46 protein-coding genes (1 of these 46 running past the window's edge) are annotated in these 57,671 nt (G+C 72.3%); 14 read left to right on the top strand and 32 right to left on the bottom strand.

All coding sequences use genetic code 11. From position 1 onward, the window contains the following. On the top strand, positions 1 to 1,013 hold the 3' portion of the coding sequence (locus Psi01_RS06150; protein WP_204062956.1) for an ABC transporter ATP-binding protein. 715 nt of this gene lie to the left of the window's left edge; 1,013 of the gene's 1,728 nt are visible here — the last part of the coding sequence; its start codon lies off the left edge, out of view; its stop codon occupies positions 1,011 to 1,013. A gap of 103 nt (positions 1,014 to 1,116) precedes the next feature. On the opposite strand, the gene Psi01_RS06145 is transcribed toward Psi01_RS06150, so the two are convergent. Then, complete coding sequence (locus tag Psi01_RS06145) at positions 1,117 to 1,914, bottom strand: tyrosine-protein phosphatase (RefSeq protein WP_204062955.1); 798 nt, start codon at positions 1,912 to 1,914, stop codon at positions 1,117 to 1,119. 160 nt (positions 1,915 to 2,074) lie between these two features. Here Psi01_RS06145 and Psi01_RS06140 point away from each other — a divergent pair, with 160 nt between their 5' ends. Next, positions 2,075 to 2,950 carry a hypothetical protein gene (locus tag Psi01_RS06140; protein ID WP_204062954.1) on the top strand — a complete coding sequence of 292 codons (876 nt, stop codon included), beginning with the start codon at positions 2,075 to 2,077 and terminating at the stop codon, positions 2,948 to 2,950. 75 nt (positions 2,951 to 3,025) lie between these two features. Here Psi01_RS06140 and Psi01_RS06135 read toward each other — a convergent pair whose 3' ends face one another. After that, a complete protein-coding gene (locus tag Psi01_RS06135; protein ID WP_204062953.1) occupies positions 3,026 to 5,644 on the bottom strand; it encodes a tetratricopeptide repeat protein in 2,619 nt (872 codons plus the stop codon). A gap of 127 nt (positions 5,645 to 5,771) precedes the next feature. Here Psi01_RS06135 and Psi01_RS06130 point away from each other — a divergent pair, with 127 nt between their 5' ends. Further along, the gene (locus tag Psi01_RS06130) at positions 5,772 to 6,917 is read left to right on the top strand and encodes an acyl-CoA dehydrogenase family protein (RefSeq protein ID WP_204062952.1); all 1,146 of its coding nucleotides are present in this window, start codon (positions 5,772 to 5,774) and stop codon (positions 6,915 to 6,917) included. Between the two features lie 99 nt (positions 6,918 to 7,016). Here Psi01_RS06130 and Psi01_RS06125 read toward each other — a convergent pair whose 3' ends face one another. After that, the gene (locus tag Psi01_RS06125) at positions 7,017 to 9,128 is read right to left on the bottom strand and encodes a M6 family metalloprotease domain-containing protein (protein WP_239127161.1); all 2,112 of its coding nucleotides are present in this window, start codon (positions 9,126 to 9,128) and stop codon (positions 7,017 to 7,019) included. A 150-nt stretch (positions 9,129 to 9,278) separates the two neighbouring features. On the opposite strand from Psi01_RS06125, the gene Psi01_RS06120 reads away from it, so the two are divergent. Further along, complete coding sequence (locus tag Psi01_RS06120; protein WP_204062951.1) at positions 9,279 to 10,358, top strand: amidohydrolase family protein; 1,080 nt, start codon at positions 9,279 to 9,281, stop codon at positions 10,356 to 10,358. A 17-nt stretch (positions 10,359 to 10,375) separates the two neighbouring features. On the opposite strand, the gene Psi01_RS06115 is transcribed toward Psi01_RS06120, so the two are convergent. Further along, a complete protein-coding gene (locus Psi01_RS06115) occupies positions 10,376 to 11,902 on the bottom strand; it encodes an alpha/beta hydrolase family protein (RefSeq protein ID WP_204062950.1) in 1,527 nt (508 codons plus the stop codon). Positions 11,903 to 11,980: 78 nt separating this feature from the next. On the opposite strand from Psi01_RS06115, the gene Psi01_RS06110 reads away from it, so the two are divergent. Next, complete coding sequence (locus Psi01_RS06110) at positions 11,981 to 12,544, top strand: ArsR/SmtB family transcription factor (RefSeq protein WP_204062949.1); 564 nt, start codon at positions 11,981 to 11,983, stop codon at positions 12,542 to 12,544. A 23-nt stretch (positions 12,545 to 12,567) separates the two neighbouring features. Here the strand turns inward: Psi01_RS06110 and Psi01_RS06105 are convergent, their stop codons facing one another. From Psi01_RS06105 to Psi01_RS06095, 3 genes are all read right to left on the bottom strand, one after another. Then, positions 12,568 to 13,056 carry a nitroreductase/quinone reductase family protein gene (locus Psi01_RS06105; RefSeq protein WP_204062948.1) on the bottom strand — a complete coding sequence of 163 codons (489 nt, stop codon included), beginning with the start codon at positions 13,054 to 13,056 and terminating at the stop codon, positions 12,568 to 12,570. Continuing rightward, entirely contained in the window at positions 13,053 to 13,808 is a 756-nt protein-coding gene (locus tag Psi01_RS06100) for a hemerythrin domain-containing protein (protein ID WP_204062947.1), read from the bottom strand. The genes Psi01_RS06105 and Psi01_RS06100 overlap by 4 nt, the downstream gene beginning before the upstream one ends. Before the next feature lie 63 nt (positions 13,809 to 13,871). After that, positions 13,872 to 15,062: an FAD-dependent oxidoreductase gene (locus Psi01_RS06095; RefSeq protein ID WP_204062946.1), complete on the bottom strand. Its 1,191-nt coding sequence runs from the start codon at positions 15,060 to 15,062 to the stop codon at positions 13,872 to 13,874. Positions 15,063 to 15,113: 51 nt separating this feature from the next. Between Psi01_RS06095 and Psi01_RS06090 the strand changes: the two genes are divergently transcribed. Both Psi01_RS06090 and Psi01_RS06085 read left to right on the top strand, forming a co-directional pair. Further along, the gene (locus Psi01_RS06090; RefSeq protein ID WP_204062945.1) at positions 15,114 to 15,683 is read left to right on the top strand and encodes a PadR family transcriptional regulator; all 570 of its coding nucleotides are present in this window, start codon (positions 15,114 to 15,116) and stop codon (positions 15,681 to 15,683) included. 132 nt (positions 15,684 to 15,815) lie between these two features. Then, positions 15,816 to 17,354 carry a gamma-glutamyltransferase family protein gene (locus tag Psi01_RS06085; RefSeq protein WP_204062944.1) on the top strand — a complete coding sequence of 513 codons (1,539 nt, stop codon included), beginning with the start codon at positions 15,816 to 15,818 and terminating at the stop codon, positions 17,352 to 17,354. Between the two features lie 202 nt (positions 17,355 to 17,556). Here Psi01_RS06085 and Psi01_RS06080 read toward each other — a convergent pair whose 3' ends face one another. Together Psi01_RS06080 and Psi01_RS06075 are read right to left on the bottom strand one after the other, a co-directional pair. After that, the gene (locus Psi01_RS06080) at positions 17,557 to 18,207 is read right to left on the bottom strand and encodes an HAD family hydrolase (RefSeq protein ID WP_239127159.1); all 651 of its coding nucleotides are present in this window, start codon (positions 18,205 to 18,207) and stop codon (positions 17,557 to 17,559) included. Between the two features lie 33 nt (positions 18,208 to 18,240). After that, positions 18,241 to 19,008: a MerR family transcriptional regulator gene (locus Psi01_RS06075; RefSeq protein ID WP_204062943.1), complete on the bottom strand. Its 768-nt coding sequence runs from the start codon at positions 19,006 to 19,008 to the stop codon at positions 18,241 to 18,243. Between the two features lie 107 nt (positions 19,009 to 19,115). Between Psi01_RS06075 and Psi01_RS06070 the strand changes: the two genes are divergently transcribed. After that, entirely contained in the window at positions 19,116 to 21,512 is a 2,397-nt protein-coding gene (locus Psi01_RS06070; RefSeq protein ID WP_204062942.1) for an ATP-binding cassette domain-containing protein, read from the top strand. Between the two features lie 69 nt (positions 21,513 to 21,581). Here the strand turns inward: Psi01_RS06070 and Psi01_RS44760 are convergent, their stop codons facing one another. Next, the gene (locus Psi01_RS44760) at positions 21,582 to 22,703 is read right to left on the bottom strand and encodes a hypothetical protein (protein ID WP_507763454.1); all 1,122 of its coding nucleotides are present in this window, start codon (positions 22,701 to 22,703) and stop codon (positions 21,582 to 21,584) included. 306 nt (positions 22,704 to 23,009) lie between these two features. On the opposite strand from Psi01_RS44760, the gene Psi01_RS06060 reads away from it, so the two are divergent. Further along, on the top strand, positions 23,010 to 24,122 hold the full coding sequence (locus Psi01_RS06060) for an NlpC/P60 family protein (RefSeq protein ID WP_204062940.1): 1,113 nt from the start codon (positions 23,010 to 23,012) through the stop codon (positions 24,120 to 24,122). Then, on the top strand, positions 24,122 to 25,198 hold the full coding sequence (locus Psi01_RS06055; RefSeq protein WP_204062939.1) for a hypothetical protein: 1,077 nt from the start codon (positions 24,122 to 24,124) through the stop codon (positions 25,196 to 25,198). Before Psi01_RS06060 ends, Psi01_RS06055 begins: the two co-directional genes overlap by 1 nt. 747 nt (positions 25,199 to 25,945) lie before the next feature. Here the strand turns inward: Psi01_RS06055 and hrpA are convergent. From hrpA to Psi01_RS06000, 11 genes are all read right to left on the bottom strand, one after another. Beyond that, positions 25,946 to 29,839, bottom strand: a complete 3,894-nt coding sequence (hrpA, locus tag Psi01_RS06050) for an ATP-dependent RNA helicase HrpA (RefSeq protein ID WP_204062938.1) — start codon at positions 29,837 to 29,839, stop codon at positions 25,946 to 25,948. A gap of 244 nt (positions 29,840 to 30,083) precedes the next feature. Next, complete coding sequence (locus Psi01_RS44390; protein ID WP_204062937.1) at positions 30,084 to 32,387, bottom strand: glycoside hydrolase family 6 protein; 2,304 nt, start codon at positions 32,385 to 32,387, stop codon at positions 30,084 to 30,086. Between the two features lie 230 nt (positions 32,388 to 32,617). Further along, complete coding sequence (locus Psi01_RS06040; RefSeq protein WP_239127157.1) at positions 32,618 to 33,589, bottom strand: asparaginase; 972 nt, start codon at positions 33,587 to 33,589, stop codon at positions 32,618 to 32,620. A gap of 376 nt (positions 33,590 to 33,965) precedes the next feature. Then, positions 33,966 to 34,793, bottom strand: coding sequence for a Clp protease N-terminal domain-containing protein (locus tag Psi01_RS06035; RefSeq protein ID WP_204062935.1), 828 nt, complete (start codon positions 34,791 to 34,793; stop codon positions 33,966 to 33,968). A gap of 124 nt (positions 34,794 to 34,917) precedes the next feature. Then, a complete protein-coding gene (locus Psi01_RS06030; RefSeq protein ID WP_239127152.1) occupies positions 34,918 to 35,874 on the bottom strand; it encodes an ornithine cyclodeaminase family protein in 957 nt (318 codons plus the stop codon). Beyond that, positions 35,871 to 36,890: a proline racemase family protein gene (locus Psi01_RS06025; protein WP_204062934.1), complete on the bottom strand. Its 1,020-nt coding sequence runs from the start codon at positions 36,888 to 36,890 to the stop codon at positions 35,871 to 35,873. The genes Psi01_RS06030 and Psi01_RS06025 overlap by 4 nt, the downstream gene beginning before the upstream one ends. Before the next feature lie 165 nt (positions 36,891 to 37,055). Next, positions 37,056 to 37,736 carry a class F sortase gene (locus Psi01_RS06020; RefSeq protein WP_204062933.1) on the bottom strand — a complete coding sequence of 227 codons (681 nt, stop codon included), beginning with the start codon at positions 37,734 to 37,736 and terminating at the stop codon, positions 37,056 to 37,058. 202 nt (positions 37,737 to 37,938) lie between these two features. Further along, positions 37,939 to 38,466: a hypothetical protein gene (locus Psi01_RS06015; protein ID WP_204062932.1), complete on the bottom strand. Its 528-nt coding sequence runs from the start codon at positions 38,464 to 38,466 to the stop codon at positions 37,939 to 37,941. Positions 38,467 to 38,667: 201 nt separating this feature from the next. Then, positions 38,668 to 39,402, bottom strand: coding sequence for a polyphosphate--glucose phosphotransferase (ppgK, locus tag Psi01_RS06010; RefSeq protein WP_204062931.1), 735 nt, complete (start codon positions 39,400 to 39,402; stop codon positions 38,668 to 38,670). A 47-nt stretch (positions 39,403 to 39,449) separates the two neighbouring features. Further along, positions 39,450 to 41,120, bottom strand: a complete 1,671-nt coding sequence (locus Psi01_RS06005) for an ABC transporter ATP-binding protein (protein ID WP_239127149.1) — start codon at positions 41,118 to 41,120, stop codon at positions 39,450 to 39,452. Positions 41,121 to 41,324: 204 nt separating this feature from the next. Then, positions 41,325 to 41,897 carry an NADPH-dependent FMN reductase gene (locus tag Psi01_RS06000; RefSeq protein ID WP_204062929.1) on the bottom strand — a complete coding sequence of 191 codons (573 nt, stop codon included), beginning with the start codon at positions 41,895 to 41,897 and terminating at the stop codon, positions 41,325 to 41,327. 192 nt (positions 41,898 to 42,089) lie between these two features. Between Psi01_RS06000 and Psi01_RS05995 the strand changes: the two genes are divergently transcribed. Further along, a complete protein-coding gene (locus Psi01_RS05995; RefSeq protein WP_204062928.1) occupies positions 42,090 to 43,034 on the top strand; it encodes a trypsin-like serine peptidase in 945 nt (314 codons plus the stop codon). 63 nt (positions 43,035 to 43,097) lie between these two features. Here the strand turns inward: Psi01_RS05995 and Psi01_RS05990 are convergent, their stop codons facing one another. Then, positions 43,098 to 44,735, bottom strand: a complete 1,638-nt coding sequence (locus Psi01_RS05990) for an ABC-F family ATP-binding cassette domain-containing protein (RefSeq protein ID WP_204062927.1) — start codon at positions 44,733 to 44,735, stop codon at positions 43,098 to 43,100. A gap of 286 nt (positions 44,736 to 45,021) precedes the next feature. On the opposite strand from Psi01_RS05990, the gene Psi01_RS05985 reads away from it, so the two are divergent. Further along, on the top strand, positions 45,022 to 45,765 hold the full coding sequence (locus Psi01_RS05985) for a hypothetical protein (protein ID WP_204062926.1): 744 nt from the start codon (positions 45,022 to 45,024) through the stop codon (positions 45,763 to 45,765). Positions 45,766 to 46,042: 277 nt separating this feature from the next. Here the strand turns inward: Psi01_RS05985 and Psi01_RS05980 are convergent, their stop codons facing one another. Together Psi01_RS05980 and Psi01_RS05975 are read right to left on the bottom strand one after the other, a co-directional pair. Further along, a complete protein-coding gene (locus tag Psi01_RS05980; protein ID WP_204062925.1) occupies positions 46,043 to 46,303 on the bottom strand; it encodes a hypothetical protein in 261 nt (86 codons plus the stop codon). 68 nt (positions 46,304 to 46,371) lie between these two features. Further along, complete coding sequence (locus tag Psi01_RS05975) at positions 46,372 to 46,809, bottom strand: hypothetical protein (protein WP_204062924.1); 438 nt, start codon at positions 46,807 to 46,809, stop codon at positions 46,372 to 46,374. 165 nt (positions 46,810 to 46,974) lie between these two features. On the opposite strand from Psi01_RS05975, the gene Psi01_RS05970 reads away from it, so the two are divergent. Beyond that, positions 46,975 to 48,207: an NAD(P)/FAD-dependent oxidoreductase gene (locus Psi01_RS05970; protein WP_204062923.1), complete on the top strand. Its 1,233-nt coding sequence runs from the start codon at positions 46,975 to 46,977 to the stop codon at positions 48,205 to 48,207. Positions 48,208 to 48,240: 33 nt separating this feature from the next. Here the strand turns inward: Psi01_RS05970 and mihF are convergent, their stop codons facing one another. From mihF to Psi01_RS05935, 7 genes are all read right to left on the bottom strand, one after another. Then, a complete protein-coding gene (gene mihF / locus Psi01_RS05965; protein ID WP_204062922.1) occupies positions 48,241 to 48,552 on the bottom strand; it encodes an integration host factor, actinobacterial type in 312 nt (103 codons plus the stop codon). Positions 48,553 to 48,642: 90 nt separating this feature from the next. Further along, entirely contained in the window at positions 48,643 to 50,058 is a 1,416-nt protein-coding gene (locus Psi01_RS05960) for a DJ-1/PfpI family protein (RefSeq protein WP_204062921.1), read from the bottom strand. Between the two features lie 86 nt (positions 50,059 to 50,144). Then, positions 50,145 to 51,134, bottom strand: a complete 990-nt coding sequence (locus Psi01_RS05955; protein WP_204062920.1) for a GlxA family transcriptional regulator — start codon at positions 51,132 to 51,134, stop codon at positions 50,145 to 50,147. A gap of 64 nt (positions 51,135 to 51,198) precedes the next feature. Continuing rightward, positions 51,199 to 51,408 carry a hypothetical protein gene (locus Psi01_RS05950; protein WP_204062919.1) on the bottom strand — a complete coding sequence of 70 codons (210 nt, stop codon included), beginning with the start codon at positions 51,406 to 51,408 and terminating at the stop codon, positions 51,199 to 51,201. A gap of 91 nt (positions 51,409 to 51,499) precedes the next feature. Then, entirely contained in the window at positions 51,500 to 52,381 is an 882-nt protein-coding gene (locus Psi01_RS05945; RefSeq protein WP_204062918.1) for an MBL fold metallo-hydrolase, read from the bottom strand. A 146-nt stretch (positions 52,382 to 52,527) separates the two neighbouring features. Beyond that, positions 52,528 to 53,781, bottom strand: a complete 1,254-nt coding sequence (locus tag Psi01_RS05940; RefSeq protein WP_204062917.1) for a hypothetical protein — start codon at positions 53,779 to 53,781, stop codon at positions 52,528 to 52,530. A gap of 176 nt (positions 53,782 to 53,957) precedes the next feature. Continuing rightward, entirely contained in the window at positions 53,958 to 55,259 is a 1,302-nt protein-coding gene (locus Psi01_RS05935; RefSeq protein ID WP_204062916.1) for a BtrH N-terminal domain-containing protein, read from the bottom strand. Between the two features lie 333 nt (positions 55,260 to 55,592). Here Psi01_RS05935 and Psi01_RS05930 point away from each other — a divergent pair, with 333 nt between their 5' ends. After that, a complete protein-coding gene (locus tag Psi01_RS05930) occupies positions 55,593 to 55,826 on the top strand; it encodes a hypothetical protein (protein WP_204062915.1) in 234 nt (77 codons plus the stop codon). 85 nt (positions 55,827 to 55,911) lie between these two features. On the opposite strand, the gene Psi01_RS05925 is transcribed toward Psi01_RS05930, so the two are convergent. Next, positions 55,912 to 57,576: an FAD-dependent monooxygenase gene (locus tag Psi01_RS05925; protein WP_204062914.1), complete on the bottom strand. Its 1,665-nt coding sequence runs from the start codon at positions 57,574 to 57,576 to the stop codon at positions 55,912 to 55,914. Positions 57,577 to 57,671 lie beyond the last annotated feature (95 nt).

Below are 57,671 nucleotides of genomic sequence, written 5' to 3'. Positions count from 1 at the left end.
CCGGCGCGGTGGGCCTGACGTTCACGGTGCAGGCGGTCTTCACCGGCGTGCTGGTCCTGGGCGCCCACCTCGCGCTCGGCGGGGGCATCGGCGCGGCGGAGGTTCTGACGATCCTGGTGCTCGCGGCCCGCTGCGCCGACCCGCTGCTGTCGCTGTCGGACATCGGCGGCAAACTGCGCAGCGCACGCGCCGAGCTGGACAGGCTCGACACGGTGCTGCGCACCGAGCCGCTGCCGGAACCCCGCGAACCGGTCCGGCCGGTCCGCCACGACCTGGAGTTCGCCTCCGTCACCTTCCGGCACGGCGGCCGTACGGTGATCGACGACCTGTCGGTGTCCGTGCCGCAGGGACAGCGGCTGGCCGTCGTCGGGCCGTCGGGCGCGGGCAAGAGCACACTGCTGCAGTTGCTCGCGCGCTTCCACGACGTGGACGCGGGCGCGGTGCGCGTGGGAGGGGTGGACGTGCGCGCCATGAGCACCGAGGTGCTGATGGCGCAGATCGCCGTCGTCTTCCAGGACGTCTATCTCTTCGACGGCACCATCGAGGAGAACATCCGTCTCGGCCGTCCGGACGCCTCCGGGGCCGAGGTGCGGGCGGCGGCGTCCGCGGCGCGGCTGGAGGAGGTGATCGGGCGGCTGCCCGGCGGCTGGGCGGCGAACGTCGGCGAGGGCGGCGCGCTGCTGTCGGGCGGTGAACGCCAGCGTGTCTCGATCGCGCGGGCGCTGCTGAAGGACGCGCCCGTCGTGCTGCTGGACGAGGTGACCTCCGCGCTGGACCCGGTGAACGAGGCGGCCGTCCACGACGGCATCGAGCGCCTGATGGCGGGCCGGACGGTGGTGATGGTGGCGCACCGGATGCGGACCGTGCGGCGCGCCGACCGCGTCGTCTTCCTGGACGGCGGCCGGATCGTGGAGGAGGGCGGCCACGACGAGCTGCTGCGCCGCGGCGGCCGCTACGCCGGCTTCTGGGAGATCTCCGCCCCGGCGGAGGCGGACCGGGCCGCCTCCGCGTGAACCCGGGATCGGGCGGCCTCCGTACGCGCTGCTTGACGCGGGGGCCGCCCGGATCCCACGGCGAGACCCCGCGTGCTCCGGAGATCGCGACTCGGGGCGGCCCTCAGTCGCGCAGGCGGGAGCGCATGGCGCGGGTGTCCTCGTCGGTCCAGCCCTGCTCGGCGAGCCATGCCAGCGGGCCGCCGAAGCGGTCGTCCAGCACCTGCAGGAACCTCTCGATGTACTCCCGCCGCGGACGGTGCTCGTCGGGCGAGCGGGTGTCGAGGTCCTCGCGGTAGGTGTCGCTGGCCCGCAGGCGGGCCAGGATGTCCTCGATGCGCTCCCCGGTGGCCACGTAGTCCTCGATGATGGCCTCCCGGGTGGCCCCGGCGACCTCCAGGGCGAGGGCGCACAGCACGCCGGTGCGGTCCTTGCCCGCCGCGCAGTGCACGATGGAGGCGCCGTCGTCGCGGGCCATGGCCCGCAGGGCCGCCAGCACGGAGTCGGGGCGGTCGCGCAGGTAGGCGTAGTAGAAGCCGGTGACCCGCAGCTCGGCCAGGTCCTCCTCGTCACGGCTCTGCCAGGGCAGCACCCGGTCGGCGTCGATCGTGTCGGCGTCGACGTCGGTGTACTTGCCGCCCTCGGCGAAGAGCGTGTGGTGGTGGATGCTCACCTCGGGGATGCGGGTGAGCGGGCCCGGGCCCTCCATGGAGACCTCAGGTCCGGAGCGGAGGTCGACGACGTGGCGGAGCTTGAGTTCGGAGACCAGGCGCTCGACGTCGCGTCCGCTCAGTCCCTGAAGGTTGTCCGACCGGTAGATCCGGCCGAATGAGGTGGTCCCGCCGTCCACCGTGGCGAGCCCTCCGAGGTCGCGCACGTTGACGGCGCCTTCCAGATCTATCCAGCGCGTGAAGTCGTTCATCACGATGGAGTCTATACATCGATATATGGCTACACAGTTAACAGCGGGACGTATTACCGCAAATACCGATGTTGGCTATCTCGCGTCCTAAATTGTTCTAAAACGCTCATGATGGTGAAAAGTGGAAGCACTTGGCGACGCCTCTTCGTGAGGAGGTCATGTGGACCCGCAGAGCCGTCCCCCGAGTTTGATCGTCGATCCCGCCCTGCCCGCCTCGGTCTCCTCGGTACTGCGCGCCAGTCCCGAGACGCTCCGGGCGGTCCGGATGGGAGACATCCCCTCCGCCCGGGGCCCCGACCCGGTCAAGGTCTTCTCGGTCGCGGGCTCCATGGGACTGATCTGGATAGTCACCAACTTCACCGTCATGCTCGCGATGCTGATCCTGATCGGCTTCTTCTCCTGCGCCCACCGGCTGGCCGCCGATCCCGGGCCCCGGCAGGAGCGGCGCCGGATGCGGGTCGCCATCGACCACGCCAACCGGTTCATCCTGCCCGAGGACCTCGACGCGGAGTGCGGCGCGCTGCTGCGCCGCGCGCAGGACGCCGCCGAGACGGTGCTCGAGTCCCGCGTCAACCGCGCGGCCCTGCTCGACACGATCGACAACGCGGTGACGCTGCCCGACCAGACCTGGCAGATCGCCACGAAGCTGGTCCGGCTCTCCTCCCTGCGGGCGGAGTACCTGCGGATCGTCCCCAGCGTGCCGCCGCCCGAGGTGGCCGAGGCGTTCGTCCCCTACTCCAGGGCGCTGGAGACGGCCAGGGCATCGCTGATCCGGCGGATCGAGGCGATGGAGGAGTACGCCGCCCAGGTGCGCAGGGCCGACGCGGTCTACCACTCCTACCGGCAGCTGGAGCTGCTGGCCGAGCGCACGCCGCAGTACGAGCAGCTGGTCGCCGACACCACGGGGGACGCGCTGGCCATCCCGCAGTTGCGGGAGCTGACCGGGCAGGCCCGGCGGATCAGGGAGCTGTTCCTGGAGAGCATGGAGGAGGCCCGCCGGGCCGCGGGGCACCTGATGGACTCCGGCGGCCGCTGACCCCTCTCCGGTCCCCCGGACCGGCGAACGGCGACCCGCCCCGGCCCGGGCAGCGCCGCCGCCCGGAGCCGCCGGTCACTCCGGAGTGCCGCGCGGCGGCTTGGTGGCGGGGGTGCCGTCCTCCCTGGCCCGGCGCAGGAGCTCCAGGGTGCGGCCCATGCCCGACTGGTTGCCGAGGCTGCGGTAGATGTCCAGGGCGCGGCCGAGCGGCGGGAGCGCGGCCTCGCGCTCGCCGGCCTCCAGATGCACCTCGCCCAGGTAACGCAGGCTCCGGGCCATCCACCACCGGTCCCCCAGGTCCTCGAAGGCCCGTACGGCCAGCCGGAGCGACTCCTCGGCCTCCCGGGTCCTGCCGGCCCTGGAGTGCACCCGCCCGGCCGACAGCTCGGCCCTGGCCACGCCCCACGAGTCGCCCAGCTTGCCCAGCAGCTCGGCGGCCTGCCGGACGTACTTCAGCTCGTTGAGCCGGTTGGCCGGGTCGCCGACCTCCCCGGCGGCGCGCAGGCACCGGGCCACCTCCCACTCCTCGCCCCGCAGCCGGAACATCTCCGCCGCGCGGTCCAGGCTGAACCCGGCCCGGGTGAAGTGGTCCTGGGCGGCCCGCGCCTCCCCCCGCTCCTGCAGGCTCCGCGCGGTCGCGCCGAGCACCTCGCCGTAGGCGCGCAGGGTCTGCGCCTCGGAGTAGCGGTTGCGGTCGCGCTCGAACACCCGCAGGGCCTCCTCCAGCAGCTCCCGCGCCTCCTCGGGCCTGCGCTGGGCGAGCCTGAGCTCGGCCAGGTTGCGCTGGGTCCTGGCCGACCACCACCGGTCCTCCTCGCTCTTGAAGGAGGCGATCGCGTCGATGAGGTAGCCCTGCGCCCGGTCGAGGCTGCCGTCGCTGAAGAGGGTCATGCCGACCGTGCGCTTCGCCCGCGCGGCCCACCAGGCCTCCCCCAGCTCGGTGAAGACGGCCAGCGCCCGCTCGGCGTCCTCGCGGGCGCTCTGGTGGCTGCCCTGCCCGCCGGCCACCGCCGCCCGGTCCAGCAGCGCGATGCCCAGCGCCCGCCGGTCGTCCATGTGCTCCGCCGCCTCGCACACGATCTCGGCGACCGCCCGCCAGTCGGACCAGTAGGCGCGCAGCGAGTGGCACAGTGAGCAGAACGCCCGGCCCAGGCCCCAGGCCAGCTCCCACAGCTCCAGGTTCCGCGCCTCGCCGATCATGGCGACCACGGTCAGCCGCTCGGCGTTGAGCCAGTCGGCCGCCGACGCCTGGCCCCGCACCACCGACGAGTGGTCGCCGCCGCGGCCGCTGCGCCCCCAGTCCTGCGGCCAGCGCGCCATCGCCGCGGTCTCGCCCCTGCGGCGGTAGCCGGACAGCACCCGTTCGATGGCGGCCCGGCCGGAGCCGTCGGCGTCGTAGGAGCCGGCCAGCTCGCGGGCGAAGATCCGCACCAGGTCGTGCAGCCGGTAGCGCATGGCGCCGGCGAAGTCGACGCCCGAGCACTCGGCGAGCTGGGTGTCGATGAGCGCCTCCAGCTGGTCGGCGCCGTCCAGCTCGGAGGTGCCCAGCAGCTCACCGGCCACCCAGCCGGGCACGTCGGGGGCGGTCAGCAGGCTGAGCCGGCGCAGCAGCCGGCGCTGGATGCCGGTGCAGGCGTCGTAGCTGAGCTGGAGGGAGGCGCGCACGCTCTTGTCCAGGCTGGGGGCGAGTTCGAGCTGGTCCAGGCGGCGGCGCTCGTCCCTGAGCCGGTCGGCCATCTCGCGCAGCGACCAGTTCTCGCGCGTGGCCAGGCGCCCGCCGCAGATGCTGATGGCCAGCGGCAGGTGGTCGCACATCTGGACGATCTCCCGGGCGGACTCCAGCTCCGAGGCGACGCGCTCGTCCCCGGCCAGCCGGGCCAGCAGCTCCAGGCTCTGCGCCTCGCCGAACACCGCGAGCCGCTTGTCGTAGGCGTTGAGCAGGAACAGCGGGTGCCGGGAGGTGATCATCACCGCGCATCCGGGCTCGGCCGGGATCAGGTCCTTGACCTGGTCGCCGTGCTCGGCGTTGTCCAGGCCGATCAGGATGCGCTTGCCCTTGGTCCAGGTCAGCCAGAGGTTGCGCAGCTCGTCCAGGCCTCCGGGATCGGTGGTGAGCCGTACGCCCAGCGCCCGCAGGAAGCCGATCAGCACCTCCTCGGGCCGGATCGGGGCGTCCACCGCGCCGCGCAGGTCGGCGTAGAGCCGCCCGTCGGGGAACCGGCCGGCGATCTCGTGGCCGAACCTGGTCATCAGCAGGGATTTGCCGACGCCGCCCCTGCCGTACACCGACACGACCAGGGGCGAGCCGCCGCCGTCCCGGCTCTGGTTCCTGCGGTGCCCGTCGAAGACCTGGCGCAGCTCGGCCAGCGACTCGGCGCGGCCGGTGAAGTGCGCGGGCACCGGGGGCCACTGGTCGGGCGGGCGCCAGGCCCCCTCCGGCGCGCCGCCGGCGGCCACCGGCCTGCGGTCCGTCGTGGCCCAGGTGAGCACGCCGACCAGGAGACCGGCGAAGACCGTGATGGCGAGTTTGGCCGGGACGGGCAGGTCCCACACGTCCAGCGAGGTCGCCATGATGCTGGCCGCGGCGGCGGCCAGACCGGCCGCCGCGGGGGCCGCCAGCGAGATCGAGCGTCTGCGCGGTCGGGGCAGCCGGTCGGCGTCGTCGTTTTCGGGCACGTGCGGTGACCCGGGCATACGTCTCCCCGAGGAAGGCCGCAACCCCCGGCGCGGCCGGTGTGTCGTCTCAAGATTCATTCAATCAGAAGCAAAGCGGATGGTCCCCTCCATGGGAGATACCAACCGGTCGGTATATTGACATGTCATGAAGCGAACCGTTTACGGCCCCGACCACGAGGCCTTCCGCGAGTCCGTCCGGGAGTTCCTCGCCCGCTCGGTGGCGCCGCGTGCCGAGAAGTTCATCGAGAACCGGCTGATCGACCGCGACGTGTGGCTGGAGGCCGGTCGTCAGGGCTTCCTCGGGCTGGAGGTGCCGGAGGAGTACGGCGGCAGCGCGGCCGGCGACTACCGCTTCAACGCGGTGCTGGGTGAGGAGCTGTCCGGGCAGAGCGCGGCCCTGTCCTCCAGCTTCGGCATCCACTACGACGTGGTGGCGCCGTACCTGGTGGAGCTGACCACCGAGGAGCAGAAGAAGCGCTGGCTGCCCCGCTTCTGCTCGGGCGAGATGATCACGGCCATCGGCATGACCGAGCCGAGCGGCGGCTCCGACCTGGCCTCGCTGCGCACCACCGCGGTCCGCGACGGTTCCGACTGGATCGTCAACGGGTCCAAGACCTTCATCACCAACGGCTACTGCGCCGACCTGGTGGTGGTCGCCGCCCGCACCAGCCCGGAGAAGAGGGCCAAGGGCATCACGCTGTTCGCGGTGGAGACCGGGATGGAGGGCTTCACCCGGGGCCGCAAGCTGGACAAGGTGGGCCAGCCCGAGGCCGACACCGCCGAGCTGTTCTTCGAGAACGTGCGCGTCCCCGAGGAGAACGTGATCGGCGAGATCGACCGGGGCTTCATCGCGATGATGGAGCGGCTCCCGCAGGAGCGGCTCGGCTCGGCGGTGGCGAACCTGGCGCACGCGGCCGCGATGCTGGCCGAGACCCTGGTCTACGTCAAGGAGCGCAAGGCGTTCGGCCAGCCGGTCGGCTCCTTCCAGCACAACAAGTTCGTCCTGGCCGACCTGGTCACCAGGATCGAGGTCTCCCAGGCCTTCCTGGACCAGTGCATCGCGGCCCACACCGAGCGCGAGCTGAGCGCGGTCGACGCGGCCAAGGCCAAGATGTGGACCTCGGAGGTGCAGAACGAGGTGCTGGACGCCTGCGTCCAGCTGTTCGGCGGCTACGGCTACATGAAGGAGTACCGCGTGGCCCGCGCCTGGATGGACGCCCGGGTCACCCGCATCTGGGCCGGGTCCAACGAGATCATGCGCGAGATCATCGGCCGGGACCTGGGCCTGTGACGTGACCGCTCCGGGCGGGGCACGGCCGGCCTGTCACGTGACCGCTGGCGGGGTACGGCGCCGCGCTCGCCGTACCCCGCCGACCTGTCCGCGCTCCGGCTACAGGCCGGTCACGAGGCAGGTCGCCCTGGCCGTCTTCGACGGGTCGCTCTCGGAGACCGCGGTCAGCGTGACCTTGGCCAGCCTGCTGCCGCCCTGGGCCCGCTGGGCGTGGACGGCGGCCGAGGTGTGCTTGCCCGCCGCGGCGGTCGCGAGCTGGTTGGGCAGGGTGACCGTCCAGCCGCGCCCCTCGACGGTCGCCGAGAGCCGGTAGACGTCGTTGTTCAGGTAGGCGCTGACGTCCTCGGGGTGCTGCCCCCGGGCGGGAGCCGTCCTGCCGGTGTTGAACAGCGGGAAACCGCAGGTGGAGTACCCCTTGCCGGATGGGATCCCGGCCGCGGGGAGCAGCCGCACGCCGCGCCTGGCGGGCCCGGCGCCGTCCAGGGAGCGGATCGCGACCGTGTAGGACAGCACGCCCTTGCGGTCGCGGTGCACGTCGAGCACGTAGAAGTGCAGGCGGTTGGCCCCGTCGACGTACTCGAACTCGCTGCCCGAGCCGGTTCCCGCGTGGAACAGCGCGTCGGAGAGCTGGCGGTAGTCGCCGATCGTGATCGGCACGGCGGTGCCGTCCGGCAGGACGTAGTCGGTCATCCCGATGTCCTGCGGGTTGGCGTCGATCACCCACTCGAACGGCGCCCGGTCCTCGTTCTTGGTCTTGGCCAGCAGCACGCCGGAGTCCGGGGTGAAGGAGTCGGTGCCCATCCGGTCCACGACCTCGACGGTGTAGTTCTCGTAGCCGCCGCCGTCGCAGAACGGGTCGGTGGCCACGTCGCAGGCCGGGCTCTTGTCCCCGGTGTCGAAGGCGATGTTGATCCCCGACAGGCCGTTCTCGCCCGGCTGGATCACGCGGGCGGTCACCCTGGCGACGACCAGGCCGGACTCGTCGAGCGCCTCGCGCGACAGGCGCAGGACGTTCTTCTCGTCGACCATCTCCAGCTTGATCTTGTTGCGGAGCATGTGCTGGGCGCCCATCGAGGCGCCCGCGGTGGGCGGGATCAGCCAGCGGCTGTGCGGGCCGCCGGGACCGTTGAAGGTGCCCCGGCTGAGCATCTCCCAGATGCCGGAGTAGGCCCGCCGCGGCGGGACCCCGAACGGGTTGTTGTAGTTGTCGCCGATGCCCAGGATGTGGCTGAGCTCGTGGGCGTAGACGCTCTGGCCCGAGCTCTCGGCCTGGACGGAGGAGCCGCCCCCGGCGTTGGGCCAGATGGAGGAGGCCGAGGCCCAGGAGGTCCACTCGACGTAGCGGGTCCTGGCCCAGTTGGGCAGGGCCGGGTCCGGCGGGCCGAACTCGTCGGTCACCGCCTCCTTCGTCGGGAACTTCATCGGCCCGAACTCCTGCCAGGTCGCCGACTCGTCCTGACCGGCGCTCAGATAGAAGACGAAGTCGAACCCGGCCGGGACGTCCGGTCCCACGTCGGCGATCCACGCCGCGCGGCCGTCGGTCCTGAGGTTCTTGTCGCAGACGTCCCCGGCCGGGCAGCCGGTGCCCGCCTGGAACTCCATCGCGTACTCGTGGGACTTGCCGGGCATCTGGTACGGCCCGAAGGCGGTCAGGTCGACGCCGTAGCGCCCGCCGGAGTCCTCCATCCAGTACTCGTGGATGGTGTGCCCGCGGTTGAGCTGGTTCGGGGTGTTGAGGAAGTCCTTGTAGAACTGGGCGACCTGCTCACGCGGGATGTCGTGGGCCTCGGCACTGGGGTTGCCGAAGACCGTCGACCCCCTGGGCTGGGTGACCGCGAACGGCTGGTTGGGATAGTCGAGCAGGACCAGAGCGCCGCGGAAGGTGCGCTTGGACCCCTTGGCCGCCGGGTCGGCCCAGTTCGTGCCCGGGGGCTTGACGTAGTCTGCCCACGTCATGTGGTCGGGGTTCTTCCAGTTCTGCGGATCGATGGGGGCCGGCGTGCCCGGGCGGGCGCGCAGGGCGGCCTCGGGGGCGTCCCTCTGCCACGGCTGCTGCTGCGGCCAGTGGTCCAGGCGCCACGGGTGCTCGGGAACCGGAGGCGGCGAAGGGTCGGGGGTCGGATCGGCGGACGCGGGGGTGGTGGCGAAGCCGAGAGGAAGCAGGATCACTGCTGCGATCAGCGCCTTCGCCAAACTGGGGGGTTTGATCACGATTAACGACGCTATAGAGCTATCTCAGGCAGATCAACAGTCCCTGACGAAACAGGTGATGGGGCCGTCCATCACCCTTCGCGGGTGTTTGAGAAGTCGATACGGGTGCCTTTAATCTCAGCAGGGAACGATCAGACGGGAGTGCCGCCCATGCCCATGCACGCCGGCCGGAACCTCGGCACGCGTGCGCCCTCCGCTGTGACGGTGCACAGCGCTCCGCTGGTCCTGCCGGTCTCCATGCCTCCCGTCGAGGACGGCGCGATCGCCCTGCGGGGAGACCGGGTGGTCGGCATCGGGCTCCGTCAGGAGATCGAGGCCGCCTACCACGACGCCGAGCCGGTGCGCTGGCCCGGCATGATCGTGCCGGGGCTCGTCGACGCGCACGTCCGGCTCGACGGGGACCTCGCCTCCGCGCACGTCCACGGCGTCACCGCGGTCGCGGGCGTGGCCGCCGACCTGGAGGCCGCCTCCGTCGTCGGCGAGCTCGGCCTGGGCGGGGTGACCTACCTGGAGACCCGCTGCCCGGACGAGGCCCACTGGGAGGCCGACGAGCGCGACCGGCTCATCACCGCCATCCGCGAGGTGGACCATCCGGGGATCGTCGGCATCGCCGCGCACTCCCCCGACCCGGCGGTCATGGAGGACCTGGCCATCCTGTCGCGGACGTTCGGCCTGCGGCTCCTGGTCGAGCTCGGCCGCCGCACCGTCGCGTTCCTCGACGAGGTGGGCGCCCTGGGCACCGGCACCCACGTGGCGCCCTCCGGGCCGCTCGACGAGGCCGACCGCAAGCTCCTGCGCCTGCGCGGCACGGTGGCGGCCATCTCCTCGCCGTTCGCCGCCGAAGGGCTGCTCGGCGGCCAGAACGCCGTCGCGGTCGGCACCCGGACCGGCGGCGATCCGCTGGCCACCGCCCGCGCGTTCGCCCGCGACCCCGACGTCGACCGCCTCCTGGTGGAGGCCCTGACCCTCGGCGGGGCCAGAGCCCTGGGACTGGCCGAAGGGCCCGGCCGGATGGGCTGCCTGGAGCCGGGCAGCCGGGCGGACTTCGCCGTCTTCGCCGTCGAGGCCGACGCGGCGACCGCCTGCACCGCTCTGATCCACGAAGGTCCGGGACGGTGCCTGGCCGCCTTCAGCGGCGGCCGTCCGGTCTGGCACCGCATGCTGCTCGGGCTCGGCGGCGCGGACTCCGGCGCGGCGGACGCCGCCACGACCGACGCCGCCACCGGCTGACCGCCCGTGTCCGCCGGTCACGGCAGCAGCAGCCCCCAGTACAGGGCCCACGGGACGAACGCCACCCCGCCGGCGAGCAGGAGGCCGAGCCGTACCCTCTCTCCCCGCTCTCCCGGCCGCGCGGGATCCGCGGAGCCCCGGGAGCGGTACCAGGCCGACGCGGTGAGGACCGTGGCCGCCACGCAGGTCACCGCCAGGGCCTGCAGCGCCAGCCAGATCAGCGGGCGTCCCGCCGCCACGGGGCCGGGAGCGGCCAGCTTGCCGCCGGTCATCAGCACGTAGAACAGATAGATGAAGGATCCGAGCACCGTCGCCGCGCCCGTGGCGGCGAGCAGCCGCGCCGCCCGGGTGACCGGCCGCCGTGACCGGCCGCGCAGCCGCCGGACCAGCGCGACCAGCGGATAGGCGGCGAACGCCACGGTGAACAGCACCAGGGCCGCCAGCTGCACCGGCGCGGACTCCCACCAGGCCGGGGGCTCCGCGGGGACGCTCACCGAGTCCTGCACCGGGGCCGGTCCCGACGTCCGGGCCGCCGGCGCCCTGCCCGCCGTGACGTCACCGACCCAGGAACCGACCAGGTCGGCGTAGCCGGGAGCGAGCTCGGGCAGGCGGGTGACGCCCCCGTCCGGGGTCCGGTGGGCGGCGTGGTCGGCGTCGGGGAAGAAGTGGAACGCGTAGCGCCGGTTCCCGCCCTCCTCCAGCGCCCGGGCCACCAGCGGCGGATTCTCCTGCGGCGGGGTGAGCAGGTCGTGGACCCCCCAGATGCCCAGCACCGGCTGACGGACCGCGGCCAGGACCGGCCCGGGGTCGTGGTACGGCTCGGGGAACATGCCGCCGTCGGCGATCAGGCGGTACATGGCCGGTTCGGCCCGCTCGACCAGCGGACCCGACACCCCCGCCTTGCGCAGCCCCGCGGCCACGGCCCAGGTCTGCTGCCGCAGCGGCGGCATGCCGTTGGCGCCCACGAGCACGACGAAGGCGACCTCCGCCGAACGGGACGCCGCGATCGGGGCCACCCAGCCGCCCTCGCTGAACCCCCAGACGCCGACTCCGGCCGGGTCCACCCCCGGCTGGGAGCGGAGCGCGGCCACGGCTCCGAGCGCGTCGTCGGCGAGCTGCGAGTAGGACCGCCGGAAGAGCGAGTAGCCCTCGGAGCGCTTGTCGTAGATCAGTACGGACAGCCCCTGCCTGGCGAAGGCGACGGCCTCCTCCCGCAGCTTCGCACGGGGGACGCCGGCGCCCGAACCGTGGACCAGGACGATGCCCGGCCGTCCGGGCCCGCGCTTCGCCCGGCCCTCCGCCGGGGCCTTCGCTGGGCCCTCCGCCGGGGAGAGGACCGTGCCGCGCATCGCGAGCCCGCCGCTGCCGCGGAAGTCCACCTCCTTCGCGGTCAGGTCGGAGGGTACGGCCAGCGCGGCCTCGGCTCCCGTTGTGGATGCGGGCGGCGAGGGAGAGGGGCCGGCGGAGGCCGATGCGGGCGTGGCCGCGGTGAGCAGGCACAGGGTGACCGCCGCGGCCCGGAGGATCTGGAAGGGTCGTCGCATATGCCGAAAGTACTCTGCAGAGAATCCTCGGCAAATGTTTGTCTGCAGATATCCTTCTGCAGGACTAGGCTGATCCTCATGAAGGACGACGAGCCGCTCCTCCTCGACGACCCCGGCAGACTCAAGGCGCTGGCCCACCCCATGCGCCGGCTGATCCTGCGCCACCTCAACGTGCACGGCCCGGCGACCTCGACGACGATCGGTGAACTGCTCGACGCCAAGACCGGCACGACCAGCTATCACCTGCGTCAGCTGGAGAAGTACGGCTTCATCGAGGAGATCCCCGAGCGCTCCACCGGACGGGAGCGCTGGTGGCGCAAGGCCGACGGCCCCCGGGACCTGCGCCTGCCCACACCCGACCAGCTCGCTCCGGAGGACCGCCCCGTGCTGGCCGAGTTCCACCGGATCGGCCTGCAGGAGGACCGCGAGCTGCTGGACGGTCTTCCCGCCGCCTACGCGCGCGACCCGAGCTGGATCAAGGTCTCGCGCGGCTTCAGGCGGATGACGAAGCCGGAGTTCGAGGAGTTCTTCGAGGCCTACATGGCGCTGCTGACGAAGTACGGCCACCGGGCCGACGACGCCCCGTCCGACGCCCGCCCGATGTACATCCGCCTGTTCGCTCTTCCCGCCGACGAGGAGTGAGCGCTCCGGCCATCCCTCTCAGCTCAGCGGGAGGCGGAGGGCGCGTCCGTCGCGGGGACCGGGCTCAGCCGTACGACGGCGATCCGCCGGCGCACCGCGGCCTGATAGTCCTCGTAGCCGGAGAAGGACTCGACGAGCCGGGCCCACAGCAGGCCGCGCTCCTCGCCCTGCGCCTCCGAGGCGGTCACCCGGACGCGCCCCTCGCCGGCCTCGACCTCCCCGTGCGGGTCGGCGAGCAGGTTGAGCCACCACTGCGGCTCGCAGTCGATGCCGCCGTTGGAGGCGGCCACGATGTAGTCCCGGCCGTCGCGCACATGCAGCAGCGGGGTGGTGAAGGCCCGTCCCGAACGGCGGCCGCGGACGGTCAGCAGCAGCACGTCGCCGCCGCGGAAGCGGCGCCCGAAGCGGCCGTCGCTGAAGCGGAACAGGGTGGTGTGGATCCTGGCGACGTTCCTGCTCACCCGGGTGAGCAGCCGGTCCTTGCGGCTCAGCGCGGAGGCGGTGGCGCTCACGACTCCCCCGCCTTCACCACGTGGCGGAAGGTACGGCGGTCGGCGCGGGCGAGACGCCGGGCGAGCAGCCGCCCGACGATGTGCAGGACCGGGCCGCCGGGCACCTTGCGCGCCGCCTGGGGCGTCAGGCCGTGCATCACCCACGCCAGCACCGCGGGGACGTCGCGCAGGCCGTACTCCGGGGCGAAGTGCTCCTTGTCCAGGCGCTCCCAGTCGCGCTGGGTCAGGTGCGCCTGGACCAGTGCCATCGCGTCCCGCTCCTCGTGGGCGAGGTGCGCCTCGAGCAGCTCGCGCAGCTCCGCGGTGCGCCGGGCGAGCGTGCGGCGGGCGAGCGTGCGGCGGGCGCCGTCGTCGGCGGTGCGGGCGAGTACGGCGAAGCCGGCTGCGCACTCTCGCAGCAGCGGGTCGATGCGCTCGTGCTCGGCGGACATCGCGGCCAGCACGGCGGCGGCCCCGTCACCGCTGGAACGCTCCAGAAGAAGCGGCCAGAGCCCGGCGTCCTCCCCGCTGTGGTGTTTGTGCAGAACGCTGGAGAACACCTCCCACCTGCGGCCGAGACGGGCCCAGCACTCCCGGTCGGCCACCGGGGTGGCGGCGGTGGCCGCGGCGAACAGGGCGAGGTCGCGCCGGAAGGCGCGGTGCATCACGTACATGGCCGCGACGTCGACGGGACCGGCGGGCGCCGCGGCCTGGCCGGGCAGGAGAAGTTGTTCGACGGTGAGGGCGCCGCCCGCGGGGACGGTGGCTGTCATGATCACTCCTTTGACTTTAGCGAGAATAATATGAATTATGTCTCGCTAAAGTCAATATGTGATCTAAGCCGGACGGGGGACCGCCCTCACCCGGTCGTCCCAGGCGATGCGGTAGTCGTGCATCCAGCCCATCGCGTTCTTCTTCTCCACCCACCTCATGAACGCCGGCATCATGAGGTCGCGCACGAAGGCGCCGGCGGGACCGGGGGCCTTGCCGTCCCCGTTGCGCTTGCCGTGGGCCACGATCCGCTCCACCCGGTCCCGCCGCAGCCGCTCGTAGGCGGCGAACGCCTCACCGGTGCCGGGCACGCCGCGCAGGCACCTGGCCAGCACCACCGCGTCCTCGATCGCCATGGACGCGCCCTGCCCCGACGAGGGCGAGGTGGCGTGCGCGGCGTCGCCCAGGATCACCATGCGCTCGTTGGACCAGGTCGGCACGGTCGGGAAGTCGTAGGTGCTCCAGCCGGGCGGGATGTGCTCGGTGGCGGCGATGATGTCGGGCATCGGCCCGGCGTCGCCGGCGAACAGCTCCATCAGCCCGGCCCGCCACCGCTCCGGGGCGATCGCCGCGAGCTCCTCCCGGGTCGGCTCCCTGCGGCTGGGCGGGTTGGCGAACCACCACACCTCCCCGTCCTCCGGGTGGATCACGTAGCCGAAGAAGCACCTGCGGCCGAAGACGAAGTAGTACGTGCCCGGCTCGCCCGGGACCGTGACCCCGCGCGCGAAGCCGCCGGTGTTGAGCAGGCCGACGTACCGGGCGCGGGGCGCGGCGGGGTCGATGATCGTGCGGGTGCGTGAGTGCAGTCCGTCGGCGCCGATGAGCAGGTCGCCCTCGGCGGTGCTCCCGTCGGCGAAGACCGCCCGCACGCCGCCCGGAGTGATCGAGGCGTCGTCCAGCCGCTTGCCGTAGTGGATGCGCACCCCGCGCCGCAGGGCCTCGTCGCGGAGCGCCCGATAGAGGTCGGCACGCCTGACCGTGCGACTGGGATGCCGGATGGAGGCCAGCCGCCTGCCGCGGCCGTTGCTCATCTCCATGCGCGGCGAGTCCATGCCCAGGTCGCAGACCATGTCGCGCAGGCCGAGCAGGTCCAGAGCCGCGAGCCCGTTGTCCGCGAGCGTGAGGAAGACCCCGACGCCGTCGGAGCCGTGGCCGTGGGCCTCGTAGATCTCACCCTCGACGCCCGCGCGCTGCAGGGCCATGGCCGTCACCGGACCGGCGATGCCGCCGCCGATGATCAGAGCTTTCTTAGTCATGAACTGACTATACATATTATGACTAAAACCCGGCAAGCCTACGATGAGCCCATGTCGACGAGGCGTTCTCCGCTGGCCATGGCCCTGCTCTCCCTGGTCGCCGAGGAGCCCATGCACGCCTACCGGATGCAGCAGCTGATCAAGGAGCGGCACAAGGACGACGTGGTCAACGTCGCCCAGCGCAACAGCGTCTACCAGACGATCGACCGGCTGCTCCGCGACGGGCTCATCGCGGTCCGCGAGACCTCGCGCGAGGAGAACCGCCCGGAGCGGACCGTCTACGAGCTCACCGGCACCGGCCGGCAGACGCTCGTGCAGTGGATGCGTACGATGCTGTCCACCCCGGCCAGGGAGTTCCCCGAGTTCCCCGCCGCACTGGCCTTCCTGCCGGTGCTGCCCCCCGAGGAGGCGGCCGCCGCGATCGAGGAGCGCCTGACCTCCCTTCAGGAACGGCTGGCCGCGCTGGAGACCGAGATCGCCCAGACCGGGACGTTCCTGAAGCGCGTCTTCCTCGTGGAGTCCGAGTACCAGCGGGCCGTCCTGCGGGCCGAGATCGACTACGTGCGCGAGCTCGCCGGCGATCTGCGGAACGGCGCGATCACCTGGAGCTACCGCCTCTGACGGCGTTCACCTCCGCCGCCTCCGCCTGGGACCACCGCCCCTGGCGGCATGGGCCCCACCGCCCTCACCGGCACCGTCCGCAACGCCGTACCCGGACGTGGCGCTTTTCCGCCCGGTCGTACGCTCTTGAACATGCACAACACTCGATACGCGCGTTCCGGCATGGTCTGCACGGTCGACCACTTGGCCTCCCGGGCCGGGGTCGCGATGCTGGAGCGCGGCGGGTCGGCCGCCGACGCGGCGGTCGCCGCCAACGCCGTACTGGCGGTGACGGCCCCGCACATGTGCGGGCTGGGCGGAGACCTGTTCGCGCTCGTGCACGACGGCTCCGGCACGCCCGCGGCGCTCAACGCCTCCGGCCGGGCGGGATCGGGCGCCGACCCGGAGCGGCTGCGGGCCGAGGGGCACACGCGCATGCCGTTCCACCACGACCTCCGCTCCGCCCCCGTGCCGGGCTGCGCCGACGGGTGGCTGGCCCTGCACGGCCGCTACGGCAGGCTGCCGCTGGCCGAGGTGCTGACCCCGGCGATCGGCCTGGCCACCGAGGGCTTCCCCGCCTCGCCGCTGCTGGCGCCCGCCCTGGCGACGGTCGGTCCGCTGTGCGAGGACTTCGCCTCCGCGCGCTCGGCCGGCGACCTGATCCGGCGGCCGGGGGTGGCCCGGTCTCTGAAGGCGCTGATCGGCGGGCGCGACGGCTTCTATCTCGGCGAGTTCGGGGAGGGGCTGGTCGCCGCGGGCGGCGGCGAGTACACCGAGGACGACCTGGCCAAGGAGAGCGCCGAGTGGGTGGACCCGCTGCGGATGCGGCTCTTCGGGCACGACGTGTGGACGATGCCGCCCAACTCCCAGGGCTACCTGATGCTGCTCGGCCTGGCCGTCGCCGAGGGCCTCGACCTGCCCGCCGACCCGGCCGACCCGCTCTGGGCCCACCTGCTGGCCGAGTCCGCGCGGGTCGCCGGGCACGACCGGCCGGAGGTGCTCTACGACGGCGCGTCCGTCACCGGGGTCCTGGACTCCGCCGCCGGGCGCCGCACCCTGATCGACCCCGCACGGCGGCTCTCGGTGCGCGACCTGACCTCCCCCGGGGACACCACCTACCTGTGCGCGGTGGACGGCGAGGGCATGGGCGTCTCCCTGATCCAGTCCAACGCCGCCGGGTTCGGCAGCCTGGTCTTCGAACCGCGCACCGGTATCAACCTGCACAACCGGGGCATCGGCTTCTCCCTGGCGCCGGGCCACCCCGCCGAGTACGGACCCGGCAGGCGTCCCCCGCACACCCTGGTCCCGGGGCTGATCACCCACCCGGACGGCTCGCTCCGCTCGGTGGTGGGCACCATGGGCGGCGACGCCCAGCCGCAGATCCTGATGCAGGTCATCACCCGCCTTCTCCTGCACGGCCAGGACCCCGGCCGGGCCGTCGGCACCGCCCGCTGGCGGCTGGCCTCCGGCGGCACCGGCTTCGACACCTGGGTCGACCCCGACCGGGCCGTGGTCGAGGTGGAGGAGGGCGGCCCGTGGGCCGAGGGCCTCGCCGAGCGCGGGCACCCCGTCGGCTCCCTGCCGTACGGCTCCGCCTTCGGCCACGCCCACCTGATCGACGTGCTCCCCTCGGGCGTCCTGGCCGGAGCCGCCGACCCCCGCTCCCTCATCGGAGCCGCCCTCGGCCTCTGACGCTCCTGCCCCCCGCCTCCCTCACCGCGGAGGCGGGCCCCCGGCCCCCCGTGCCGTGAGGGGGATCTCCGGCTCCCGTGCCGTGAGGGGGATCTCCGGCTCCCGGGCCGCGAGGCGGGGCCTCCGGCTCCCGTGCGCTTCCCCTGCGCGGCGAAACGTCAGGCTCCCCACGGCGCCGGTACGGCGAGGCGGGGTACGGCGGTCAGCGGCGCCCGAGTGCGGCGACCAGGTCGGGGAAACCGTCCACGACGTGGTCGGCGTGGGCCGCCTCGGGGCGGGCGGCGTGGAGATAGCCCCAGGGGCCGCGGCGGATCAGGGCGGTCCGCATGCCCGCGCGCCGGGCCGGGAGCACGTCGTTGTCGAGGCGGTCGCCCACGTAGAGGATCTCCCCGGCCTCGCGGCCGGACACCGCCACGACCTTGGCGAAGAACGCGGGGTCGGGCTTGGCGACGCCCCAGCCGTCGGAGGTGTAGACGGCGTCCACCGGCAGGTCCATCGCGGCCAGCGCGTCGTAGGCCTGCGGCGGCTGATTGCCCGCGATGATCAGCTCGTAGCCGAGGTCGCGGAGCGCGGCCAGGCCGGGCCGTACGTCGGGATAGAGGTCCCCGGCGTCGAAGTTCACCCGGAGCCCCTCGGGGTCGTCGAGCCTCCACGCCTCCTGCTCGGCCTCGACGTCGAAACCGGGCCGGATGAGTTCGAAGGCCTCGGCGAAGGACCGGTCGAGCGCGGCCATGCCGCCCAGCACGCCGAGCATGGTGAACCGGGTGACGCCCAGCCGGTCCGCCCAGCGCGACCAGATCCGCGTCTCGTCGATCAGGGTCTCCCCCACGTCGAACACCACCGCCCGGACCACGGCATCCTCCCCTTCGCTCAGGACCCCCGAATCCTATTCATCCGGCCGGGTGGTCGAGATGTCGGCAACGAGTCCCAGCGCCACCAGGTGCCGGTGGAGCAGGCTCGCGCCTTCGAGCATGACGGCCGCCCGCTCGATCAGCTCCGCCTGACGCTGCGCGATGGCCGCGCGCAGCGCGTCACTGCTGCCGGTACGGCGCAGGCCGTCGAGGATGGGCCTGATGACGGCCAGGGGATAACGGCTGCGGCGCAGCAGCTGGATCATCCGCGCGTCCCGGACGTCGGCGGCGTCGAAGCGGCGGTATCCCGTGATCGCCTCGCGCCGTGGGGTCAGCAGCCCGGCCGACTCCCACAGCCGCAGGGCCGATGTTCGCACGCCCAGGTAGGCGGCCACCTCTCCGATGCGCATGCCCTGCCGCGGCACGTCCGCGGCCTCCGGCGCCTGCTCCGCGACCGCCTCCAGCGCCTCTCCAGCCGCCCGCAGGGAGATCCGCTGCTCGTGCAGCGCGGCATGGCCGGCGTCCATGAGCGTGAGCGCCCGGGGCAGGTCACCGGCGTGTACGGCCTGCATGATCGACCGGGCGACGTGCAGGCCGTACCCCCGCTCCAGCGCCCTGCAGGCCAGCAGGGCCCGGCGGTGCCGGGCGTCGAACCGGCGGTAGCCGGAGGGGGTCCGCGGAACCGGGGGCAGGACGCCCATCTCGGCGTAGTTGCGGATCTGCTGGGTCGACAGGCCCACCAGGCGGGCCAGGTCGACGGGGCGCAGCCCGGCCGACGCGCGCTCCTCCGACCCGTCCGACATGGTCCGGGCTTCGCCGCTGAGTTGAAGGTTATTCTCCATTTCCTGTGATTATCTCGCATCGTCCTGGCAAAAGTCTTCATATCTAGTTCAATGAGAGACTTGAAGGCATGAATCCCGGACACGGTTCAGGAGCATCCACACCTCGAATTTCCCCGGAAGGGAACGGCCGCCTGCCGGAAGGCGGCGCCGCACCGGCCCATCACGACAACGGCGTCCGCCTCGGCGGCGCGCACAGGACCGATCACACCGCCGCCGACAGCCACGACCACATACAGGTCCGCGGAGCGCGGGAGAACAACCTCACAGGGATCTCCCTCGACATCCCCAAGCGGCGGCTCAGCGTCTTCACCGGGGTCTCCGGCTCCGGCAAATCCTCGCTCGTCTTCGACACGATCGCCGCCGAGTCGCGGCGGCTGATCAACGAGACCTACACGGCGTTCATCCAGGGGTTCATGCCGTCCCTCAACCGGCCCGACGTGGACGCGCTGCACAACCTGAGCGCGGCGATCATCGTCGACCAGGAGCGGATGGGCGCCAACGCCCGCTCGACCGTGGGCACCGCCACCGACACCTACACGATGCTGCGCATCGTGTTCAGCCGGCTCGCCACCCCGTACGTCGGCCCCGCCTTCGCCTTCAGCTTCAACACCCCGCAGGGCATGTGCCCGGCCTGCGAGGGGCTCGGCAAGATCACCGACATCGACACCGACGAACTGGTCGACAGGGAGCTGTCCCTGAACGAGGGCGCGATCAAGGTGCCCGGGTTCGGGGTGGACACCTGGTACTGGCAGATCATGGCGAACTCGGGCTTCTACGACCCGGCGGTCAAGCTGAAGGACTTCACCCCGCAGCAGTGGGAGGACTTCCTGCACAGACCCGCCGTCAAGGTCAAGGTCGGCTCAAACAACTTCACCTACGAGGGGCTGGTCGTCAAGGTCCGGCGCCAGTACCTCGGCAAGGACCGCGAGTCGATGAAGGGGCAGGCGCGCGAGTTCGCCGACCGGGCGGTCAAGCTCGTCCACTGCCCCGACTGCGACGGCACGCGCCTGAACGAGGCGGCGCGCTCGGCGGAGATCGACGGCCTCACCATCGCCGACTGCTCGGCCATGCAGATCAACGACCTGGCCGAGTTCCTGCGGAAGATCCACACCCCCGCCGTCGGGCCGGTCCTGCAGAGCCTGCAGTCGACGCTGGACTCGCTGGTGGAGATCGGCCTGGGCTATCTGAGCCTGGACCGGGAGTCCGGCACGCTCTCCGGCGGCGAGGCCCAGCGGGTGAAGATGGTCCGGCACCTCAACTCCAGCCTGACCGACGTCACCTACGTCTTCGACGAGCCGACCGCCGGGCTGCACCCGCACGACATCCAGCGGATGAACGGCCTGCTGCTGCAGCTGCGCGACAAGGGCAACACCGTGCTCGTCGTGGAGCACAAGCCGGAGATGATCGAGATCGCCGACCACGTGGTCGACCTCGGCCCCGGCGCCGGTGCCGCGGGCGGCCGGCTCTGCTACACCGGCGACCTGGAGGGGCTGCGCGCCTCCGGCACCCTGACCGGCCGCTATCTCGACCACCGGGTCGGGCTGCGCGAGAGCTTCCGCACGCCCAAGGGGCATCTGCCGATCAGGGGCGCCACGCTGCACAACCTGCGCGGCGTCGACGTCGACATCCCGCTCGGCGTGCTGACCGTGGTCACCGGGGTCGCCGGGTCGGGCAAGAGCTCGCTCATCCACGGCTACGTCTCCGGCCGGGAGGGCGTGGTGGTGGCCGACCAGTCGCCGATCCGCGGCTCGCGCCGGAGCAACCCGGCCACCTACACCGGCCTGCTCGACCCGATCCGTACGGCCTTCGCCAAGGCCAACAAGGTCAAGCCCGCCCTGTTCAGCGCGAACTCCGAGGGCGCCTGCCCGGCCTGCAAGGGCATCGGGCTCATCTACACCGACCTGGCGATGATGGCCGGGGTGGCGACGGTGTGCGAGGAGTGCGAGGGCAGGCGGTTCACCCCCGAGGTGCTGTCGTACACACTGCGCGGCAAGAACATCAGCGAGGTGCTGGAGATGCCGGTCGCCGAGGCGGCCGAGTTCTTCACCACCGGCCCCGCGCAGGCCATCCTGGACCGCCTGTCGTCGGTGGGCCTGGGCTACCTGGGCCTGGGCCAGCCGCTGACCACCCTGTCCGGGGGCGAGCGGCAGCGCCTGAAGCTGGCGGTCAACATGGCCAGGAACGGCACCACGTACGTCCTGGACGAGCCGACGACCGGCCTGCACCTGGCCGACGTCGACCATCTGCTGGGCCTGCTGGACCGGCTGGTCGACACCGGCAACACGGTCATCGTCATCGAGCACCACCAGGCGGTGATGGCCCACGCGGACTGGATCATCGACCTCGGCCCGGGCGCCGGTCACGACGGCGGCCAGGTCGTCTTCTCCGGCGCCCCCGCCGACCTCGTCGGCACCGGGACGTCCCTGACGGCGATCCACCTGCGCGACTACGTCAACCGGCCGTAGGGTCCGGTGTGCCCCGGTCACGGGTTCGCGTGATCGGGGCACACCGGATGGTTCCCGCTGTTTGAGGGGTCAGTGGATGTTGACCGGGCGGTAGGCGCGGAATTGGGTGCCGGCCTTCAGGCCGTGGGTGACGATGCGGTGGTCGGTGCCGTAGCCGGCGCGCTGCTGGTAGGCCCAGTAGGAGGTGTGTTTGGCGTCGGCCCAGCGGTCGAAGATGACCACCATGCGGGCGGTGTTGCCGCCGACCGGGTCGATCACCAGGTCGCCCTGGAGCAGCTGGTTCATGGCGATCGGTTTGGTGTAGGCGGGCTTGGCCAGATCCACCGTGATGGGTCCGGGCTTGCCCAGGCCCAGGGCCATGGAGACGTAACCCGAGCCGTCGGTGCGGTAGCCGCCACGGGTCTTGGTCTGGCTGTAGGGCACCCGCTGCGCCGTGGCCGGACTCCACGTCTTCGCCCGCGCGATGACCTCGGTCCGGGTGACCGCCTCGGCTCGAGTGCGGGTGGGCGTCGGGGTCGGTTCCTCCTCGCCGCTCGCCCCGCTCCCGGAGAACGAGCCGGCGATCATGAACCCGGCGATCACTCCGGCCGACAGGCCCAGGACCGCCCCCACCCGGAACCGCCACCGGAGGAAGCCCGCCGGTCCGCGTGGCGGGGCCGTACCGGGCACGGGTGCCCCTCCGTCCGGCACGGGTGCTCCTCCGCCCGGCACGGGCGCCTCTCCATCCGGCATGGGTGCCCCTCCGTCCGGCATGGGTGCCCCTCCGTCCGGCACGGGTGCCCTTCCGCTCGGCATCGGTGGAGCAGGCCTCTTCTGCCCGTGCCCGCCCGGACCCGCGATCGTCTCCACCGCCGTGCCCGAACTCGCGACTTCCTCCATTGCCCTGGCCGGACCCGAGACCCCCTCCATCGCCGCGCCCGGACCCGGCACCTTCTCCGAGACCTCGCCCGGACCCGGCACCGATGGCGCAGGACTTCCCCCGCTTGCCTCCATCCGATCCCGGCCGTCCGTTTCGAGGCCGACCCCGGCCATCCGCCGGGACTGTTCGGCCACCTCCCACAGCGCGCGGAACCGGCGCTCGTCCTCCCGGCACAGCCGGGCCAGCCCCTCCACGGCCTCCGCCGGGATCCACGTGTCCCCGGCCAGCCATCGTCCCCAGGAGGACCGGCTCGCGTGCGTCGCCTGCTCCAGCGCCCGCAGGTCGAGCCCCGCCCGATCCTTCAGGGCTCGCAGCTCTCCCAGGAGAACGCGGACCGGTTCGGGCAGGTCGTCGGGTAACGGTCGCAGTCGCCGGCTTCGGCTCATGTTCCCGGCTCCATTCGCCATGCTGGTTCGTCCCAACCTTGTCTCACCGGCTCTGAGTCATCACAGGTCACGTCGGCACCAAGGGGAGATATTGTCCCAACTTCACCGGTTTCACGTCATGTTTCAGAAATTTCCTGACAGTGTGTGGCCCGCCGGCCGGCCGAACATCCACGACGGGACCGAGGAGAGAACATGCCCCCAACCCCGAACTTCTGGAACAGAGCGGGAAGTCTGGCGCTCATCACCGTGACCGCATGCGGAAGCGGGCTGGTGGCGCTGACCCCCGCACAGGCGGCGCCCCACACCCCCGCGCGCCCGTTCGCGGCGGTCACCCCCACCCCCACCCCCACCCCCACCCCGACGCCGAGCCCATCCGCGACACCCAGCCCGTCCTCGGAGCCGTCCGGGGAACCGGAGAGCGTGGACACCATGGCCGCGGTCGCCGCGGCCCCGATCACACGGTCGCAGATGATCGCCCGCGCCAAGACCTGGAACCCGGGCACCTCCAAGCGCGTGCCGTACAGCCAGACCAAGACCCGCGGCGGCTACCGCACCGACTGTTCGGGTTATGTCTCCATGGCGCTGGGTCTGGGCAAGCCCGGTCCCATCACCGTGGGCCTGGCCAAGAGCACCTACACCCGCTCCATCAAGATCGCCGACCTGCGCAGGGGCGACCTGCTCATCGACGCCATCGGCAGCAACACCACCCGGCACGTCGTCATCTTCGACCGGTGGGCCAACGCCAAGCGCACCTCGTACTGGGCCTACGAGCAGCGCGGCGGCTACGGGACGGACTATCGCACGCGCAGCTACGGCCTGTCGTCGGGGAGTGAGTACAAGCCCTACCGGGCGCTGAACATCCGCGAGGACGCGCCGGTGCCGCCTCCCACGATCACCCGCGCCCAGGTGATCGCGCGGGCGAAGACGTGGAGTCCGGCCACGGCGCAGCGGGTGCCCTACAGCCAGACCAAGACCCGTGGCGGCTACCGCACCGACGGCTCGGGTTACGTCTCCATGGCCCTGGGCCTGGGCAAGCCCGGACCCATCACGGTGGATCTGGCCAAGCCCGCCTACACCAAACCGATCGCCATGAACCAGCTGCTCCAGGGCGACCTGGTGATCGACCCGGTCGGCGGCAACACCGCCCGCATGGTGGTCATCTTCGACCGCTGGGCCGACGCCAAACACACCTCCTACTGGGCCTACCAGCAGCGCGCCGGCTACGGCACCGACCACCGCATCGTCACCCACGGGCTGAAGGCCGGCACCCAATTCCGCGCCTACCGCCCCGTCAGGATCCGCTGATGCGCCGGTCACGGACCCGTTCCGGCCCGCCGCGGGCCGGGGTGATCGCGGCGGTGCTCCCGCTCACGGCGGCCACGGTCGTGGCCGCCGCGCCCGCCACCACCGCCGCTGTCGCCCCCACCACCGCCACCGCAGCCATCGCAACCGCAGCCGTGACCACCGCCACCGCCGCCCCCCTGCCGACCGCTCCCTGCGGCTCCAGGGGAGTGACGGCGCAGGACACGGAGCTGGCGGCCTGGCTCAACACCCGGCTGACGAAGAAGCTGCGCGGCTACATGGACGGCTACCGCGTCTCCTGCGCCCGGGCGGTGATCGAGACGGTCCGCGCCCGGGGCCTCTCACAGCGGGCGGCGGTCATCGCGATCACCACGGCCATCGTCGAGACGGGCGTGCGGAACATCAACCGGGAGGTGGACCACGACAGCCTGGGGGTGTTCCAGCAGCGCGCCACCTGGGGCAGCGCCGCCCAGCGGCTGAACGTGGCGTGGGCGACCGGTGCGTTCCTGGACAAGATGCTCCGCAAGTACCCCGACGGCTCCTGGCAATCGGCGGTGGTGGGCGACGTCTGCCAGCGCGTGCAGGTGTCGAAGTATCCCGAGCGGTACCAGCCGCAGGCGGGGGACGGGCAGATCATCGTCTCGGCGCTCTGGTCGGCTCCCGGCGTGGCGCGGGCCCAGGTGGTCGCGCGGGCGAAGACGTGGAGTCCGGCCACGGCGCAGCGGGTGCCCTACAGCCAGACCAAGACCCGTGGCGGCTACCGCACCGACGGCTCGGGTTACGTCTCCATGGCCCTGGGCCTGGGCAAGCCCGGACCCATCACGGTGGATCTGGCCAAGCCCGCCTACACCAAACCGATCGCCATGAACCAGCTGCTCCAGGGCGACCTGGTGATCGACCCGGTCGGCGGCAACACCGCCCGCATGGTGGTCATCTTCGACCGCTGGGCCGACGCCAAACACACCTCCTACTGGGCCTACCAGCAGCGCGCCGGCTACGGCACCGACCACCGCATCGTCACCCACGGGCTGAAGGCCGGCACCCAATTCCGCGCCTACCGCCCCGTCAACATCCACTGACCCCTCAAACAGCGGGAACCATCCGGTGCGCCCCGATCACGCGAACCCGTGACCGGGGCACACCGGACCCTACGGCCGGTTGACGTAGTCACGCAGGTCCACGGCGCCGGAGGGAAGAGCGTCGGGGAGGCGGCCACCGGGCCGGCCGGGTGCTGTCCACCCCGGACTGCGACGCGCGACGAGCCGGGCAAGCACATCCCGGAACAGCAGGCGAGCACGGCAACGCGGACCGGCCCGCAAGTCCGCCCGTGAAGCACATCCGCCCGGATGAGGGACCCACCCCCGTAAGGCACGTCCCCAGTGGGCCGGGCGTTGCCCACCCGAGCTGCGCCGCCCCATGGCCGAGCCTGCCGCGACCACCGGGGCGCCGGTCATCTCAACTGGAAGGCGCATCGCAGGCGCCCCCGACCGGCCCGCCGGCACTCCCCGACGACGAACCCGACCTCAGGACTTGCTCACCCGGGTCGTCGTACAGCGCCACCTGGGCGGGCAACACCCGGCCCACCACGGACGCGCCCCACGGGCGGGCCCCTCAGGGCCAGGCCCCTTCCCCGGACGGACGCGCCCAGCAGCAGACCCCTCACCTGGACGGGCCCGCCCCACGGATGGGCTCGACGCCCGGAATGCGCCGCCGTACCCGCCTGCCGCATCAGGCCCTGCTCATCCAGCCCTCCATGCCGTGTCCCGCAGATCACGGGAACCGGTCCGAACGGCCGGGGATCCGCGGGACGCGCCCCGGCGCCGGGGTCAGCGCTGGAAGGAGCTGCCCAGGTCGATGGCCTCCATCGCCTTGCGGATGCGCTTGTCGGAGATGGAGTACGGCGTGCCGAGGGTCTGGGCGAAGTAGCTCACCCGGAGTTCCTCGATCATCCAGCGGATCTGGCGGACCTCGTCGTCGCCGCGGCGGGCGGGCGGGAGCTTGTCCAGCAGGTCGTGATAGTCGTCCTCGATGTCGTGGACCTTGTGCATGCGCTCCTCGTCGCGGTACGGGTCGTCGGGGAGCTTGTCCAGCCGGCGCTCGGCCGCCTTCAGATAGCGCAGCAGGTCGGGCAGGCGCTTGTAGCCCGTGGCGGTGACGAACCCGGGATAGACGAGGTTGGCGACCTGGTCGCGGACGTCCTCCACCGCCGGGGTGGAGCGCGCCTCGCCCAGGCGGGTGCTCAGGGTGTGCCAGACCGCCAGGATGGCCCTGACCCGGTCGACGACCTCGGCGGTGGTGTCGAACAGTTCGGCGCGGACCTTGTCGTGCAGGGTGGCGAAGGCCGACTCGTCCCAGACCGGACCGCCGTGCTCGGCCATGAGCTTGTCCGCGGCGCAGGCGATGCAGTCGTCGAACAGCGCGGTGGCGCCGGCGTGCGGGCTGCGGCTGAGCGTCAGCTTGGCCTGGTTGTCCAGGCGGCCCAGGACCCACTTGGCCGGGGAGGGGGTGTTGAGCAGCAGCAGCCTGCGGGTGCCCTCCCACATGGCGCGGCGCTGCTCGGCCTCGGTCTCGAACATCCGCACGGCCACGCTGGAACCCTCGTCGGCCAGCGCCGGGTAGGCCTTCATCTTGCGCTGCTCGAAGGTCCTGGGCAGCTCTCCCAGGCTCCAGGTGGTCAGGCCCGACTGCTCCATGCCGGCGGCCTTGGACAGGGTCTGGCGGAGCTTGGGGGCCAGGCGCCGTTTGAGGTCGGCCAGGTCCTTGCTCTCGGCGAGCTTGTGCTTGCGCCCGTCGATCACCCGGAAGGTGATCTTCAGGTGGTCGGGGACGTTGTCGAGCTGCCAGGCCTCGCGCGGGATCTGGATGCCGGTGAGGTTCAGCAGCTCCCGCTCCAGTACGGCCAGCAGCGGCTCCTGGGTGGGCTTGGCCCGCTGGAGGACCTGCTTGGCGTAGTTGGGGGCGGGCACGAAGTTGCGCCGGATGTTCTTGGGCAGGGACCGGATCAGCGCGGTGAGCAGCTCCTCGCGCAGGCCGGGGATCTGCCAGTCGAAGCCCTCGACGTTGACCTGGTTGAGCAGCGAGAGCGGGATGTGCGCGGTGACGCCGTCGGCGTCGGCGCCCGGCTCGAACTGGTAGGTCAGCGGGAAGCGCAGCCCGCCCTGGCGCCAGACGTCGGGATAGTCGCGCTGGCTGACGTCCCCGGCCGTCTCGCTGATGAGCATCGACTTCTCGAAGTTGAGCAGGTCGGGGTCGGCCTGCCTGGCCTTCTTCCACCAGGAGTCGAAGTGACGCCCGGAGACGACCTCCTGGCCGACGCGCTGGTCGTAGAAGTCGAACAGGGTCTCGTCGTCGACGAGGATGTCGCGGCGGCGGGCGCGCTCCTCCAGCTCCTCGACCTCTTCCAGGAGCTTGCGGTTCTCCCTGAAGAAGGCGTGGTGGGTCTCCCAGTCGCCCTCGACCAGGGCGTGCCGGATGAACAGCTCGCGGCTCGTCTCGGGGTCGATGCGGCCGTAGTTGACCTTGCGCTGGGCCACGACCGGCACGCCGTACAGGGTGACCTTCTCGTAGGCCACCACGGAGGCCTGCTTCTTCTCCCAGTGCGGCTCGGAGTAGGTGCGCTTGATCAGGTGCTGGGCCAGCGGCTCGACCCACTCGGGTTCGATCTTGGCGTTGACCCGGGCCCAGAGCCGGGAGGTCTCCACCAGCTCGGCCGACATCACCCACAGCGGCTGCTTCCTGGCCAGCGCGGAGCCGGGGAAGATGGCGAAGCGGGCGTTGCGGGCGCCGATGTACTCGGTGATGGGGCGGCGCGGGCCGTCCTGGGGGCCCTTCTTGTCGATGTCCTTGACGCCGATGTGCGACAGCAGGCCGGACAGCAGGGAGACGTGGACCTTCTGCTCGTCGCCGGGGGTGCTGTTGAGCGTGACGCCCAGGGACTTCGACATCTGCCGCAGCTGGCTGTAGACGTCCTGCCACTCGCGTACGCGCAGGTAGTTGAGGAACTCGGCCTTGCACAACCGGCGGAAGGCGCTGGAGGACAGCTCCTTCTGCCGCTCCTGCAGGTAGTTCCACAGGTTCAGGTAGGAGATGAAGTCCGATTCCTTGTCGGCGAAGCGCCGGTGCATCTCGTCGGCGGCCTGCTGCTTGTCGGCCGGGCGCTCGCGCGGGTCCTGGATCGACAGGGCGGCGGCGATGACCATGACCTCGCGCACGCAGCCGTTGTGGTCGGCCTCCAGCACCATCCGGGCCAGGCGCGGGTCCACCGGGAGCCCGGCGAGCTTGCGGCCCAGCGGGGTGATGCGCCTGGCCTCGTCGAAGGCGCCCAGCTCGCGCAGCAGGTCCATGCCGTCCTTGACCTGGCGCTGGTCCGGCGGCTCGACGAACGGGAAGGCGGCGATGTCACCCAGGCCGATGGAGGTCATCTGCAGGATGACCGAGGCGAGGTTCGTACGGAGGATCTCCGGGTCGGTGAACTCCGGCCGGGACAGGAAGTCCTCTTCCTCGTAGAGCCGGATGCACACGCCCTCGGAGACGCGGCCGCAGCGGCCCTTGCGCTGGTTGGCCGAGGCCTGCGAGATGGCCTCGATCGGCAGGCGCTGCACCTTGGTGCGGTGGCTGTAGCGGGAGATGCGGGCGAAGCCGGGGTCGACCACGTACTTGATGCCGGGGACGGTCAGCGAGGTCTCGGCCACGTTGGTGGCCAGCACGACGCGGCGGCCCCGGTGCGGCTGGAAGACCTTGTGCTGCTCGGCGGCCGACAGCCGGGCGTACAGCGGCAGGACCTCGACGTCCTTGCGTTTGGCCAGCGCGTCGGCGGTGTCGCGGATCTCGCGCTCGCCGCTGAGGAAGACCAGGATGTCGCCGGGTCCCTCCAGGCACAGCTCGTCGACCGCGTCGCCGATGGCCTGGATCTGGTCGTCGTCCTCGCCGACCGGCCGGTAGCGCACCTCGACGGGATAGGTCCGGCCGGAGACCTCCACGATCGGGGCCTCACCGAAGTGCCGGGAGAAGCGCTCCGGGTCGATGGTCGCCGAGGTGATGATCACCTTCAGGTCGGGACGGCGGGGCAGGAGCTGCTTGAGATAGCCGAGGATGAAGTCGATGTTGAGGCTGCGCTCGTGCGCCTCGTCGATGATCAGCGTGTCGTACTGGGCGAGATCGCGGTCGCTCTGCAGCTCGGCCAGGAGGATACCGTCCGTCATGACCTTGACGAGCGTGCTGTCGCTCACCTGGTCGGTGAAGCGCACCTTGTAGCCCACCGCGTCGCCGAGCGGGGTGTCGAGCTCCTCGGCCACGCGCTCGGCCACGGTCCTGGCCGCGATCCGGCGGGGCTGGGTGTGCCCGATCAGTCCCTTGACCCCCCGGCCCAGCTCCAGGCAGATCTTCGGCAGCTGGGTGGTCTTGCCCGAGCCGGTCTCACCGGCGACGATCACCACCTGGTGGTCGCGGACCGCCTCCAGGATGTCGTCCTTGCGCTGGCTGACCGGCAGCGCCTCCGGATAGGTCACCGCGGGCACGGCCGCGCGGCGCTCGGCGATCCGCCGCTCGGCCCGCTCGATGTCGGCGCCGATCTCCTCGGCGATCTTCTGCTGCGCGGAGCGGTTCCTGACCTTCCGGGCGCCGTCGAGCCGCCGTCCCAGCCGTCGCTGGTCGCGGAGCGTCAGCTCGGGAAGACGGGTGCGGAGATCGGCGAGCGGAGATGTCAACGAAGGCGTTCCCATACTGCAACCAGGATACTTTCGGCCCACGGGTCAGGAGCCAACCGCCCATGGTGCCTGACTCGCCGGTGGATCGCATCCCAATATCGGCACGGCCTCCCGACATCGGCACGGCCTCCCGACATCAGCACGGCCTCCCGATATCGGCACGGCCTCCCGATATTGGTACGGCCCCGCCGCCCCTCTCGACAGAGGGCGGCGGGGCCGGGTGTGCGGGGCCGGGACCCGCGGGTCCCGGCCGGTGGGACTACTGGACGGGCGGGTAGGCGTTCTTCAGCAGCTCGCGGAACTGCGCGGAGAACCACTGCCCGGAGATCGGGGCGTCCGGAAGGGCGCCGCTCATGCTGTTGCCGTTGCGCTCGTTGCCCTCGTAGGTCGGGTCGCACATCCGGTCGAAGCCCTTGCCCTCGTTGTTCGGGATCTCCTTGCTGGAGCCGTCGGACTCGCCCGGGGGCTTGATCCAGACGTAGGCGTCCAGACCCGGAGCCGGGTTGGCCTGCGGCCGCTCGCCGAGACCCGCACCGCTCTGGTTGCACCAGTTGCCGGCGTGGATGCGGCGGTCGACGCGAGACTGGTTGACGAAGTCGTTGACGTTGTTGGAGGTGCTGGGCGCCGCCGGGCGGGCGGTGCCGCCCCAGCCGTTGCGGGAGGTGTCGATCAGCATTCCGATGTTGCTGTTGAAGCCCCGCCTGATCAGCTCCTGCCGGTACGCCTGGGCGTAGGACAGCTCGTCGACGTAGTAGTTCCAGTCGACCCAGTCGGACTGGCGGATCGTCTGGTTGTTGACGGTGGTGTTGATGGTGAAGTGCGGCTCCTTCAGCGCCGAGTAGTTGGCGGTGTTGGTGATGAAGCCGTCGACGCTCTCGAAGCCCTTGGCGGTGCCGGCGACGGTGGTGGCGAACAGCTCGGCGGACGGGCCGAAGTTCGTGTCCCAGCCCAGCCAGCCGTGGTGACCGGCGTCGACGTAGGTGTAGACGTTCGGGATGGCGTGCAGCTTGTCCAGGGCGTAGCGGACGCCGTTGACGTAGGCGCCGGTGTCCTTGGCCTCCTGGCACTTGGCCAGGTTGAGGTTGGTGACCAGGTTCGGCAGCGAGTCGATCTCGATGATCGTCACGATGCGCAGCGCCGCGTACTTGGGGTCGTCCATGATGTCGGCGATCGGGTCGATGTACTCGGCCTTGTAGCGGTTCAGGCCGTTCTCCGAGATGCGCAGCTCACCGTTGGAGGCCAGGGCCGAGCAGTCGCGGTTGGGCAGGTTGTAGATGACGAACTGAATCGTCAGCGGCTTGCTGCCGTTGGCGGCGTCCTGCTTCAGGGCCTCCTCCAGGTGGGCGCGCAGGCCCATGGCGGAGGCGCTGCCCTCGATGGCCGCGATGCGGTCCATCCACACGCCGGTGGAGATGTTCGCCACCGCGGCGCCGCCCGGCTCGGCGGCGGCCTTGGACGACCAGTTCGGGTTCACGTAGCCGGTGGCCCCGTCGTAGGGGTTGTCGACGTGCTCGCCGACCGGCGGCGTGTCACCGTCGTTGTCCTCCTCGGTCGCGGTGACCGAGACGCCGGTGTGCCCGGAGGCGGCGGCCGCGATGGTGGCGGTGCCGTCGGTCTCGTCGGTGTCCTCGGAGGCGGAGACCGTCACGTTCTGCGCCGTGTTCCAGTTGGCGGAGGTGAAGGTCAGCGTGGAGGGCGCGATGGTGATGTTCGAGTCACCGGTCTTGCTCAGGTTGACCGTAACGTTGCCCGAGGGCGCCTGGCTGAGCCGGAAGCCCACGGTCTTGCTGCCGCCCTCGGGGACGCTGACCGAGGTGGCGGTCGCGACCACGGAGGGGTTCCCGCCGCCGCCCACGGTGAAGGGGACCTCGGCGCTGTCCTTGCTCAGGACCGGGGTGCCGTTGTCGTAGGCCTTGGCCTTGGCGGTGTGGGATCCGGCGGCCAGCCCCGTTGCGGAGTAGGAGTAGGGGGCGCTGGTGTCGGTGTTCACCAGGGTGCCGTCGACGTAGAACTCGACCTTGCTGACGGCGCCGTCGTCGGAGGCCGTCGCGGCCAGCGGCACGGCCGCGCCCGTGGCGTGCGTGGAGCCGCTGGCCGGGCTGGTCAGGCTGACGGTGGGAGCCTGGTTGGCCGGCGGGCCGCCGCAGGAGACGCCGTTGATGGTGAAGTCGGTGGGCTTGGGGTTCGAGCCCGACCACGAACCGTTGAAGCCGATGCTCGTGGAGGCGCCGGTGGCGAGCCTGGCGTTCCAGTCGAGACTCTTCGCGGTGACCTTGTTCGCGCTGTCCTGGGCCCAGGTCGCCGACCAGCCCTGCTGGAGTTTCTGGCCACCGGTGAAGGTGAAGCCGAGGGTCCAGCCGTTGAGCGCGTCGCCGAGGTTCTTGATGGTCACGTTGGCGGTGAAGCCGCCCTGCCAGTCGTTGGTGGAGTAGGCGACGTCGCAGGCGACGGCCGCGTGGGCCGTCGCCGCCTGACCGGCGGCGAGGCCGGTGGCGGCCACCAGAACGGCCGCCGCCGTCGCAGCCCGGTTCCGCCAGGCATGGCGGCGCGGATGAGCTCTCATGGATGTCATCTCCAGACGAGGGGTGGGAGCGCTCCCATAGTCCGGATGTTTCCGGCAGGTGTACAGCATCCCGCCTCCCGGCGAACCCGTTGTGAGGACTTTCTCACCCCTGACCTGAGCGAACGCCTCCGCGACCCGATGAAAGTTTCAGACAGCCGCCCCTACCACATCTCCAGGGCCCGCCGGAGCGGCCCCCGCGGCGCCGCCCGGCGGGACGGCAGGCCGTACCGTCAGAGCCTGTCGAACCACTCGCGCACGGCCTTCGGACCGCCGGATCCGAGGGCGACCATGAGGGCGACGCGCGCCTTGGCGGGAGCCAGGCCGCGGGCCCCGATCGCGCCCACCTTGGCGGCCAGTCCCAGGCCGAACTCCAGCTCCTCGAGAGGGGTCGTCGCGGTACGGCAGCGCGAGGCGACCACGACGGGCACGCCCCAGTCCGTGAGCTCGTTGATGGTGGTCAGCAGCCCGACGGGCACGTTTCCGGCGCCGGTGCCTTCCAGGACGATGCCGCGGGCCCCCGCGTCCACGATCGCGGTGAGCAGGACCGGATCGATCTCGGGATAGGTCTTGATCAGGGCGACGTCGGTCTCCGGCTCGCCCGCGCGGTGAGGCGGCCTGGGCGGCGGGGCGGCCTCGATGACGACCCTTCCCCCGCTCACGTGCCCGAGCACCGGGTGGGGCGCCGAGGAGAAGGCCGACAGGCTCACGGCATCGACATGGGTGACCCAGCGGGCCGCGTGCAGCTCGTCGTTGAGGCACGCGACGGCGCCGACCCCGCGCAGCGCGGGATGGGCGGCGGCCGTGACGGCGGAGGCCAGGTTGCGCGGCCCGTCGCTGGACAGCTCGTCCAGGCAGCGCATGGCCCCGGTCAGGACGATGCCGCCCCGGGAGGCCGCCTCGCCCGCCATCAGGTCCACCAGGAACGCGGTCTCCTCCAGGATGTCGGTGCCATGGGTGATCACCACGCCGTCGAACCCGTCGTCCAGGATGGCCGAGCGGGCCCGGCGGGCCAGCTGCAGCATGGTCGAGGGCGTCATGTCCCAGCTGGGCCCCGTCATCACGTCCTCGACCGTCACCTCGGCGGGCAGCGCCCCGTCGGGGATGGTCTCCAGGAGCTCGGCCCCGGTCGCGACGCCCGGGAACCCGGGATCCCGCGAGTAGGACATGACGTCCCCGGTCGCCAGCATCAGCACGCGCTTCACCACATCACTCCCATCACCGTCGCGGCCACGATCACGACCACGACGGCCAGCCGGACCATCATGATCACCACCCCGTGCGCCCCCCTCCCGGATCCCTCCGGCCCGCCCCCGGAATCCGGCCCATGTCCCCCGCGGCCCGTCCGCCCGGGCCCCTCCGGCCCGCGTCCCCCCGAGCCCGCCCGCTTGGACCTCTCCGGCTCATGTCCCACCGGACCCGCCCACCGGGGTCTCTCCGGTCCACGTCCCACCGGACCCGCCCACCGGGGTCTCTCCGGTCCACGTCCCCCTCCGCCCGTCCGCCCCGGTGTCGCCGGGGCGGATCCCGCGGGCTCCGGGTCCCGGGCCTTCATGGCGGCGCCGCCCCCGTCCTCGCCGGTCACTCCTCGCCCGCCACGCCGACGCGCTCCTCCAGGCGCTCGATCCGGAGGGTGAGGGGCTGCAGCTCCCGGCGGACCACCGCGGCCAGCATCGCGGCGGGGTCGGCCTGAGCGGTGGCCTGCTGGGACGGGGCGGCCTGCTGGGTCTGGGCGCGCAGGTGCACGTAGCCGGCCAGGGCCGCCGCGACGGCCCGGCGGGCATGCCGGGGCTCGGCGCCGAGCGCGCGCAGGACCTGGCCCGCGGTCCCCTCCGGCTCGGCGACCAGGCCCAGGAGCAGGTGCTCGCAGCCGATGTAGTTGTGCCCCATGGAGGTCGCCTCAGTGACGGTCAGCTCCAGGGCGTTGACCGCGGCCCCGCTGAAACGCTGCGGACCGGCCGCGCCGGCACCCGTCTGCCCGGCGGGAGCCGCACCCTCCGCGGAGCCCTCCTTGCCGGGGGCCTCGCCCCGGGGCTCGGATGCCCGGCGGGCGAGCTCTCGGCCGATCTCGGCCGGGTCGATCTCCACCGCGCGAAGGACGTGCAGGGCCAGGTTGCTCCCCTCGGCCAGCATGCCGCCGAGCAGGTGCCCGGTGCCGACCTCCGGTGCGCCCTCCGCCCGGGCCCGCTCCGCGGCGAGCTTCAGGACCGCGCGCGTCCGGGCCGTGAAGTGCGCCAGCGCCCCGGTCGGCTCGTCCGCGTCGAGGTCGGACAGTGCCGCGCGGCGGATGGCCGTCACCCGGCGCACCGCCTGTTCCAGAGCCCGCTGACAGACCGCCGACACCGGCACTCCGGCCTCCTTCACCGCCTCGGCCAGGTCGTCGGGGAGATAGACGTTGATCTTGGGCATGTCGCGCCTCCGGAATGCCGCACATCCTTATACCCCCATAGGTAACCCCAATAGGGGTTATACGTCAACGCCCGAAGGAACGTCCGCGGTTCTCAGCCCTGCCGGGACGGAGACCGCCGGAAACTCAGGGGTTCTTCTCCAGCCGGGAGACGATCGCCTCGGCGACGGCGATGTCCTCCCAGGACATGCCCGAGCTCTTGAACAGGACGGGCCGGTCGGCGGCGAGCTCCACCTGGCCGGAGACGGCCGAACGCATCGTGATCAGGCGTTCCGGGGTGATGGCGCCCTCTTCCACGGCCAGCACGACGTCGCCGCATTCGCGCAGCGCCGTCCCGACGTCCTCGACGATGACCCGCGCACGCCGGAACAGGGCCGCGTCGATCTCCCGGACGTCCGGTTCATGGGAGCCCACGGCGATCACGACCGCGTCGTCCCGCACGAGCGCCGAGTCGAAGACGGGCACGCGGGAGCTGGTGGCGCACACCACCACGTCCGCACCGCGGACCGCTTCCCCGGCCTCCCGTTCACCGGTCCCCACGACCGCGACGCCGGCCTCCCTGAGCGAGGCGTACGCCTCCGGACGCCGCGCGACGTACGTCACGCCCGCGATCTCCCGGCTTCCGCGCAGCACCGACCTCAGCGTGCCGACGTGCCCCGTGCCCTGGGGGCCGGTGCCGAAGACGACGATGCTCACGGGCCCGGCCGCCCGCGTCAGCGCGGGCCTGACGGCCGCGGCCGAGACGGCGGGAGTGCGCAACGCGGTCAGCGCGGAGGCGTCGAGCAGGGCCTTGGGCGTGAGGGTCACGGCGTCGAAGAGCACGTAGAGGCCCTGGATCCGCGGCAGACCGATGTCGCCGTTGCGCGGGGCGACAGTAGCGATCTTGACTCCGGCGCTGCCGGCGGTCTCGCTGGGCATGATGAGGAACTGCCCGTGACGGACGTCGACCCGGCTCCGCTCGGGATCGCCGGCGGGGTCGAGCCCGTCCCGCAACGCCGCCTCGACGGCCTCGACCGCCTCGCGCGGCGACAGCAGGGCGGTGATCCGTTCGGGGCCGAGGTACGGCGGAGGCACGTGGGTCACCGCAGCACGAACCCTTCCCCGAGAGGGTCGTCGGAGTCGATCTCGAAGGTGTGCCGGCCGGTCCGGAACGCCATGCCGGTGACCTCGGGGACGAAGGCCCGGCGACCGGCGGCCGTCAGCTCCCCCGCCACCCGCGCGTGGAACCGGGTGCCCACGATGGAGTCGTGGACGAGCCGCCGTCCGGGCCCGAGCACGCCGTCGGCGGCCAGGACGGCCACCCGCGAACAGGTGCCGGAGCCGCAGGGCGAGCGGTCGACCTCGCCGTCGGCGAAGACGGTGACGTTGCGCTGGTGGACGTCCCCCGCGTCGTCGGTGCCGAGATCCTCGAACAGGATGGTGCCGTAGACGCCGCTGAGCCGGTCGTCGAGGGGATGCGCGGCGTACGGCGTGCCGTCGAGCAGCCACTTGACCTCCCGGCCGACGGCGATCAGCTCGGTGTAGTTCTCCGGGACGACCGCGAGGCCGATGCCCGACGCGTCCAGGTGCGCGTACGTCGCGCCGCCGAAGGCCACGTCGACGACGACCTCGCCGCGCGAGGTCGGCACCTCGACCTTCTCGTGCAGGCGGTAGCTCGGGACGCTGACGAAGTCCACCCCGACGACCCGCCGCCCGGCGATGTGCACCCGCGCGGTCACCCGCCCGGAGGGCACGTCGACGCGCACGTCCGTGACCCCCAACGGGTCGGGTTCGACGAGCCCGCCGTGCACGGCCCACACGCCCAGCGCGATGGTCCCGTGGCCGCACGCCGTGGAGAAGCCGTCCTTGTGCCAGAACAGGACGCCCAGGTGCGCGCCGTCGTCGTCGGGCTCGGTGAGGAACCCGCCGTACATGTCCGCGTGGCCGCGCGGCTCGAAGCACAGCAGCCGGCGGAGCCCGTCGACGTGCGGATCGCCGATCGCGAACATGCGCTTCTCCGCCACCGTCGCACCCTCGACGGCGACCGGCGGATCGCTGACGATCCGGAACGGCTCGCCCGCGGTGTGGTAGTCCGTGGTCGAAATCTCGCGGATGCTCATGCCTGCCCGTCCTGGAGCCGCGGCACCGGGAGAACGCGGCGGTGTCGTATCACTCTGATCACCGTGATATCCGGCATGTCGCGGCCTGTCCACCCGGCGCCGCCGTTCCCGGCGGCCCGGGGAGGGGCGGGGGTGGGAAGAGGTGCGCCCGGGGAGGGGCGGGCGTCAGCCTTGCGGGAAGTCCGACAGCCGGTACCAGGCGGCGAAGTCGCCGTAGACGATCAGGTTGTCCTCGTAGGAGTCGCGGTCGTGGTCGTAGCGGCCTCCGCAGGTCACCAGCCTGATCGTCGGGTACGGCCGGACCCGGTAGACCTCGCCGACCGGGAAGGCGGTCTTGCGGGCCCGCTCGGTCGCGGTCACCCGGAAGACCACCACCGTCCCGTCCTCGCGGATCACGGCCACCGCGTCACCCCGCACCACCTTCGGCAGCCGGGCGAACACCGCGGGACCGGTCTTGGTGTCGAGATGCCCGACGATGACCGCCGGTCCCGGATCGCCCGGCGCGGGGCCGTGCCGGTCCCATCCCGCGAGGTCGGCCTGCGAGAGGGGAGGCGCCTGCAGGACGCCGCCCGAGGTGGTGCCGATCTCGGTGACGGCGGCGTTCACCCCGGCCCGCGGCACCACGACCGCCAGCGGCCGCGCCGGACCCGGCCATCCCGCCAGCGGGGCCGGCCAGGCCGTCTTCTTCCTGCCCGCGGACGTGTCCGCCGCCCGCGCCTTCGGCGGCACGGGCGCCGCGACCGGCAGGGACCCGGCCATGACCGGATCGGCCTCCTCACCCGCCTCCAGCCTGCACCCCGCGACCAGCGGGACCACCGCCACCAGAGCCGCCAGCACCCTCAGCACCGGGACACCGCGCCTTTGAACCGTCCAGCGGCCGAACAGCGCCCTCAGCACCGGGGCACCGCACCGGACACCGGCCGGGAGACCGACCGGCCGCCTCCTCCGAGCCCGGTCCCCGCGGTCACCATTCCCCCGGTGACCATCCACCCGGTGACCATCCACCCGGTGACCGGCCGCCTTCCCGCGCCGGACGGCCGCCCGGCCGTCAGTCACGCTTGGCCGCCCGGCGGCGCCGTGCCATGACGAGCCCGCCGGCCGCGGTGAGGGCGGCGATGACTCCGGCGGCTCCCCCGATCATCACCGGGGCTCCGTCCGCGGACGACGTCCCGGCGTCCTGCGCTCCCCCGGCCAGGGCGAGGCCTCCGCCGCCGGTGTCGGGGCCCTCCGCGGCGACGATCTCGAAGGTTCCGTAGAGGGTGACGTCGCTGCCCTGGCAGGTGACCTCGACGACGTGCCGGCCGAGCTCGGCGCCCTGGGCCACCTGGGCCGTCCCCGCCGGGTTGCCCGCGGTGCCCCCCGTGAGCTGCGCGTCGGCCTGGAACGCGTCGGAGGTGGCCACAGCGGGCTCGCCGCAGTCCTGGGCCGTGACCTCGGTGGTCCCTCCGGCCTCGACCCGCGACGGCGAGACCGTCACGTCGTCGGCCGCCCCGGCGGACGGCGATGCCGTGGCCACCATAGCGGTCGCCAGTCCGGCCACCACCGCCCACCGTCCCGGAACACCCGTCAGCCGCATAGCGCCGTCCCCGCCCTCACCCGATCGGATCTTGCTGACTTCCGCTATTTACCCAGGCCAGAGAGCGTGTCCCGCAAAGCCGGGTCAAAGCTTTGACGGCCTTTCCGGCATATGCCGCACAACTTCACGGCGAAGACGGCGGAGACGGCGGAGACATGGGTCCGGGTGGGGTCCGCGGTCCCGCGGACCCCACCCGGCGTCCTACAGGTCCGCCGCGGCCATCGCCGCCCCGACGATCCCGGCCTCGTTGCGCAGCGCCGCCGGGACGATCCGGGTGCGGATGCTGATCCGGGGCAGGAACTTGTCGGCCTTCTTGCTGACCCCGCCGCCGATGATGATCAGCGACGGGGAGAACAGCATCTCGACGTGGCGGAGATACTCCTCGACCCGCTCGGCCCACTCCTCCCAGCTCAGGTCGTGGTCCTCGCGCGCGGCGTCGGAGGCGCGCTTCTCGGCGTCCTTGCCGCGCAGCTCCAGGTGGCCGAGCTCGGTGTTGGGCACCAGGCGTCCGTCGACGAACAGGGCGCTGCCGATCCCGGTGCCGAAGGTCAGCATCAGCACCACCCCGGCCTCGCCCTTGCCGGCCCCGGCCGCCACCTCGGCGAGCCCGGCCGCGTCCGCGTCGTTGAGCACCACGACGGGCTGACGGGTGACCTCGGAGAACAGGCCGCGCGCGTCCACCCCCACCCAGCTCTGGTTCATGTTGGCCGCCGTCATGGTGATGCCGTCCAGCACCACCCCGGGGAAGGTGATCCCGACCGGGCCCTCCCAGGAGAAGTGCTCCACGATCCGGCCCACCACCTCGGCGACCGCTTCGGGCGTGGCGGGGGAAGGGGTGGGAATCCGCAGCCGCTCCTCGGCCAGCTCACCCTTCTCCAGATCGACCGGGGCGCCCTTGATCCCCGATCCTCCGATGTCGATTCCCAGTGCTCGCATGGTGTCCTCCTTCACGACCCACTACCCCGGAACGAAGGGGCCAATTATCAAGCGAGCTGCGCACCCTGGAGCCCGGCGTAGAAGCCGCGCATGCGCATCAGCTCCTCGTGGCTCCCCACCTCCTCGATCCCGCCGTCCCGCATCACCACGATGCGGTCGGCGCCGCGGATGGTGGAGAGCCGGTGGGCGACCACGAAGACGGTGCGCCCGGCCACCAGGCGGGCCAGCGCCTGCTGGATCAGGGCCTCGGAGCGGGTGTCCAGGGCGGAGGTCGCCTCGTCCAGGATCAGCACGCGCGGGTCGCGGATCAGGGCGCGGGCGATGGCCAGGCGCTGCCGCTGGCCGCCGGACAGGCGGGCGCCCCGCTCTCCGACGACCGTGTCGAGCCCGTCGGGCAGCCGGTCGATGAACTCCATCGCGTTGGCGTCCTGCAGCGCCTGCCGTACCCGCTCCTCCGAGACGTCCTTCAGGCCGTAGGTGACGTTCTCGCGGATGCTGCCCTCGAACAGGATGGACTCCTGGGGCACGATCGACAGGAACCTGCGGTAGGTGCGCAGGTCCAGCGTCTCCATGTCCTGGCCGTCGAGCAGGATCCTGCCCGAGGTGGGCCGCAGGAAGCCGATGACCAGCCCGAGCACCGTCGACTTGCCCGCACCCGACGGCCCGACCAGGGCGATCGTCTCGCCGGGGGCCACCTTCAGGGTGAAGTCCTTCACCGCCGGGGCCGCCCCCGGCTCGCCGTAGCCGAACACGACGTCGCGGAACTCCACCTCCCCGCGCACGGACGTGACCTCGGTCTTGCCCGCGTTGTGCTCCAGGTCGGGCGCCTGGAGCACCTCGCCGACCGAGCGCACCGAGGCCAATCCCTTGTTGACCACCGGAGTGAGGCTGAGCAGCGAGGTCACCGCCGAGGTGAGGATCGGGAAGAAGGTGCTCAGCATGACCACGTCCCCGACGTTGATCGGGATCACCTGGTAGTAGGCCACGAGCGCCGAGCCGGCCAGCACCGCGGCGCCGAGCGCGTTGAGCAGGATCCAGGCCAGCGCGCCGAAGCTGCCGTTGAGCAGGTCGAGCCGGAGTCCCTTGCGCAGCACGCTGGTCAGGGTGCCGTCCACCCGGTGCAGCGCGTCGCGCTCCAGGCCGTGCGCCCGGGTGATGGGGATCAGCGTGGTCATCTCGCTGACCCGGGCGGACATCTTCTCGACCTCGCGGCGGAAGCTCTCGTTGTCCTCGCGCATGCGGGTGCGGAGCTTGATGACCAGGTACGCGGCGGCGGGCACGACCACCAGGAAGACCGGGATCGCCACGGGCACCCGGAAGGCGACCATCACCAGGCCGCCGGCCAGCGTGGTCAGCGCCGACAGCCCCATGTCGCTCGTCTGCTGGGTGGTCTGCTCGATGTTCTCGACGTCGCGGACGACCTTGGTCTGCAGTACGGCGGCGCTGACCCGGGAGTGGTAGCCGATGGACAGGTGCTGCATGCGGCGGCAGAGCGCCGAGCGCAGGGCCGTGCCCATCCGCCGGATGGCGCCGTGCAGGCAGCGGACGTAGAGCAGGTGGAGGGGATAGTTCAGCAGGAGCAGGGCCAGCAGCACCGCCGTGTTGACCCACAGGACCACGATGCCCTGGCGGCTCTGCACCACGTCGATGATGTTGGCGGTGACGAACGGCAGGACCCAGATGGGGCTGTGCTTGACGAGGAAGGCGAAAACCGCCACGAGGAGCTTGAGGCGTTCCTCCGCGAAGAGGTAGGCGAGTGTACGGATGGGGTGCTCACCCCGGTAGCGATGATCGAGAGCGCCGACCACAAATCCCCCAAATCAGGATAGATCTGCTCTATATCCTCCCCTGTCGCGTTTTTCTCCACGCTCCGACCCTCCCCGCGGGCACGCAGGCCCTCCCCGTGACGCGGTCACGGTCGCTCAGACGGTGTACGGCCGTGCGGCGCGGGCCTCCCGCAACGCGGTCCCCCACCAGATCAGCTGGTCGAGCAGCACCTTGGCCGCCCCGTTGACGCCGGCGGGGTCGACCGGCTCGCCCGCCCCGTCGAACTGCCTCTCCACCCGGTGGAAGCTCACGGTGTCGCGCACGGTGACCACGTGCAGCTCGGCGAAGACGAGCCGGAGCTGCTCGACGGCGCGCAGGCCCCCGGACTGCCCGCCGTACGAGACGAACCCCGCCGCCTTGGCGGCCCACTCCTCGCGGACGGCGTCGACGGCCAGCTTCAGCACGGCCGGGTAGGCGTGGTTGTACTCCGGGGTGATCACCACGAAGGCGTCGGCGTCGCCGATGCGGGCGGCCAGGGCGCGGGTGGCCTCGTCGGTCCCCGAGGGCGGGCGGCCGGGGTGGAAGGGCGGCAGCGGGATCCGGTTGAGGTCGATGACGTCCAGGCGCAGGTCGTCGCGCCGCCCCGCCCGGCCGAGGAACCACCGGCTCACGTTCGCCCCGGAACGGCCCTCGGGGCTGGTGGCGGTGATGACGGCGACATCGAGCATGGCGTTCTCCCGGGGGTACGGCGGTCCGCCCGCCACTCTGCAACCTCAAGTGCGATTGAGGTCAAGCCGGGGCCGTTCGTGATGGATCTCAACTCGATGTCCGTTTGGTAGATCACCGCCTTGGCGTTATAGGCACTCATGGGCGCTTTATAGCTTTATGTCTGCTTTAGATACCCTTGACCGAGGAAACGCATGCTGCCCCTGGCTCTCGCCCTGGCCCTGATCGCCCCCGCGTCCACGCCCGCGCCCGCCGCCGTGGCCCCGCGCACTCCGGAACCCATCAGCCACACCGTGTCGCAGGGCACCCCCTCCAACGACATCACCGGCTACTGGACCCCCTCCCGCATGAGCGCGGCCCGCCCGATCACCCGGCGGTCCGAGCACCCCCTGCCGTCCCTCCGCAAGGCCGGCGCCCCCACCGCGCTGGCCAGGACCGTCCCGGCGCTGCCGATCAAGGGCTCGGGCCAGCCCCGCAACGTCGGCAAGGTCTTCTTCACCCAGGGCGGCCAGAACTACGTGTGCTCGGCGAGCGTCGTGAACTCGCGCGGCCGCAACATGCTGGCCACCGCCGCGCACTGCGTGTACGACGTGGGCGGGTGGTCCAAGAACTGGATCTTCATCCCCGCGTACTCCTACGTCAAGGGCAAGCACAACAAGCCCTTCGGGACCTGGACGGTCAGCAAGGCGGTCATCGAGCCGGAGTGGGCCCGCGGCTTCGACCCCGACTTCGACTACTCCTTCCTCACCGTCCGGCCGCTCGCCGGCAGGAACATCGCGAACGTGGTCGGCGCCCAGGGCATCAAGTGGAACCAGCCGGCCACGGTCAGCATGCGGATCTTCGGCTACCCGGCCGAGCTGCCCTGGAACGGCTCGCGCGTGGTGAGCTGCCTGCAGAACACCGAGCTCGACGCCGTGCCCGAGGCCGGCATCGCCAACCACCGGTTCGCCCGTTGCACGCTCAACGGCGGTTCGAGCGGCGGCCCCTGGATCAGCAACTACTCCTTCCCCACCGGCATCGGCTATCTCGTCGGCATCCAGAGCATGAAGTGGTGGGACGAGAACGGCGTCACGACCTGGAACTCCTCGCCCTACCTCGGCGACCGGGCCTACGCGCTCTACCGCAAGCTGGCGGGCTGACACCCGCCTCCCGCGCCCCCGCCTCCCGCGCCCGCCGTCCCTCGTCCCGGGGCGGCGGGTGCGTCAGTTCTCGGTGACCTTGCCCGCGTCGACGTGGACGTGGCGGGTGGTGTGCACCGCCTCCAGCATCCGGCGGTCGTGGGTGACCAGCAGCAGCGTGCCCGGGTAGGACGACAGCGCCGACTCCAGCTGCTCGATCGCGGGCAGGTCCAGGTGGTTGGTCGGCTCGTCGAGGACGAGCAGGTTCACGCCCCTGGCCTGCAGCAGCGCGAGCGCGGCCCGGGTGCGCTCGCCCGGCGAGAGAGTGGCGGCCGGGCGCAGCACGTGGGCCGCGCGCAGGCCGAACTTGGCCAGGAGCGTCCGGGCGCCGGCCGGGGGCATGCCGCCCGCGGCGGCGGCGAAGGCGTCCAGCAGGGACTCCTCCCCCAGGAACAGGCCGCGTGCCTGGTCCACCTCGCCGACGACCACGCCGGGGCCCAGGGAGGCATGGCCCCCCTCCAGGGGGAGGCGGCCCAGGAGCGCGGCCAGCAGCGTGGTCTTGCCCGAGCCGTTGGCCCCGGTGATCGCCACCCGCTCGGCCCAGCCGATCTGGAGGTCCACCGGGCCGAGGGTGAACGCGCCGCGCCGTACGACCGCCTCGCGCAGGGTCGCCACGACCGCCCCGGCCCGGGGCGCCACGGCGATCTCCATGCGCAGCTCCCACTCCTTGCGGGGCTCCTCGACCACCTCCATGCGCTCGATCAGCTTCTCCGTCTGGCGGGCCTTGGCGGCCTGCTTCTCGGTCGTCTCGACGCGGGCGTTACGGCCGATCTTGTCGTTGTCGGGCATCTTCCGCCGTGCGTTCTTGACGCCCTTCTCCATCCAGTTGCGCTGCTTGAGGGCGCGGGCCTTGAGCTCGGAGACGGTCTCGGCGTACTCCTCGTACTCCTCGCGGGCGTGCCGCCGGGCGACCTCGCGCTCGGCGAGGTAGGCCTCGTAGCCGCCGCCGTAGGCGCGGACCTGCTGCTGGGCCAGGTCGAGCTCGACGATCCGGTTGGCCGTCCTGGCCAGGAACTCGCGGTCGTGGCTGACCAGGACCGTCCCGGCGCGCAGGCCGGCGACGAAGCGTTCGAGCCGCTCCAGGCCGTCCAGGTCCAGGTCGTTGGTGGGCTCGTCGAGCAGGAAGACGTCGTAGCGGCTCAGCAGCAGCGAGGCCATGCCCGCGCGGGCGGCCTGCCCGCCCGAAAGCGCCGTCATCGGGTGGTCGAGGCCCACCTCCAGCCCGAGGTCGGCGACGACCTCCCCGGCCCGCTCCTCCAGGTCGGCGCCGCCCAGGCCCAGCCACCGCTCCAGGGCGATCGCGTAGTCGTCGTCGGCGCCGGCCCGGCCCTCGACCAGTCCCTCGGTCGCGACGTCCAGGGCGCGCTGCGCGTCGGCCACCCCGGTCCGCCGGGCCAGGAAGGCCGCGACGGTCTCACCGGCCCGGCGCTCGCGCTCCTGGGGGAGGTAGCCGACCGTCGCGGTGGGCGGGCTGAGCCGTACGGTGCCGTGCTCGGCGGGGAGCAGCCCGGCGAGGATCCGCATCAGGGTGGACTTGCCCGCCCCGTTCACGCCGACTAGGCCGATGACGTCACCGGGGGCGACGACGAGGTCCAGCCCGGAGAACAGGGCGCGGTCGCCGTGTCCGGCGGCGAGGTCCTTTGCGACGATGGTGGCGCTCATGGAGGCACGTTATCCGCCCGGGGCCGCTATCTCCGAACGGGTTTCCGCCGAGAGCCGGAGCCGTAATCCCGGCAAATCAGACAGATTTATATTCTGTTTCTCTGGCTTCTCCCGCACCGCGAATCACGGGACCACCTGCGATCTTGTGGCCGAAACGTGATCTTACGGAAACTTGAGTCCGGATTTTTCGTGATTTGAGGCAACGTCTTCCCCTCCAGTCTCGTCGTTAAGGGGTGTGGAAGCGATCACCCGAGCTCGCTTCCATCGAACGGGGAGAGGAATGATCGTGGTCAAAAGAATCGCCGTCGGCGTTCTGTCCGCAGTGGTCGGCAGCTCGCTGCTCCTGACCGCCGGTGCCGGTACGGCCTCGGCGACGCGCGCCGAGCTCACCGTCAAGATCACCGATGTGGCCCCCAACCCCGTCGTCGTCAAGGGCGACGACGACACCAAGGTCACCATCGACGTCCGCACCACCGAGGCCACCCGGGTCGACCTCCGGCTCCGGCCGGACAGCGACCGGGCCCGCACCCTCGCGGAGGAGGAGCCCAAGCTCTTCCGGCACGGCGACCTGTGGCGCTTCTCCGCCGACTTCGACAAGTCGGACTTCGAGGGCCGCTGGCTCGCCATCGCCGAGGCGTACGACAAGGACGGCAAGAAGGTGACCGACCAGGTGGCCTTCTCCGTCAAGCACGAGCAGAGCACGGCTCCGACCCGCCTGAGCCGGTTCTCCGCCGAGCCCGGCTCGGTGCGCAAGGGCCGCTGGATCCACTTCTCCGGCCGCCTGCAGGTGCGTGAGGACTGGCGCTGGCAGGGCGTGGACGACGAGGAGGTGGAGATCTACTTCCGCTCCCGCGGCTCCAGCGCCTGGAAGTACGTGACCTCCGCCGACACCGACCACCGCGGCCGGTTCTACGCCAAGGCCCGCGCGTTCAGGAGCGGCGAGTTCCGCGCCGTGTTCGAGGGCGACGACGAGCTGGGCGAGAGCGTCAGCCGTTCCGACTGGGTCCGGGTCCGGACCTGGCGCCGGTAGTCGCCGTCCCCGGTGACCGGCTTACCAGTTGGTCACCGGCCATGTGGACCGGCCGCCGATCCCCCGATCGGTGACCGTCCGCCCATACGTGAAGGCCCGGGTCTCCCCGGGCCTTCATCGTTTCCCGGCGTCGTTCCCCAGCCGTTCTCTCGGCGTCGTCCCCCGGCCCTCGCGGACCTGCCCGTACGGCTCCGCGGCTTCCCGTACGGCTCCGCGGCTTCCCGTACGGCTCCGCGGCTTCCCGTACGGCCGGGCGCCGCCGTGCACCCGGCGGGCCTCAGGACGAGGGGCCCATGTCCGGCTCGGGGGTCCGGCCCTCGTCGTGACCGGCCTTCTGATCCTCGGGGGAGGCCTCCACCGGGTCGGCCGGGATCGGCCGCTCGGGGAAGGAGGTGTCGGATCCCGACCTCGCCGCCACCGTGCGGGTCTCTCCTTCGAGTCCGTCCGGGGCGGGCGGGAGCTCCTCGCCTGCCTCCCCCGGCCGATGGTCGTGTGTCTCCTCCGGCGTCTGCGCCGACGGGTTCTCGTCTTCGTTCATGCCCCCCACCTCCCCCGCGGGGCGGCCGTCATGCCCCGGGAGCCGCGCGCTTCCGCGGGCGCGGCCGTTCACTCGGAGGGCAGGGCCTCGTGTCCCCGGCGTCCGCGCGTACGGCGGCGCTCCTTCATCTCCGCCTCGTACAGGTGGCGCCGCCCGCCGGCCAGCTCGTTCCTGATCCGCTCCTCCAGGTCGAGGAAGCAGCGGTGGTAGCCGTCGTCGTAGTCCTCGACGATCTGGAAGGTCCACCGGCCCGCTATCACGTTGCGCCCGATCAGCTCGGTCCGCACGGCCTCGGCCTGCTCCCCGTGCCCGGCGGCGTGCAGCAGCTCGACGGCCTCGTCGAGCATCAGGTCGGCGTGCCCGGTGAGCTGATGGAAGGTGTACAGGTGGCCGCGGGCCCGTTCGGTCGTCTCCAGTGCCTCGGACAACTTGCCCAGAGCCTCCACGGTGGCGTCGTCCACCCCTTCGGGCCTGCGGTGCTGCGGATCGGGACGATCGTTTTCCATGATCGGCCGTTACCCGGTCCGGGGCCGGATATTCACCGCCCCGGGTTTGCCCGGAGCACCGGCGGTCAGGAGACCCGGTGAATCCGGTCCGGTGCACCGTCCGAAGGAAGAGAGCGGAAGAGACGGACGAGTACCCGGCCGGCAGCCGGACAGGGGGGAACGGGCATGCCCGGAAACGTGATCGTCGTCGGTGCGGGGCTGGCGGGCCTCGCCTGCGCTCTGCGGCTCAGCGCGGAGGGCCGCACCGTCCAGGTGCTGGAGTCCTCCGACGGCGTGGGCGGCCGGATGCGCACCGACATCGTGGACGGCTTCCGCCTGGACCGGGGCTTCCAGGTCTTCAACACCGCCTATCCCGAGGCCGCGCGCGTCTTCGACCTCGACGCGCTTGACGTGCGGGCCTTCGACTCCGGGCTGCTGGTCTTCCGAGAGGGGAGGACGGACCGGGTGATGCTCCCCTGGAAGCACCCCAGGCACTCCTTCAGCGGCGTCATGGCGGATGTGGGCACGATCGGCGACAAGGTCGCCCTGGCCGTGATGACGGGCCGCGACCTGGCCTTCCCCGCCTCGATGCTCAAGGACGACACCGAGCGCACCACGGCCGAGGAACTGCGGCGCTGGGGGATCTCCGAGCGGATGGTCGAGACGTTGCTGCGCCCGTTCTTCTCCGGGGTCGTCCTGGAGCGGGAGCTGGAGACCTCCAGCCGGATCTTCCACCTGTTCTGGCGTTCCTTCGCCCGCGGCACGATCGGCCTGCCGGCCCTGGGCATGGGCCAGGCGCCCGCCCAGCTGGCCGGGCGGCTGCCGGAGGGCACGATCCGCCTGGAGACGCCCGTCGAGGCCGTGACCGCCGACGGGGTCCTGCTCACCGACGGCACGGAGGTACCCGCGGCCGCGGTGGTCGTGGCCACCGACCCGGGGACCGCGGGCCGGCTGCTGCCCGGCCTGCCGGTGCCCGAGATGCGATCGGTCACCACCTTCTACCACGCGGCTCCGCAGTCCCCGCTCAAGGAGCCCATCCAGGTCGTGGACGCCGAGGGGCAGATCACCGACACACTGGTGCTCACCGACGCCGCCCCCGACTACTCGGCCGACGGCCGGGCGCTGGTGGCGACGTCGGTGCTGGGCATGGCCTCCGACGCGGACGAACCGCGGGTACGGGCCCGCCTGGAGGAGATCTACGGCGGCACCGACGCGTGGGAGCACATCGCGACCTACGCGATCGAGGCCGCTCTGCCCGCCATGCCGCCGCCGATGCCGCTGCGCCGCCCGGTCCGGCTCGAGCGCGGCCGGTACGTCTGCGGCGACCACCGCGACACCGGCTCGATCCAGGGCGCGCTGGTCTCAGGCCGCCGCACCGCGCGGGCGGTGCTGGCGGATCTGGGAGGCCACGAGGAGTGACAGCGCGCCGCCCTCGCCGGACGGCGCGCTGGATCACTTGGAGGTGACGGCCTCGATCAGCTTGCGGCGCTGCTGCGCGCCGAGTCCGCCGAGGCGACGGGCCTCGTCGACGTCGGCCCGCTTCATCAGCTGCGCGGCCTTCACGCTGCCCACGCCCGGCAGGGCGCGCAGCGCCTGGGATACCTTGATGCGCTTGGCGATGTCGTCGTCGCGGTCGAGCAGCTCCTTCAGGCTGATCTGACCGGACCTGACGTCGGCCAGCAGCTTCGCCCGGGCCGTGCGGGTCTCGGCGGCCTTGGCGAGAGCGGCCTGGCGCTGCTCGGGGGTAAGGGTGGGGAGAGCCATGGTTTGCTCCTTCATCGGGTGAACGTGACCATCCTGCTACCCACAACGACCAGGCTAATCATTCCTTTTTCCCCGGCAAGCCCGGACACATCAGGCACGTTGGAGATCACGTGCCCCCGACGGGCGTCCCGGACCGGTTCCGGCGGAGCGGCGGGAACGCCGCAGGAGCAGCGCGCACACACCGCCCACCGCCGCCGATAGCGCGATGAGCAGGGCCGTCGGGCGCCAGGGCCAGGCGGCTCCGGCGAGCGTGAGGTGCTCCGCGGGATACTCGACGAACTTCGCGGTCGTGCGGGCGGTGGCCCGGTCGGCGTGGACGGCCAGGTCGCGCAGGACGGGGTCGAAGGCCGACTCCCCCGGCCGGCGGCCGGCGTGCGGCAGCTCCACCCGCAGCCCGTTCCCGGCCGCCCAGGCCGCCAGCGCCGGATCGACCTCGCCCGCGCCGCGGGCGCCCGGCACCACCAGCCGGTCCGGGGAGGCGGTCCCGGCGCCCGCGGGCTCGGCCAGCAGGACCATCCCGTGCCGGGTCCTGACCACCGGCCCGGCGGCCACGGGGATCGCGCGCGCGGCGAAGGACGTGCCCGAGTAGACCTCGAAGGCGGCGGCGACGTCGATCTCGCCCGCTCCCCCGTTCAGCCCCACGCCGACGGAGGGCCGCCCCCAGGGGAAGGCCGAGTTGAGCACGTACGGCAGGTCGGCCACGGCGATCCCGTTGACCGGAATCGCCGTGGAGCCGTCCGGCGACCATCCCGGATAGGCCACCTCGCGGCCGATCCGCTCGGCCTCCGCGGTCCCGGCCAGCTGCTGGACCAGCCGCAGCGCCCCGACGATGCCCGAGGTCACCCCGGCGGTCGTGGTGATCGGGCCGTCCTGCACGTAGCGCTGACCGCGCACCCACTCCGTCCGCGGGTTGCTCTCCTCCAGCGAGGCGATCCGGTCCCAGAAGGAGGTGGCCCGGCGGCCGTCCAGCACGCCCGCCGCGGCCACCAGGTCCGACCCGGCGCACACCCCCAGGATCCGGGCGCCCCGGCCGGCCTGCGCGGCGATCCACCCGCGCAGCGGCGCCTCCTGCTCGCCTCTGGGCTCCACCACCGCCGGCACCACCACCACGTCCGGTGCGGGTACCCTGCCCGCCGCCACGTCACCGAAGGTGTGATCGGGCAGCACGCGCAGGCCCCCGGACAGCGCCACCGGCCGCCTGCGCTCGGAGACCGTGTACACGGCGAACCTGTCCGACCGCGCGAACACCTCGTACGGCGGCAGCACGTCGCCGACCACCGAGCCGGTCGCGCCCAGCGCCACCGCGACGACCGTCCGCCCGGCGGGCACCGGCTCCGCGGCGGGCCAGCCTCCCGGAGGGACGGACCCGGGCCCGGCGGGGAAGCTCTCGCCCATCGTCGCGGCGACCCCGGCGAAGGCCGTACCGGCCAGGACGGCGGCGGACAGCGCGGCGCAGGACAGGACCCTGAGCAGGGTGCGGGCACGGCCGCGCGGGGATGAGGGCATGACGGGATCTCCTCGGTGCCTGAAGGCGGATGGGGGCGTGGGCGGACGGTGCGGCGGCCGGGGGTTGGCAGGGAGCGCCGTGACCGTCAGAGGGCGGGGGTGAGCGGTGTGGCGACGGCGTCGCGGGAGGCCGAGGGCGGCACGCCGTACCGGGCGGTGAAGAGCCTGCGGAAGTGGCGCGCGTCGCGGAAGCCGCACCGGGCGGAGACCGCCTCGACGGTCAGGCCGGTCTCGGCCAGCAGCGTCGCCGCCAGCTCCAGCCTGAGCCGCTGGCGGTACTCCAGCGGGGTGATCCCGATGGTGGCGGTGAACGCCCGGCTCAGGCCGCGCGGCGACAGGTGGGCCACCGCGGCGAGCTCGGCGAGGGTGTGCGGGGCGTCGAGATTCTGCGCCAGGTGATCCTGCACCCGGTGGACGGCGACGTTGAGGTGGGCCCGGTGCTGCAGGAACGCGCTGATCTGCCCGTCGCCGCCGGACCTGCGCATGTAGACCACGAGCTGGCGGGCCACCGCGGCGGCGAGCGCGGGCCCGTGCTCGCGCTCGACCAGCGACAGCGCGAGGTCCAGGCCCGTGGAGATCCCCGCGCTGGTGCTCACCGGCCCGTCGTGGACGTAGAGCACCGCGTCCTGCACCCGGGCGGCGGGATAGCGTTCGCGCATCGCGTCGATCAGCGACCAGTGGGTGGTGCACCGGCGGCCGTCCAGGATCCCGGCCTCGCCGAGCGCGGCCGCCCCGCTGCAGACCGAGGCGATCCGCGCCCCGTCGCGGTGGGCGGCGCGCAGCCAGTCCACCACCGTCCCGGAGACCAGGAACTCCCCGGGCGCCGGAGGGTGGAGCCGGTATCCGGGGACCAGCACGAGGTCGCCGGGCCCGGCCGGGCCCGGCGGCTCCAGCCCGGCGAACCTCAGGCCCTGGGCGGAGATCACTTCCGGGGTCTCGGCGACGTACTCCACCCGGTACGGCGCGCCCAGGTGGGCCGCGGTGTCGAACACCTGGACCGGGCCGCCCAGATCGAGCAGGTTCACCTCGGGCAGGACCAGCACGACGACCCTGCCGGTGCGGTTCTCCTCTTCCACGCTCCTCACGCTAGGCCGCGCGGAGCGGGCGCGTCAGGGCCCCGCGCGTCAGGCACCGGACGGATCAGGCACTGCGGTACGGTGCCTGCTCCCCGTCGGGATCCGGCATTTCCGCGCCTGCGGCGCTCTTGCGGTCGTCGGGAATCTGGGCCGGAGGGCCGTCGGGGTCGGTTCCGGTCGGGCTGTCGGGCCCTTCCGCGTCCACCCTGTCGTCCGGTACGTCGGCCGGCGGCTCGGTGGGCTCCCGGCCGACCTCCGGATCCGTCTCGGTCATGTGGTCCTGCCTTTCTCCGTGTCCTTGTGACCCGTGTCCTTGTGACCCGTGTCCTTGCGGACTGTGTCCCCGTGGACTCCGTCCCTGCGGATCAGCCCCACGGCTCCTCGCGGTCCAGCCCCCGCGCGGGACCTCCCGACGCGATCCAGGCCTGCTCGTCGCGCCGTGTCCCCACGGGCAGGTTGAGCGTCTGACCGCGGGCGAGGTAGTACACGCGCTCGGCCAGGCCCGCCTGCTCGACCTCCCGCCGGAAGTCGGCGAGCGGGGAGGCGAACGCCTCGTAGTCGTCGTAGTGGATCGGGATGACGGCCTGCGGGTTCATCACGTTGACCCACTCGGCCCCCTGCGCGCCGTCCATGGTCACCATGAACATCCCCAGGATCATGGTCCCGCCCAGGTGCACGATGCCCACGTCGATGTCGGGATAGCGGCGCGGGATCCCCTGCAGTTCCCTGGTCATCAGGGTGTCGCCGCTGATGTACATGCGCAGCTCGACCCGGTCCTCCCGGCAGAACTCCAGCACGCTGCCCATGACGGGCGGCAGCAGCGCCTCGGCCGGGCCCGGGGCGTGGCGGGCCGGGGCCGCGGTGACCCTCAGCATGCGGTCGCCCCGGTGCAGCTCGTGGTCCTCCCAGGTGTCCAGCCCCAGCGCCCGGTGGAAGCCCTGACGCTTGAGCCGGCGGGCGGCCTGCCGGGTGGTGATGACGGGCACGTCCTTGTCGAGCCCCCGGCGGGCCACCCTGTCCCAGTGGTCGCCGTGCATGTGCGAGAGCACCACCGCGTCCAGCGGCGGGAGGTCGTCGATCTCGAGCGCCGGGTCGGTGCGGCGCCGGGTGGTGAGCCCGTACCCCAGATAGGCCCGCTGGCCCCGATGCAGGAAGTTCGGATCGGTGAGCAGGGTGAAACCGCCGTAGCGGATGAGCACGGTGGCGTTCCCGATGAAGAGAACGCTGGCTTCCTCCGACTCTGCCATTGTGGGCCCCCTCCTGTCGTCGAAGGCCCACTACGTACCCCTTGAAAACCGGCAATCACTCGAAGACGGCATTCCACCCGGGCATGACCGCGCGGACCGGCGACATGGCCGGGCGGACCTGCGGCATGACCGCCCTGGCCTGCGGATCAGCGCGCCGAGGTCGCGCCGTTCGCCGTCACGGCGGGCTCCGGCACCTCGATGGCGGGGAAGGTCCCGGTGTCGACGATGCCGTGCTCGCGCGCCGCCTCGATCAGGGCGTGGGCACGCGGCTCCAGCTTCCACAGCGCGCGGCACTCCCGGGCGGTGGACAGCGGCATGCCGGTCTCGTGGGCGATGTCGGAGGCGCGGGGGACGAACTTGCGCTCGATCTGCTTGTCCCAGTACTCCCGGGCCGCGCGCATCAGGGCCGCGCGCTGGGCCGGGTCGGCGACCTGCGCGGAGTCCTCCGCGGCGAGCGCCTCGGCCTCCTCGTCGTCGTCGTCGAACATCCCCCTGACCGGCCGCGCGGCCGGCAGCGCCGGGGACCCGACCTCGGGCTCGGGGGCCCACGGCACCGGCGGGCTCAGGTCGATCAGCGCGGAGGTGTTGTAGAGCGCGCCGATCTGCGCCAGCAGCGCCTCCTGCCGGACCGGGTCGGCCGCCAGCCCGGTGTGCTCCACCGCCCGGTCCATCTCCCGGTCGAGCTTGGCCAGGGCCGCGCGCATCTTCCGGTCGGGCGCCCCGGCCTCGCGCAGCGCGCGGGCCTTCTTGGCGGCCAGCGCGACCCGGGTCAGCCGCCGGTGGGCGTCGACCTCGCTCGCCGTGCGGTCGCTCACCTCGGCCAGCCCGACGCGGACCAGCATGCGCTCGGGGGTGAGCCGCCAGTGGATCCGGGAGCGCCCGGTGATGCGGTGCCGTTCGATCGCCATGCCGCGCTCCCACAGCCAGGCGGCCACCAGCGGGGCGGCCAGCCGGAACACCGCCTCGGCGGGGCTGCGGGCGTCCATGCTGGACAGCACCGCGGTCAGGCAGGTCAGCGCCCACACGGCCACGCCGTCGATGCCCGCCGAGAAGTTCTCCCGCATGTTGCGCCGGGCCCGGACGGCGCTGGTGATCACGGCGACCTCGATGAACGCGAACAGCAGCAGCCGCAGGGGCCCGTCGAACCCGAGGACGTCGCTGGAGAAGCGCCACATGCCCTGGGCCGAGACGCCGGTGGCGATGCTGGCGGCGACGATGGTGAGGATGTCCTCCACCGGGCGGGGGGCGACATAGCGGTGAAAGAGCCGGTTGCCCACCCGGAAGGCCGCACGCAGGACGAAGAATCCGAGGATCGCGAGGATCAGGCCGGCCACACAGATGATGGCCGTTCCGACCGGCTGATCCGACACATAAGCGGCGATCTCATCGATAAGAGGCATCTGTCACGGTCCGTCAGTCTGAATGTCCGAAGGGTGTCGGACGATCATTCCAGAACCACGGCCTCCTGTTCGCCGAACGGGGACCTGCCTCTGTTACGAGAGTGCAAACGCGGGCGCGTGGGAGCTCCCCGCAGGCGGTCCCACGCGCCCGCGCGGTCAGCGGCGGGCCTCCCGCCTCACACCCGCAGCAGCGCCGCCACCGCCTCCTCCTCGGTCCGTACGGCCCGCGCCGCCAGATCCGCCAGCTCGGCCAGCAGCCCGGTGCGGTCGTTCTCCCCCAGCGGCCCCTCGTAGGCGTCCGCCGCGGCGATCTCCCGCAGCCGGTCCGCGGCCGCCGCGCCCTCGGTGAGCAGCAGCTCGGCCTTCTCCTCCGCGAGCTCGCGGTAGCGGGGGAAGGGCTCGGCCGCCAGGGCGGCGATCCGCGACCACAGCCCGCCCGCCTCGCGGTAGAGCCCGGCGGCCTGACCGCACGCCGTACCGCCGAGCAGGCCGGCGGCCTCCTCCAGGAAGCGGGCGTACAGCGGGCGGGTCGCGCCGGGCGCCGTGTACTCGGTCTCCAGGCACTCGTGCAGCCGGGTCATCGCCCCGAAGAACGCCCGGGGGTCGGCGAAGCGCCGCCGCCAGCCGGTCCTGCCCGCGGGGTCGCCCAGCTGCCCGGCCAGGCGGTTCATCCCCGACAGGCCGAAGTTGACGTCGAAGGAGGTGCCCAGCACCGGCCCGGTCAGCCTGGCCGCGGTCTCGGCGATCGCCTCCCGTACGGCCTTCGCCGGGTCGGCGCCTGCCGTGCCGGTGATCGAGATCAGGTGGTGCCTGCTCTTCTTCAGCGCCGACCACGCGACCATGAACTCCTCCAGCGGCAGCCGCTCCGGCTCGGCCCGCGTGTCCAGGACGGAGACCCGGTCGCCGTCGACGCCGGTGACCACGACCTCCAGCGGGTCGGGGAAGGGGTGACCCGGCCGCCAGGGCAGCGAGAACCGGGAGACCCGGCAGATCGCCGCCCGGCCCGCCGCGGCGGTCTCGCGCAGGCCGCGCTCGGCGACGCGGGCCGAGCCGGTCTGCCGGACCTCGTGCGGGACCCCGGCCCGGCCGAGCGCCTTGGGGATCACGGGGTCGGGGTGGGCCTGGGCCACGATCGTGAGTATCGGATGGTGGCCCTTGTACTCGAAGACCGCGTACATGAACCCGATGCCGCCGCCGAGCCCGGCGAGCATCGCCTCGCTGTGCGCGGGCAGGAGCCGGTGCAGCAGGGACGCCTCGTGGTGCCCGCCGGGCGGGTCCTGCCGGGACGGCACAGTGTCATGGGCGGTGTCATGGGCGGTGTCATGGGCGGTGTCATGGGCGGTGTCATGGGCGGTGTCATGGGCGGTGTCGCCGGCGTCGCGGGCGGCCAGGACGTGGCGCAGCGCGGTGGTGTAGGACTCGCCGGTCCTGGCCATCCGCTCGCGGACCCGGCGCTTGAGGTGTTTGCGGTCGGTCATCGTCTGCTCCCGGGGTGGCGGCGCGCGCGCACGGCTCCCACGCTCCGTGCCGGCTCCGCCGTACGGGTGGTTCCAGACAGAAGTGACCCGACAGCCGTCCCGGGGACATCGATCCCCTCTGCCTCCGCGCGGGCCCGTGGCGTGGACACGGGCTCAGGAGGTCGGGCGCGGGACGCCGCCCGCTGTCAGGGTATCGCCCCAGGACGAAAGGTGCACGGGGGACATCTCCCGCGAGGACGGAGGGAGATCTCCGGGGAAATCACCGAAGCGCTGGTACGACCGGCGGGACCGGTCACAATGGCTGCGAACACCTACCACCCGAGGAGAGTCCCGTTGGCCACCTCACCCGCACCGAACAACCTCGACCTCGCCACCAGCGCCCAGCAGATGGCCGACGCGGCCCAGGCCGGGTCGCTCGACCACGCCGCCGCCGCCTCGGTGGCCATCACCTGCGCCACCACCAGGGACGCCGCCCACGCGCGGACCGTCCTCGGCGGCATCACCCCCGACGAGGTACGCAAGGCCGCGCTCGACCTCTTCGACCGGCTCTCGGCCGGGGAGCGCTGATCCGGCGATCGCACCGGGCCGGCGGGTGCGGCCCGGCGCGATCGCCTGGATCCACGGGCCACGGGCCCGCGGATCACAACCGTCCTCAGCCGCGGGCGAGCACCGTGGTGAGGACCCGCCCGAACACCGCCTCCGGGTCGCCGTCCGCCGTGCGGGACCGCCAGGCGACGTAGCCGTCGGGGCGCACGAGCACCGCGCCGTCGCCGTGCACGCCGTACCGGCTCTCCCAGACCCCTTCCGGATCCGCCAGGTCCGCACCGATCCGGTAGGCCGCCAGCCGCACGCCCAGCCGGTCCGCCGCCGTGCGGGCGGCCCGCGCCCACGCCTCACCGCGCGGCGCGGCGAGCAGGACGAAGCCGGATCCGAACAGGTCGACGGTGGACAGCCGCCGGCCCTCCCGCTCCAGCGTGACGTGCGGGGCGCGGCTGCCGGGACGGCCGGTGGGGGTGCGCGGGTCCTCCAGGAGCGAGCCGTCGTCGCCGGGCTCGCCCACGATCACCGCCGAGTGATAGCGGTAGCCGATGATCGCGGCGAAGGGGTCCTCGAGCGGTTCCGGATAACCGGCGCGCATCGCCGGGGGCATGCGCACGCCCAGGTTGGCCAGCTGGGCGTCGGCCGTCAGCTCGCCGATCGGCCGCCGTTCGGCGTCGTAGGCGTCCAGCAGCCCGTCCCCGGCCTGGCCGGAGATCACCAGCCAGAGCCGCCAGGCGATGTCACAGCCGTCCTGCAGCGCGGTGCTGCCGCCCTGCCCGCCGGTCGGCGGCATCGTGTGCGCCGCGTCGCCGGCCAGGAAGACCCGGCCCCGTCGGTAGGATCCGGCGAGGATGTGCGCCATCGAGAAGCTCGTCCGGTCGACGATCTTCATCTCCAGGTCCGGCAGGCCGGTCCCCCGCCGGACGAGCTCGCGGCAGCGCTCGTCGGTGAAGTCGGCCTCGCTCTCGCCCCGCCCGGGGTCGTAGTTCACGCCCAGCACGTGGGAGCCGACCCCGGTCCCGGTGACGATGACGCCGGTGAAGGTCTCGTTCTGCAGGTACCAGAGGGTGACCTCGCGCTCGGGCGCCAGGCCGCCGAGGTCGGCGTCGAACATGATCGAGCAGAGCCGGCCCAGCTCGCCCCTGCCCGACACCGGGAAACCCAGCAGCTCGCGCACCGGGCTGCGGTATCCGTCGGCGGCCACGACGTAGTCCGCGCGCACGTTCGTCTCCGTGCCGCTCGCCAGGTCGCGGACGCGCGCGGTGACCCCGTCGGCGTCCTGGTCCAGGGAGATCAGCTCGGTGGAGAAGCGCAGCTCGGCCCCGAGCTCCTCGGCCCTGGCCCGCAGCGCCCGCTCCACCTGCGCCTGGGGGGCGCCGACGGTCGGGACCGGGGTGAGATCGGCCAGGAAGTCGAAGTCCCCCCGCCGAGTGCTGAAGATCACGTTCGGCTCGGGATCGTTCAGGGCGTCGGCGATGGCGATCCGCATGCTGCCGTCGCCGACGCCCTCGGCGATCCCCGCCAGGGCGGGCTCGACGCCGGGGACGACCCGCAGCAGCTCCATGGCCCGCTGGCTGACCCCGAACGCCTTGGGCTGGACGGACGTGCCGGCGTGCCGTTCGACCAGCAGGACCGGTACGCCCCGCCAGGCCAGCAGCATCGCGGCGCTCAGGCCGGCGTACCCGGCGCCGACGACGAGGACCGGGACCCGCTCATCCGGACGGTCCGCCGGTGACGACCTGCGCGGCGACGACTCGTGCGGTGATGACTCGTGCATGGAAACCTCCATGTTGCCGGCGTGGAGGTCTCCCCTGGCATGGGCAGTCCGTGCAGCGAGGCCGGGTTCCGCCTCCACGCGTGATCTGCCGGTCC

Origin of the sequence: Paraplanobispora siamensis, assembly GCF_016863175.1 — a bacterium.
Lineage (GTDB): Bacteria > Actinomycetota > Actinomycetes > Streptosporangiales > Streptosporangiaceae > Planobispora > Planobispora siamensis.
This window is presented reverse-complemented; position numbering and strand designations above follow the sequence as displayed.

Bases quoted from the DNA above. Each gene is read 5' to 3' on its own strand.
- Psi01_RS06145 (WP_204062955.1), bottom strand. From the start codon at position 1,914: ATGAACGACTTCACGCGCTGGATAGATCTGGAAGGCGCCGTCAACGTG.
- Psi01_RS06135 (WP_204062953.1), bottom strand. From the start codon at position 5,644: ATGCCCGGGTCACCGCACGTGCCCGAAAACGACGACGCCGACCGGCTG.
- Psi01_RS06130 (WP_204062952.1), top strand. From the start codon at position 5,772: ATGAAGCGAACCGTTTACGGCCCCGACCACGAGGCCTTCCGCGAGTCC.
- Psi01_RS06120 (WP_204062951.1), top strand. From the start codon at position 9,279: ATGCCCATGCACGCCGGCCGGAACCTCGGCACGCGTGCGCCCTCCGCT.
- Psi01_RS06115 (WP_204062950.1), bottom strand. From the start codon at position 11,902: ATGCGACGACCCTTCCAGATCCTCCGGGCCGCGGCGGTCACCCTGTGC.
- Psi01_RS06110 (WP_204062949.1), top strand. From the start codon at position 11,981: ATGAAGGACGACGAGCCGCTCCTCCTCGACGACCCCGGCAGACTCAAG.
- Psi01_RS06100 (WP_204062947.1), bottom strand. From the start codon at position 13,808: ATGACAGCCACCGTCCCCGCGGGCGGCGCCCTCACCGTCGAACAACTT.
- Psi01_RS06095 (WP_204062946.1), bottom strand. From the start codon at position 15,062: ATGACTAAGAAAGCTCTGATCATCGGCGGCGGCATCGCCGGTCCGGTG.
- Psi01_RS06090 (WP_204062945.1), top strand. From the start codon at position 15,114: ATGTCGACGAGGCGTTCTCCGCTGGCCATGGCCCTGCTCTCCCTGGTC.
- Psi01_RS06085 (WP_204062944.1), top strand. From the start codon at position 15,816: ATGCACAACACTCGATACGCGCGTTCCGGCATGGTCTGCACGGTCGAC.
- Psi01_RS06075 (WP_204062943.1), bottom strand. From the start codon at position 19,008: ATGTCGGACGGGTCGGAGGAGCGCGCGTCGGCCGGGCTGCGCCCCGTC.
- Psi01_RS06070 (WP_204062942.1), top strand. From the start codon at position 19,116: ATGAATCCCGGACACGGTTCAGGAGCATCCACACCTCGAATTTCCCCG.
- Psi01_RS06060 (WP_204062940.1), top strand. From the start codon at position 23,010: ATGCCCCCAACCCCGAACTTCTGGAACAGAGCGGGAAGTCTGGCGCTC.
- Psi01_RS06055 (WP_204062939.1), top strand. From the start codon at position 24,122: ATGCGCCGGTCACGGACCCGTTCCGGCCCGCCGCGGGCCGGGGTGATC.
- hrpA (WP_204062938.1), bottom strand. From the start codon at position 29,839: ATGGGAACGCCTTCGTTGACATCTCCGCTCGCCGATCTCCGCACCCGT.
- Psi01_RS44390 (WP_204062937.1), bottom strand. From the start codon at position 32,387: ATGAGAGCTCATCCGCGCCGCCATGCCTGGCGGAACCGGGCTGCGACG.
- Psi01_RS06035 (WP_204062935.1), bottom strand. From the start codon at position 34,793: ATGCCCAAGATCAACGTCTATCTCCCCGACGACCTGGCCGAGGCGGTG.
- Psi01_RS06025 (WP_204062934.1), bottom strand. From the start codon at position 36,890: ATGAGCATCCGCGAGATTTCGACCACGGACTACCACACCGCGGGCGAG.
- Psi01_RS06015 (WP_204062932.1), bottom strand. From the start codon at position 38,466: ATGCGGCTGACGGGTGTTCCGGGACGGTGGGCGGTGGTGGCCGGACTG.
- ppgK (WP_204062931.1), bottom strand. From the start codon at position 39,402: ATGCGAGCACTGGGAATCGACATCGGAGGATCGGGGATCAAGGGCGCC.
- Psi01_RS06000 (WP_204062929.1), bottom strand. From the start codon at position 41,897: ATGCTCGATGTCGCCGTCATCACCGCCACCAGCCCCGAGGGCCGTTCC.
- Psi01_RS05995 (WP_204062928.1), top strand. From the start codon at position 42,090: ATGCTGCCCCTGGCTCTCGCCCTGGCCCTGATCGCCCCCGCGTCCACG.
- Psi01_RS05990 (WP_204062927.1), bottom strand. From the start codon at position 44,735: ATGAGCGCCACCATCGTCGCAAAGGACCTCGCCGCCGGACACGGCGAC.
- Psi01_RS05980 (WP_204062925.1), bottom strand. From the start codon at position 46,303: ATGAACGAAGACGAGAACCCGTCGGCGCAGACGCCGGAGGAGACACAC.
- Psi01_RS05975 (WP_204062924.1), bottom strand. From the start codon at position 46,809: ATGGAAAACGATCGTCCCGATCCGCAGCACCGCAGGCCCGAAGGGGTG.
- Psi01_RS05970 (WP_204062923.1), top strand. From the start codon at position 46,975: ATGCCCGGAAACGTGATCGTCGTCGGTGCGGGGCTGGCGGGCCTCGCC.
- mihF (WP_204062922.1), bottom strand. From the start codon at position 48,552: ATGGCTCTCCCCACCCTTACCCCCGAGCAGCGCCAGGCCGCTCTCGCC.
- Psi01_RS05960 (WP_204062921.1), bottom strand. From the start codon at position 50,058: ATGCCCTCATCCCCGCGCGGCCGTGCCCGCACCCTGCTCAGGGTCCTG.
- Psi01_RS05950 (WP_204062919.1), bottom strand. From the start codon at position 51,408: ATGACCGAGACGGATCCGGAGGTCGGCCGGGAGCCCACCGAGCCGCCG.
- Psi01_RS05945 (WP_204062918.1), bottom strand. From the start codon at position 52,381: ATGGCAGAGTCGGAGGAAGCCAGCGTTCTCTTCATCGGGAACGCCACC.
- Psi01_RS05940 (WP_204062917.1), bottom strand. From the start codon at position 53,781: ATGCCTCTTATCGATGAGATCGCCGCTTATGTGTCGGATCAGCCGGTC.
- Psi01_RS05935 (WP_204062916.1), bottom strand. From the start codon at position 55,259: ATGACCGACCGCAAACACCTCAAGCGCCGGGTCCGCGAGCGGATGGCC.
- Psi01_RS05925 (WP_204062914.1), bottom strand. From the start codon at position 57,576: ATGCACGAGTCATCACCGCACGAGTCGTCGCCGCGCAGGTCGTCACCG.